50 protein-coding genes and 1 pseudogene (1 of these 51 cut by a window edge) are annotated in these 56,665 nt (G+C 70.5%); 24 read left to right on the plus strand and 27 right to left on the minus strand.

The genetic code is table 11. From position 1 onward, the window contains the following. Window positions 1-89 precede the first annotated feature (89 nt). Window positions 90-1,313 carry an acetyl-CoA C-acetyltransferase gene (locus GUY60_RS01460; protein ID WP_161692983.1) on the minus strand — a complete coding sequence of 408 codons (1,224 nt, stop codon included), beginning with the start codon at window positions 1,311-1,313 and terminating at the stop codon, window positions 90-92. Window positions 1,314-1,440: 127 nt separating this feature from the next. Continuing rightward, entirely contained in the window at window positions 1,441-2,343 is a 903-nt protein-coding gene (locus GUY60_RS01465; protein ID WP_161692984.1) for a LysR family transcriptional regulator, read from the minus strand. A 181-nt stretch (window positions 2,344-2,524) separates the two neighbouring features. Between GUY60_RS01465 and GUY60_RS01470 the strand changes: the two genes are divergently transcribed. From GUY60_RS01470 to GUY60_RS01480, 3 genes are read left to right on the plus strand one after another with little or no spacing between them, the layout of a single operon-like run. Further along, window positions 2,525-3,442: a CoA transferase subunit A gene (locus tag GUY60_RS01470; RefSeq protein ID WP_161692985.1), complete on the plus strand. Its 918-nt coding sequence runs from the start codon at window positions 2,525-2,527 to the stop codon at window positions 3,440-3,442. A 41-nt stretch (window positions 3,443-3,483) separates the two neighbouring features. Next, complete coding sequence (locus tag GUY60_RS01475) at window positions 3,484-4,263, plus strand: CoA-transferase subunit beta (protein ID WP_161693027.1); 780 nt, start codon at window positions 3,484-3,486, stop codon at window positions 4,261-4,263. A gap of 50 nt (window positions 4,264-4,313) precedes the next feature. Further along, window positions 4,314-5,840 (plus strand): 3-hydroxyacyl-CoA dehydrogenase, encoded by a 1,527-nt coding sequence (locus tag GUY60_RS01480; RefSeq protein WP_161692986.1) that lies wholly within the window; start codon window positions 4,314-4,316, stop codon window positions 5,838-5,840. Between the two features lie 14 nt (window positions 5,841-5,854). On the opposite strand, the gene GUY60_RS01485 is transcribed toward GUY60_RS01480, so the two are convergent. The 3 genes from GUY60_RS01485 to GUY60_RS01495 form a co-directional block, all read right to left on the minus strand. Next, a complete protein-coding gene (locus tag GUY60_RS01485; RefSeq protein ID WP_312866144.1) occupies window positions 5,855-6,439 on the minus strand; it encodes a hypothetical protein in 585 nt (194 codons plus the stop codon). Between the two features lie 133 nt (window positions 6,440-6,572). Beyond that, window positions 6,573-9,542: a TIR domain-containing protein gene (locus GUY60_RS39640; protein WP_161692987.1), complete on the minus strand. Its 2,970-nt coding sequence runs from the start codon at window positions 9,540-9,542 to the stop codon at window positions 6,573-6,575. Beyond that, window positions 9,539-10,339 carry a hypothetical protein gene (locus GUY60_RS01495; protein ID WP_246234136.1) on the minus strand — a complete coding sequence of 267 codons (801 nt, stop codon included), beginning with the start codon at window positions 10,337-10,339 and terminating at the stop codon, window positions 9,539-9,541. Before GUY60_RS01495 ends, GUY60_RS39640 begins: the two co-directional genes overlap by 4 nt. Window positions 10,340-10,540: 201 nt before the next feature. On the opposite strand from GUY60_RS01495, the gene GUY60_RS01500 reads away from it, so the two are divergent. Next, window positions 10,541-13,438, plus strand: coding sequence for a TIR domain-containing protein (locus tag GUY60_RS01500; protein WP_161692988.1), 2,898 nt, complete (start codon window positions 10,541-10,543; stop codon window positions 13,436-13,438). Window positions 13,439-13,711: 273 nt separating this feature from the next. Next, a complete protein-coding gene (locus GUY60_RS01505) occupies window positions 13,712-15,754 on the plus strand; it encodes a galactose-binding domain-containing protein (protein ID WP_161692989.1) in 2,043 nt (680 codons plus the stop codon). 1 nt (window position 15,755) lies between these two features. Here GUY60_RS01505 and GUY60_RS01510 read toward each other — a convergent pair whose 3' ends face one another. The 8 genes from GUY60_RS01510 to GUY60_RS01545 all read right to left on the minus strand — a co-directional run bounded on the left by GUY60_RS01510 (window position 15,756) and on the right by GUY60_RS01545 (window position 22,939). Further along, window positions 15,756-16,349, minus strand: coding sequence for a TetR/AcrR family transcriptional regulator (locus tag GUY60_RS01510; RefSeq protein WP_161692990.1), 594 nt, complete (start codon window positions 16,347-16,349; stop codon window positions 15,756-15,758). A gap of 99 nt (window positions 16,350-16,448) precedes the next feature. Continuing rightward, window positions 16,449-17,765 carry an MFS transporter gene (locus tag GUY60_RS01515; RefSeq protein ID WP_161692991.1) on the minus strand — a complete coding sequence of 439 codons (1,317 nt, stop codon included), beginning with the start codon at window positions 17,763-17,765 and terminating at the stop codon, window positions 16,449-16,451. After that, window positions 17,762-18,829: a PLP-dependent cysteine synthase family protein gene (locus GUY60_RS01520; RefSeq protein ID WP_161693030.1), complete on the minus strand. Its 1,068-nt coding sequence runs from the start codon at window positions 18,827-18,829 to the stop codon at window positions 17,762-17,764. Before GUY60_RS01520 ends, GUY60_RS01515 begins: the two co-directional genes overlap by 4 nt. A gap of 544 nt (window positions 18,830-19,373) precedes the next feature. Then, window positions 19,374-19,787, minus strand: a complete 414-nt coding sequence (locus GUY60_RS01525; protein WP_161692992.1) for a hypothetical protein — start codon at window positions 19,785-19,787, stop codon at window positions 19,374-19,376. A gap of 133 nt (window positions 19,788-19,920) precedes the next feature. Next, complete coding sequence (locus GUY60_RS01530; RefSeq protein ID WP_161692993.1) at window positions 19,921-20,814, minus strand: F510_1955 family glycosylhydrolase; 894 nt, start codon at window positions 20,812-20,814, stop codon at window positions 19,921-19,923. 169 nt (window positions 20,815-20,983) lie between these two features. Further along, a complete protein-coding gene (locus tag GUY60_RS01535) occupies window positions 20,984-21,655 on the minus strand; it encodes a DUF305 domain-containing protein (RefSeq protein WP_161692994.1) in 672 nt (223 codons plus the stop codon). A gap of 98 nt (window positions 21,656-21,753) precedes the next feature. Continuing rightward, entirely contained in the window at window positions 21,754-22,260 is a 507-nt protein-coding gene (locus GUY60_RS01540) for a hypothetical protein (protein ID WP_161692995.1), read from the minus strand. A 103-nt stretch (window positions 22,261-22,363) separates the two neighbouring features. Continuing rightward, window positions 22,364-22,939: a CGNR zinc finger domain-containing protein gene (locus GUY60_RS01545; protein WP_161692996.1), complete on the minus strand. Its 576-nt coding sequence runs from the start codon at window positions 22,937-22,939 to the stop codon at window positions 22,364-22,366. Between the two features lie 103 nt (window positions 22,940-23,042). On the opposite strand from GUY60_RS01545, the gene GUY60_RS01550 reads away from it, so the two are divergent. After that, entirely contained in the window at window positions 23,043-24,215 is a 1,173-nt protein-coding gene (locus GUY60_RS01550) for an epoxide hydrolase family protein (RefSeq protein WP_161692997.1), read from the plus strand. Between the two features lie 132 nt (window positions 24,216-24,347). Here the strand turns inward: GUY60_RS01550 and GUY60_RS01555 are convergent, their stop codons facing one another. From GUY60_RS01555 to GUY60_RS01565, 3 genes are all read right to left on the minus strand, one after another. Continuing rightward, window positions 24,348-25,628 carry an MFS transporter gene (locus GUY60_RS01555; protein ID WP_161692998.1) on the minus strand — a complete coding sequence of 427 codons (1,281 nt, stop codon included), beginning with the start codon at window positions 25,626-25,628 and terminating at the stop codon, window positions 24,348-24,350. Between the two features lie 81 nt (window positions 25,629-25,709). Beyond that, window positions 25,710-26,543, minus strand: a complete 834-nt coding sequence (locus tag GUY60_RS01560; protein WP_161692999.1) for a DUF8832 domain-containing protein — start codon at window positions 26,541-26,543, stop codon at window positions 25,710-25,712. Window positions 26,544-26,754: 211 nt separating this feature from the next. After that, window positions 26,755-27,588 carry a PIG-L family deacetylase gene (locus GUY60_RS01565; protein ID WP_161693000.1) on the minus strand — a complete coding sequence of 278 codons (834 nt, stop codon included), beginning with the start codon at window positions 27,586-27,588 and terminating at the stop codon, window positions 26,755-26,757. A 415-nt stretch (window positions 27,589-28,003) separates the two neighbouring features. Between GUY60_RS01565 and GUY60_RS01570 the strand changes: the two genes are divergently transcribed. From GUY60_RS01570 to GUY60_RS01600, 7 genes are all read left to right on the plus strand, one after another. Further along, window positions 28,004-28,690 (plus strand): GntR family transcriptional regulator, encoded by a 687-nt coding sequence (locus GUY60_RS01570; RefSeq protein WP_161693001.1) that lies wholly within the window; start codon window positions 28,004-28,006, stop codon window positions 28,688-28,690. Then, window positions 28,687-29,493 (plus strand): carbon-nitrogen family hydrolase, encoded by an 807-nt coding sequence (locus tag GUY60_RS01575; protein ID WP_161693002.1) that lies wholly within the window; start codon window positions 28,687-28,689, stop codon window positions 29,491-29,493. Before GUY60_RS01570 ends, GUY60_RS01575 begins: the two co-directional genes overlap by 4 nt. Window positions 29,494-29,506: 13 nt before the next feature. Then, window positions 29,507-30,208 carry a DUF2848 family protein gene (locus GUY60_RS01580; RefSeq protein ID WP_161693003.1) on the plus strand — a complete coding sequence of 234 codons (702 nt, stop codon included), beginning with the start codon at window positions 29,507-29,509 and terminating at the stop codon, window positions 30,206-30,208. Beyond that, window positions 30,208-31,731 carry a 4-hydroxyphenylacetate 3-hydroxylase family protein gene (locus tag GUY60_RS01585; RefSeq protein WP_161693004.1) on the plus strand — a complete coding sequence of 508 codons (1,524 nt, stop codon included), beginning with the start codon at window positions 30,208-30,210 and terminating at the stop codon, window positions 31,729-31,731. The genes GUY60_RS01580 and GUY60_RS01585 overlap by 1 nt, the downstream gene beginning before the upstream one ends. A 68-nt stretch (window positions 31,732-31,799) precedes the next feature. Further along, window positions 31,800-32,147, plus strand: a complete 348-nt coding sequence (locus tag GUY60_RS01590; RefSeq protein ID WP_161693005.1) for a cupin domain-containing protein — start codon at window positions 31,800-31,802, stop codon at window positions 32,145-32,147. A gap of 20 nt (window positions 32,148-32,167) precedes the next feature. After that, window positions 32,168-32,695: a flavin reductase family protein gene (locus tag GUY60_RS01595; RefSeq protein ID WP_161693006.1), complete on the plus strand. Its 528-nt coding sequence runs from the start codon at window positions 32,168-32,170 to the stop codon at window positions 32,693-32,695. A gap of 246 nt (window positions 32,696-32,941) precedes the next feature. After that, a complete protein-coding gene (locus tag GUY60_RS01600) occupies window positions 32,942-34,360 on the plus strand; it encodes an MFS transporter (protein ID WP_161693007.1) in 1,419 nt (472 codons plus the stop codon). 37 nt (window positions 34,361-34,397) lie between these two features. On the opposite strand, the gene GUY60_RS01605 is transcribed toward GUY60_RS01600, so the two are convergent. Next, the gene (locus GUY60_RS01605; RefSeq protein ID WP_161693008.1) at window positions 34,398-35,417 is read right to left on the minus strand and encodes a LacI family DNA-binding transcriptional regulator; all 1,020 of its coding nucleotides are present in this window, start codon (window positions 35,415-35,417) and stop codon (window positions 34,398-34,400) included. Window positions 35,418-35,545: 128 nt separating this feature from the next. Between GUY60_RS01605 and GUY60_RS01610 the strand changes: the two genes are divergently transcribed. From GUY60_RS01610 to GUY60_RS01640, 7 genes are read left to right on the plus strand one after another with little or no spacing between them, the layout of a single operon-like run. Beyond that, window positions 35,546-36,622 (plus strand): C45 family autoproteolytic acyltransferase/hydrolase, encoded by a 1,077-nt coding sequence (locus tag GUY60_RS01610; RefSeq protein ID WP_161693009.1) that lies wholly within the window; start codon window positions 35,546-35,548, stop codon window positions 36,620-36,622. A 29-nt stretch (window positions 36,623-36,651) separates the two neighbouring features. Beyond that, entirely contained in the window at window positions 36,652-38,325 is a 1,674-nt protein-coding gene (locus GUY60_RS01615; RefSeq protein WP_312866145.1) for an amidohydrolase, read from the plus strand. Next, the gene (locus GUY60_RS01620) at window positions 38,322-39,347 is read left to right on the plus strand and encodes an ABC transporter permease (protein WP_246234138.1); all 1,026 of its coding nucleotides are present in this window, start codon (window positions 38,322-38,324) and stop codon (window positions 39,345-39,347) included. Before GUY60_RS01615 ends, GUY60_RS01620 begins: the two co-directional genes overlap by 4 nt. After that, window positions 39,344-40,222, plus strand: coding sequence for an ABC transporter permease (locus GUY60_RS01625; protein WP_161693011.1), 879 nt, complete (start codon window positions 39,344-39,346; stop codon window positions 40,220-40,222). Before GUY60_RS01620 ends, GUY60_RS01625 begins: the two co-directional genes overlap by 4 nt. Continuing rightward, the gene (locus tag GUY60_RS01630; RefSeq protein ID WP_161693012.1) at window positions 40,219-41,301 is read left to right on the plus strand and encodes an ABC transporter ATP-binding protein; all 1,083 of its coding nucleotides are present in this window, start codon (window positions 40,219-40,221) and stop codon (window positions 41,299-41,301) included. Before GUY60_RS01625 ends, GUY60_RS01630 begins: the two co-directional genes overlap by 4 nt. Continuing rightward, a complete protein-coding gene (locus GUY60_RS01635; RefSeq protein WP_161693013.1) occupies window positions 41,298-42,119 on the plus strand; it encodes an ABC transporter ATP-binding protein in 822 nt (273 codons plus the stop codon). Before GUY60_RS01630 ends, GUY60_RS01635 begins: the two co-directional genes overlap by 4 nt. A 2-nt stretch (window positions 42,120-42,121) precedes the next feature. Further along, a complete protein-coding gene (locus tag GUY60_RS01640; RefSeq protein ID WP_161693014.1) occupies window positions 42,122-43,771 on the plus strand; it encodes an ABC transporter substrate-binding protein in 1,650 nt (549 codons plus the stop codon). A 62-nt stretch (window positions 43,772-43,833) separates the two neighbouring features. Here GUY60_RS01640 and GUY60_RS01645 read toward each other — a convergent pair whose 3' ends face one another. From GUY60_RS01645 to GUY60_RS01665, 5 genes are all read right to left on the minus strand, one after another. Beyond that, the gene (locus GUY60_RS01645; protein ID WP_161693015.1) at window positions 43,834-44,721 is read right to left on the minus strand and encodes a hydroxyquinol 1,2-dioxygenase; all 888 of its coding nucleotides are present in this window, start codon (window positions 44,719-44,721) and stop codon (window positions 43,834-43,836) included. Further along, a complete protein-coding gene (locus GUY60_RS01650; protein ID WP_161693016.1) occupies window positions 44,718-45,788 on the minus strand; it encodes a maleylacetate reductase in 1,071 nt (356 codons plus the stop codon). Before GUY60_RS01650 ends, GUY60_RS01645 begins: the two co-directional genes overlap by 4 nt. A gap of 122 nt (window positions 45,789-45,910) precedes the next feature. Further along, window positions 45,911-46,582 carry a 3-oxoacid CoA-transferase subunit B gene (locus GUY60_RS01655; protein WP_161693017.1) on the minus strand — a complete coding sequence of 224 codons (672 nt, stop codon included), beginning with the start codon at window positions 46,580-46,582 and terminating at the stop codon, window positions 45,911-45,913. Next, complete coding sequence (locus GUY60_RS01660) at window positions 46,579-47,250, minus strand: 3-oxoacid CoA-transferase subunit A (RefSeq protein WP_161693018.1); 672 nt, start codon at window positions 47,248-47,250, stop codon at window positions 46,579-46,581. Before GUY60_RS01660 ends, GUY60_RS01655 begins: the two co-directional genes overlap by 4 nt. Further along, window positions 47,247-48,476 carry a thiolase family protein gene (locus GUY60_RS01665; RefSeq protein ID WP_161693019.1) on the minus strand — a complete coding sequence of 410 codons (1,230 nt, stop codon included), beginning with the start codon at window positions 48,474-48,476 and terminating at the stop codon, window positions 47,247-47,249. Before GUY60_RS01665 ends, GUY60_RS01660 begins: the two co-directional genes overlap by 4 nt. A gap of 92 nt (window positions 48,477-48,568) precedes the next feature. On the opposite strand from GUY60_RS01665, the gene GUY60_RS01670 reads away from it, so the two are divergent. Next, window positions 48,569-49,453 carry a LysR substrate-binding domain-containing protein gene (locus GUY60_RS01670; protein ID WP_161693020.1) on the plus strand — a complete coding sequence of 295 codons (885 nt, stop codon included), beginning with the start codon at window positions 48,569-48,571 and terminating at the stop codon, window positions 49,451-49,453. Window positions 49,454-49,696: 243 nt separating this feature from the next. Next, the gene (locus GUY60_RS01675) at window positions 49,697-50,149 is read left to right on the plus strand and encodes a TY-Chap domain-containing protein (RefSeq protein WP_161693021.1); all 453 of its coding nucleotides are present in this window, start codon (window positions 49,697-49,699) and stop codon (window positions 50,147-50,149) included. 32 nt (window positions 50,150-50,181) lie between these two features. Here the strand turns inward: GUY60_RS01675 and GUY60_RS38695 are convergent. From GUY60_RS38695 to GUY60_RS01690, 4 genes and pseudogenes are all read right to left on the minus strand, one after another. Continuing rightward, a pseudogene (locus GUY60_RS38695) lies at window positions 50,182-50,379 on the minus strand (IS5/IS1182 family transposase); the annotation flags it as partial. 98 nt (window positions 50,380-50,477) lie between these two features. After that, window positions 50,478-50,555 carry a transposase gene (locus tag GUY60_RS38445; protein WP_223178642.1) on the minus strand — a complete coding sequence of 26 codons (78 nt, stop codon included), beginning with the start codon at window positions 50,553-50,555 and terminating at the stop codon, window positions 50,478-50,480. Between the two features lie 390 nt (window positions 50,556-50,945). After that, on the minus strand, window positions 50,946-51,122 hold the full coding sequence (locus tag GUY60_RS01685; RefSeq protein WP_161693022.1) for a hypothetical protein: 177 nt from the start codon (window positions 51,120-51,122) through the stop codon (window positions 50,946-50,948). An 11-nt stretch (window positions 51,123-51,133) separates the two neighbouring features. Then, window positions 51,134-52,699, minus strand: coding sequence for a long-chain-fatty-acid--CoA ligase (locus GUY60_RS01690; protein ID WP_161693023.1), 1,566 nt, complete (start codon window positions 52,697-52,699; stop codon window positions 51,134-51,136). 222 nt (window positions 52,700-52,921) lie between these two features. Between GUY60_RS01690 and GUY60_RS01695 the strand changes: the two genes are divergently transcribed. Then, window positions 52,922-54,127, plus strand: a complete 1,206-nt coding sequence (locus tag GUY60_RS01695; protein WP_187369906.1) for a TetR/AcrR family transcriptional regulator — start codon at window positions 52,922-52,924, stop codon at window positions 54,125-54,127. 63 nt (window positions 54,128-54,190) lie between these two features. Here the strand turns inward: GUY60_RS01695 and GUY60_RS01700 are convergent, their stop codons facing one another. After that, the gene (locus tag GUY60_RS01700) at window positions 54,191-55,399 is read right to left on the minus strand and encodes an oxygenase MpaB family protein (protein WP_161693025.1); all 1,209 of its coding nucleotides are present in this window, start codon (window positions 55,397-55,399) and stop codon (window positions 54,191-54,193) included. A gap of 229 nt (window positions 55,400-55,628) precedes the next feature. On the opposite strand from GUY60_RS01700, the gene GUY60_RS01705 reads away from it, so the two are divergent. Continuing rightward, window positions 55,629-56,665 carry the 5' portion of a succinic semialdehyde dehydrogenase gene (locus GUY60_RS01705; RefSeq protein ID WP_161693026.1) on the plus strand. 619 nt of this gene lie beyond the right edge of the window, so the window shows 1,037 of its 1,656 coding nt (coding positions 1-1,037); its start codon is at window positions 55,629-55,631; its stop codon lies off the right edge, out of view.

Here is a 56,665-nt window from a genome sequence, read left to right on the forward strand (position 1 = left end):
CCGTGAACGTCATTGATCAAGCGGATGGGGAGGGGTGAAAGGCGTGAACGGGTGGGCGCGGGAGGGGAGTTGCCGCACCACGAAAGCCGCTAGGCGACGCGCTCGAAGACCGCGGCGAGGCCCTGGCCGCCGCCGATGCACATGGTCTCCAGGCCGTAGCGGGCCTCACTGCGCCGCATCTCGCGGGCGAGCGTGGCGAGGATGCGGGCGCCGGTGGCGCCGACGGGGTGACCGAGGGAGACGCCGGAGCCGTTGACGTTGATGCGCTGCTCGTGGTCCTTCTCGCCGAGCCCCAACTCACGGGTGCAGGCGAGGACTTGGGCGGCGAACGCCTCGTTGAGCTCGATCAGGTCGAGGTCGGCGAGGGTGAGTCCGGCGCGCTCCAGGGCTGCGCGGGTGGCCGGGACGGGGCCGATGCCCATGGTCGCGGCGGGGACACCCGCACGGGCGAAGGAGACGAGGCGGACCAGCGGGGTGAGGCCGAGCCGTTCGGCGGTGGCGACGCTGGTGACGAGGCAGGCGGCGGCCGCGTCGTTCTGGCCGCTGGCGTTGCCCGCGGTGACGGTGGCCTCGGGGTCGGACTTGGCCATGATGGGCCGCAGCGCGGCGAGTTGCTCGGCGGTGGTGTCCGGGCGCGGGTGCTCATCGGCACTCACGGCGGTGTCGCCCTTGCGTCCGAGCACGGTCACCGGCACGGTCTCCGCGTCGAAGCGGCCCTCCGCCACCGCACGGGCGGCACGCTGCTGCGAGCGCAGGGCCAGGGCGTCCTGGTCGGCGCGGCTGATGGCGTACTCGCGGCGCAGGTTCTCGGCGGTCTCGATCATGCCGCCGGGTACGGGGTGGTGGATGCCGCCCGCGGTGACCCGGCCGCGCGCCAGGGAGTCGTGCAGCTGGAGGCCCGGTCCCTTGATGCCCCAGCGGCCCTCGTGCGTGTAGTACGGGGCGGCGCTCATCACGTCGACGCCACCTGCGATCACGACCTCGCTGAAGCCCGCCCGGATCTGCATGGCGGCGTCGAGGACGGCCTGAAGCCCGGAGCCGCAGCGCCGGTCGATCTGCGCGCCGGTGACCGTGTCGGGAAGACCGGCGTCCAGGGCGGCGACGCGGCCGATCGCCGGGGCGTCCGAGCTGGGGTAGGCCTGACCGAGGATCACCTCGTCCACCCGGTCCGGGTCGATGCCCGTACGGGCGACGATCTCGGCGACGACCCGCGCGGCGAGCGCCGCCGGCGTCTGCCCGGCGAAGGCCCCGCCGAAGCGTCCGATGGGAGTGCGCAGCGGTTCACAGATGACGACATCGACCTGTTCGGGCACGGCGGAACACCTCTCGGACGGCTCATCGGACGGCTATTGGACGGCTCAGGGGGGTGCGCCGACCATCGCACCCGACCGCTGAGTCGGTCCAATACCAAGTTCCCAGCCCATCAAGACCCGTGGCGTCTCAATCAGTGCCTGCGGGGGTAGGCAGCGCCTCCTCGCAGACCGCGAGCACGGCGCGCAGGGCGGCGGACGGGTTGTCGGCCCGCCAGGCAAGGGCCGCCTGGCGCCGGATGGGCGGCCCGGCGAGCTGCCGGTAGACCAGGCCGGTCTGCTGGATGTGTCGTACCGAGGACACCGTGAGCGTGACCCCGACACCGGCCGCGACCAGCGCCAGGATCGTGTACGAGTCGGGCGCCTCCTGCACCACGCGCGGGTTGAACCCGGCGGCCTCGCAGGTCTCGACCATCGCGTCGCGCACCGTGGACCCGGCGTTCGCGGGGAAGGACACGAAGGGTTCACCGGCGAGGATCTCGATGGGGATCTCGTCGAGCGCGGCGAGGTGGTGGTCGGAGGGCAGCGCGCACAGCAGCTCCTCCTCGTCGATGACCCGGTGGGCGACGCCCGGCTGGGTCACCGGGAGCCGGACGAAGCCGAGGTCGAGCGTGCCGTCCGCGACCCGGTCGAGGGCGACATTGGCGTACGTCTGGCCCTTCATGACCAGTTCGACCGCCGGGTGCGCGGCCCGTACGGCGCGGGTGAGCCGGGGCAGTGTCTCGTGGCTGGAGGCGCCGGCGAACCCGATGGTGACCCGGCCGAACTCCCCTCGCCCGGCGGCCTTGGCGGCCCGTACCGCCGTGTCGAGGTTGTCGAGCACGGTCCGTACGGGTTCGAGGAAGGACTCACCCGCGCTGGTGAGGCGCACCGAGCGGGTGTTGCGCTCGAAGAGTTGCACGCCGAGTTCCTTCTCCAGCTGCCGGATCTGCTGGCTGAGCGGCGGCTGCGCCATCCGCAGCCGCTTCGCGGCCCGCCCGAAGTGGAGTTCCTCGGCGACGGCGGTGAACGCGGTGAGATGACGCAGCTCCATGCGATCCCCTGTTCGCTACTTATTAATCAGCGGTCTTGATTCGACCTTAATTTGGTATTGGACGGCAATCAATGGGCGCTGACACGGTAGGGCAGCCAGCACGCACTCGCTGAGGAGCACCGTGAAAGCCGTGGAGCCCATCTCGCCCGTGTCACACGTGTCACCCGTGTCGCCAAAGGTCATGTCGATGCAGGAGGCCATCGCCACCTTCGTGCGGGACGGCGCCACCGTCAGCATCGAGGGCTTCACGCACCTCGTCCCCACCGCCGCCGGACACGAGATCATCCGGCAGGGCCTTAAGGACCTCACCGTGGTCCGGATGACGGCGGACATCGTCGTGGACCAGATGATCGCCGGGGGCTGCGTCTCCCGCCTCGTCTCCTCCTTCGTCGGCAACTCCTCCGCGGGTTCGCTCGGTGAGCTGCGCCGCCGGATCGAGCACGCGGACCCGGCGCCGCTCACGTTCGAGGAGTACAGCCACTACGGCCTGATCTGCCGCTACCTCGCGGGCGCCCAGCGCCTGCCGTTCTACCCGCTGCGCAGCTACGGCGGCAGCGACCTGCCCGGCATCAACGGCGCGCTGCGCAAGGTGACTTCGCCCTATCCGGGCCCGGACGGCGAACCCGAGCAGATCTACGTCGTGCCGCCCGTGAACCCGGACGTCACGATCATCCACGCGCAGCGCGCCGACCGCCGGGGCAACACCCAGATCTGGGGCCTGACGGGCATTCAGGCCGAGGCGGTGTACGCCGCGAAGAAGGCGATCGTCGTGGTCGAGGAGCTCGTCGAGGACGAGGTGGTCCGCTCGGACCCCAACCGCACGCTCGTCCCGGCCCACGCCGTGGACGCCGTCGTGGTGTGCCCGCGCGGCGCGCACCCGTCGTTCGCGCAGGGCTACTACGACCGTGACAACGCCTTCTACCGGGCCTGGTCGCACATCAGCAAGGACCCGGAGCGGCTGCGGGAGTGGCTGGCGGAGTGGGTGTACGGGACGGCGGACCACACCGAGTACACCGCCAAGCTGGGCGAGGAGTTCTGGGCGGGGCTCGCGGTCGGCGAGGCGCTGAGCGAACCCGTGAACTACGGACGGCGACTGTGACCGCGGAAACTGTGCGCACGGAACACGAGAAGGGCCTGACCATGACCACGTCCACCACCCCCGAGACGGTCACCTCCTCGGAACTGCTCTCCGTCGTAGCCTCCCGCGAACTGGCCGCCCGCCGCACGGTGTTCGCCGGCATCGGACTGCCCACGCTCGCCACCGAGTTGGCGCACCTGACGGTCGCCCCGCAGATCGAGGTCGTGTACGAGTCCGGGGTGTGCGGCGCGCACCCCTCGCACCTCCCGGAGACCATTGCGGACGCCGTCCTGATCACCGGCGCCGAGGCGGTGCTCTCGATGCCGACCCTGTTCGGGAGCGTGCTGCAGGGCGGCCACATCGACGTCGGCTTCCTCGGCGCCGCGCAGATCGACCGGTGGGGCAACCTCAACACCTCGGTCATCGGGGACTGGGAGAACCCTTCGGTGCGGCTGCCCGGCTCGGGTGGCGCCGTCGAGGTGATGGCCAACTCCCGTGAGGTCTTCGTCGTGATGCGCCGCCACAACCCGCGCTCCTTCACCGAGACCCTGGACTTCTGCACCACACCGGGCCCCGACCGCGCCCTCGATGAGGGCATCCGGCCCCTGGGCGTCGGTGTCACCCGTGTCATCACCGAACTGGGCATCCTGTCCCGCGAGGGCGTCGGCGAGGAGCTGCGGCTTACCGCCGTCCACCCCGGTGTCACGGTCGAGCAGGTCAAGGAGTCGACGGGCTGGGACCTCCAAGTGGCCGACCGCGTCGGCACGGTGGAGCCGCCGACGGCAGCGGAGCTGCGGCTCCTGCGCGAGGACGTCGACCCCGGCCGCGTCTATCTCCGCTGATACACAGCCCCGAGCCCAGCCCCAGCCACCTACGAAAGGTCCCAACTGCCATGCGTATCAGGATCGTCGGCGCCGGAGCCATGGGCCGAGGCATCGCCCAGTGGGCGGCGAGCGCCGGGCACACCGTCGAGCTGGGCGACGTACGGACGGAAGCGGTACGGGAGGCCGTCGACTTCGTACGGTCGATGCTTGACCGCGCGGTGGCCAAGGGCCGCATGTCCGCCCCCGACAGCGCCGCCGCGCTGTCCCGGCTGCTCCCGCTTGACGACCCGTGGGCGCCGGGTCCTGACGTGGAGCTGGTGATCGAAGCGGTACTCGAGGACCTCGCCACCAAGACAGAGGTCTTCGGGAAACTGGAGCAGGCACTCCCGGCCTCCACCGTCTTCGCGACGAACACGTCCTCCCTGTCGGTGACGCGGATCGCCGCATCGCTCACCGACCCGACCCGCCTCGCAGGCCTGCACTTCTTCAACCCCGTACCGCTCATGCGGATTGTCGAGGTGGTGCCGGGCGCTGCCACCAGGGCCGAACTCCCGCCGCTGCTCACGGAGTTGGTCGAGAGCTGCGGCCACCGCGCGGTCACGGTGGCCGACACACCCGGATTCCTCGTCAACCATGCCGGGCGCGGCCTGGTGACCGAGGCGCTCGCGCTCCTTGAGGAGTCGGTGGCGGCGCCGGAGGACATCGACCGCATCGCCCGTGACGTACTCGGTCTGCGTATGGGCCCGTTCGAGCTGATGGACCTCACGGGACTCGATGTCACCGCGGCGGTCATCGACTCGATCTGGCAGGGCTTCCGCCACGAACCACGACTGCGCCCCTCCTACCTCACCCCGAACCGGGTGGCGGCGGGCCTGCACGGCCGCAAGACCGGGCAGGGCTGGTACGCGTACGGTGCCGGGGCCCCGGCCGCAGCTGCGGAGGCGCCGGTGACGGGGAACGCGGAACGGCCGGTGTTCGTGGCGGGAGCGGGCGACGACACCGACGCCGCCGCCCTGCGGGACGCGCTGGCCGCCGCCGCGGCGAACGTCGAGAACGGCACGCACCCGTCCGCCGAGGCCCTCGTCCTGGTCCCGGCCTGGGGCACCACCGTGGCCGAGACGATCGCCGCCCGGCAACTCCCCGCCACCCGCACCCTCGGCGTGGACCCGCTGTCCTTGCCGGGCGGCCGCCGCGTCCTCGCGGTGACCCCGGCGACCGACCCCGCCACCGCGCGCGACGCCCGCGCGGTCCTTGCCCGTGCGGACCACACCGTGACCGTCGTACGGGACACCGCGGGCTCGGTGGCCCAGCGCCTCCTCGCCTCCGTGGTGTCCATCGCCACGTCGATCGCCGAACGCTCCCTCGCCACCCCGGAGGACATCGACCTGGCCGTGACACTCGGCCTCGGCTACCCGACCGGCCCCCTCGCCTGGGGCGACCGCATCGGCACCACCCGCCTCCTCCGCCTGCAACGCGCCCTGCACACCACCACGGGCGACCCGCGCCACCGCCCCACCCGCTGGCTCACGGAACGCGCCCAGTTGGGGCTGCCGTTGACACACAGCGGCACACCACCGGAGGCCTGCATCGGGTGAACCCGACACCGCACTCATGAGGTGACGCGAGGGTCCCCCGGTGTCAGCCGGTTGCCCTCGCGGGTCCAGACAGTGGTGGCGTCGCCGCCGGGGCAGCAGTGGGCGTCGTTGGCGCGGTACCACTTCTCGTACACGGTGATGCGGCCCGTCGCGAACTCGGCTCGTACGAGAGCGGTGAGGTACGAGGCGGACTTCTGCTGCGGAGTGATCGAGCCGATGGCGGCCAGGTCGTCCCCGAGCCGGTCGAAGACCACGTAACCGGCCTGGATCTGAGTGTTCTGCGTGGCTCCGTTGTCGTCGCAGCCGACGTAGACGACGGCCTCGTCGCGCCCGTCGCCGTCGGTGTCGCCGTACTGGACGTTGAGGCCGCCGCTCAGACGCACCTTGCCCCAAGTCCGGGAGGTGGCCACGGCTTCGCCGTCGGCGTTCCAGCGGACCAGGCCCGGAACTCCGCAGAACTCGCCCGGGACGGGAACCTCGGCCCAGTCCACGTCGTGCAGGTCCCGCGGCGCCGGTCCGACGACATCGGGAGCGTCGGTGGGGGACGGGGCCGAGGAGCCACGGCCTGGGTCCTCGGACCCGTCGGCCGACGGTTTCACCCGGGGGCCAGGGGACGGTGCGTCGCATGCGGCGGTCAGCAGCAGAAGAGTCAGGAGAGCCAGGAGAGCCAGGAGAGCGGGGAACGAGACGGTGCGTCGTAAGCCGGTTGTCACGGTGTCCTCCGTATCGCGATCAGGCGCAAGGCGGGTCGTACGGTCGGTCGGGAAGGTACTGCGCCCACTCGTCGCGGGTGATGGGCCGCGACTCCGCGCACAGCCGCCGCACGATGGGGGTGGCGTCCACGGTCCACAGCCGCGTGCCCGTTTCGCCGCTGACCGCGAGGAGGCGTCCGTCCGGGCTGAAGCCCACCGTCGCACCGGGGTACGGGCTGCCGTTGCTCAGCGCGGTCACCTCGACGGGGCGGGCGGAGTCCCTGACGTCCCAGAGGCGGATGCGGCCGTCAAGACCGGCGGTGGCAGCGAGTTCGCCGTCGGGGTGAACGGCGAGCCCGGTGATGGCGCCGGTGTGCCGGGCCGAGGCGCCCTGCCGCTCGGGTTGTCCGGGGCGCGACACGTCCCAGGTGCTGATCGTCCCGGTCTCGTCCCCGACGAACAGGGTGTGGCCCTTCGGCCCGAACGCGAGGGCGCTGACCGGCCCCTTCGCCCTGGGCAGGTCTCCCGCAGGCCTGGGTGGGGAGTTCCGGCCGACCCACCAGAGGCGTACGGCATTCCCGGCCGGTGCCGCGACCAGCGCACCGTCCGGACTGAAAGCCAGATCCTGGTGCCCCGTACCGGCACCGGCATCCCCGAGTGTGCCGAGCAGGGTCGGCTGCTCCCGGTCGCCGATGTTCCATACCTCCGCCGGATCACGGGATTTACCGCGTGCTGCCACCAACGGAAGGACGGGGTTGGCGGCGAGCCTGCTCGCACCGTCCTTGCGGGCCTCGCCGCGTGTCAGGTCCCGTGGACGCGCCGGGTCGGTCAAGTCCCAGGCCTTCAGGGGCATTCCCGAGAACAGGGTGCGCCCGTCGGTGCTGAAGGCCGTGGCCTGGCCACTGGGGTTGACGGTTTCCATCGTTGTCAGCCGACGCGGTGCTCCGGTGTTGTCTCTGGTGTCATCTCGGGTGGTGTCGCTGGTGGTGCCGCCGGCGCTGTCGCCGGTGGTGTCTCCGGTGCTGTCCAGTCGCCATACGGTGGTGGGTTCACCGCCTGCGGCCAGTAGGCGGCTGTCCGGATCGAACGCCGGCGGAAAGGTCCCGTCGGTCGGCAGGGTCGTGGCCGCCGAGGTCCGCTCGCTCCCCGACACCGCCCACAGCCGCAGGGTGGGGTCGCTGCCGAGACCGAAGGGCTCGTCGTTGACGCCGACCGAGGCCAGGGTGTGCCCGTCCGGGCTGAAGGAGAGATCGCCCAGCATCGTCGAGCGGCTGCTCAGTTGGGCACCGGAACGGGGGCGCATCGGGTCGGACACGTCCCAGAGGGTGACCGTGCCGTCGCTGTCACCGGTCGCCAGGGTGCTCTGGTCGGGGGAGAAGGCCACCGAGTGGAGTCCGAACCGGCTCTGCGTGGTCAGCGTCGGCCGTACGGCCGGACGGGCGGGATCCGCCACGTCCCACAGCCGCACCTGACTGTCGTCACCGGCGGCGGCGAGCAGCTGACCGTTCGGGCTGAACATCGCACGCTGTCGCGCCCCGGAGATGTCGACCTGCTCCGGCGAGGCGACCGTGGCGACCTGTCGCGGCGGAGCGGAGCCCGACACGGTCGAGAGCCGCAGGCGTCCCAGGTACCCGTCTTCGTCGTCTCTCTCCTCGGAGACCACCAGATCGCCTCTCGGGCTCGCTGCCACCGGATAGTCCGGCAGGCGGGCGAGGGACTTCGAACGCGCGGGTTCCGAGACGTCGAGGACCGCACCGTCCTTCCCGGTCATGGCGAACAGCCGCCCTCCGGAGGTGAGCGCGAGGACACGAACCTCCTTGCGGCCGGCCACCGCTGACGCCGAGCCCAGCGGCTCGGGGTCACCGGGGTCCGTCACGTCAAGGAGCCGTACGTCGCCCGCCGTGTCGCCGAGAGCCAGGAGCCGGCCGTCAGGGCTGAACGCGACGGCGGTCGTGGGGCGTTCGGTGGCCTCAGTGGACTCGGTGGACTCGGCTGACTCCGTGAAGACCGGCCGGGTTCCGCGTGCGGGGTCGAGGAGCCGTATGCCGGTGTCGTCGGCCATGGCAAGGAGACCTCGACTGCTGTACGCGGCCGCCCGCACCGGACCGCGCCCGCGCACGACCCGCGGCAGCGCATGGCTCTCCACGAGCGCCCCGACCGCCTCGGCCGTCGGCGCGAGCCGGTACGCCTGGACCATCAACTGGCGTGCCAGATCAGGCTGGGTGTCGCTGATCGACGCGGCCTCGGCGGCGAGTTGCCGGGACTGCGCGACCAGAGTCTGGGCGCGTGCGCTGTTGCGCTGGACGTACGCGGTGACACCGCCCGCTACGGCGAGGAGCAGCAGCACGATGAGCGTGGCGACCGTGGCCCGCACCAGCCGGCGGGTCTGGCGGCGGCGGCGCACATGGTCGCCGATCAGCTCGTCCTTGGACCTGCCGGTCAGCGGCGCGACGAACTCCGCGGCGCATTCGACCAGGCGTGGGTCGACCGCGCGTGCCTGCTCAGGGCCGCGCAGCCAGCGCAGGTCCACCCAGCGGGGCTCCGCGTCGAACGCCCGGTCCATTTCCTCCCGGGGCAGGGCGTCCGTCCGTGACCAGTCGAACTCCGCCCTGTCGGAGTCCCAGACCAGGCCGCCGTCGGTCCAGCCGATGAGCAGCGTCTCTGCCGAGCGGTGGGTGAGCCACCAGCGGATCTCCCGCCGCACCCACGGGGACGCGGCGGCCGGCGGGCTGGCCATCACCACGAGCCACCGCGAACGGGCCAGACCTTCCTCGATCTCCTGCCAGAGGTGGGGACTTGCCGCGAGGTTGGTCTCGTCCCGGAACAGCTTCAGGCCCCTCGGCCGGTACCAGGGGCGATCGAAGCTCTGCAACGCACTCTGGAAGGCCGTCGCGAGGTCCTTGTCCCAGACGTGGCTGTACGAGATGAAGGCGTCGTAGCCGCTGCCCCCACCCTCGTCGCGGCTGCCCCCACCCTCGTAGCGGCTTGGTTCCGGCTCCGGGGCAGTCACCGTGCGGCCGGACCGTTGCCGGCCGTGCCTGTCGTGCCGGCCGTGCCTGTCGTGCTCCCCTCGGGTCTGCCGGGGGAGGAGCGGGGCGGGGGGACGTACCGGACGAGGGTTTCCGGTTCGCGGACCCCGGCCAGGCGGGCGAAGCCGATCGCGTAGTCGTGGATGGCGTGCTGCACCCGCTGGAGTTCGGCCCGGCAGGCGGCGTTGTCCGGCCAGTCGGTCTCCGGGCTTTCGGGGTGTGCCCGTTCGAACTCCCGCAGCCGTGGGTGCCATTGGGACAGGAACGGCCTCAACTCCCGGTTCAGCATGGTGATCGCGAGGTACTCGACCGTCTGCCCTCCCGGGACCGGGGCGGAGGGGCGGGCGGCCTTCAACGTCTCCCGCGCTGTGGCGAACAGCCCGTACATCGACGTGAGCGCCTCCCGGACCACGCCCTCATCGCCGACCAGCGGCTGCGTCGACACCCGTGTCACGGTCTCGACGAACATGCGCCAGGCGACCTGGCGGGAGTCGTTGTTGACGGCGAAGGTGAGCTCGCTCAGCTGCGGGATCGCCACCTTCACCTCGGTGAGCTGGGCGAGCCGCCGGTACCACCGCACCGCGAGGACAAGCACAGCGCCGACCGCACCGCCCGTGACGACGAACAGGATGCGGCTGGTCACCTGCGTGAGGCTGAAGACGCCAAGACCCGCGAGCGAGCCGACGGCCGTCGCCGCGAGAAGCCGGACGATCAGGCTGCCGCTGCTCCGCCAAGGACGTTCCCGCCCGGCACCGGGACGGTCCAACTCTCCACTCATCAGACCGTTCGCCCCCCGTTGTCCGCACGCGCCACGAGTCCAGGTGAGAAGAAAATAGTGCCACAACGACGAGGGGAGCAGGCGGTGGTCCCGGTGCCGCGGAGTCACAATCGAGCCGTTCAACTGCCTTGGTCCGTACGGAAGTTAGTCCAGTGCCTCGCGGGGACAGCATGAGCACAGGGACGGGACACGGGGGGCTTCATGAGTGATGCGCTGGAAGAGGCTGAGCCGCGAGCCGCGGCGCCGGACAGCGGGAAACTGCGCGACGCCTTCATCTCGTACAGCCGTACGGACACGCCGCTCGCGAAGCAGCTTCAGCGTGGGCTGGAGCGGCTGGCCGTGTCGCGCTTCCAGCCCATGCGGATGAGCGTGTTCCGCGACGTGACCAGCCTGTCCGCGAGCAGCGATCTGTGGCAGTCGATCCACCACGAACTGGCGCGCTCCCGCCATCTGGTTCTGCTGGCCTCCCCTGCGGCCGCCGCCTCGCCCTGGGTGGTCAGGGAAGTCGACCACTGGCTGCGCGAGCGCGGCACGGAGAACCTGCTCATCGCTGTCGCGAGCGGTGAGATCGTGTGGGACGACGAGGCCGGCGACTTCGACTGGGATGAGACCACGTGTCTGCCGCCGAACCTGGCGGGCCACTTCACTTCCGCGCCGCTCTGGGTGGACCTCCGCGAGATCGAGAAACGCGGCCGTCGCTCCCTGAGTTACCCACCGTTCCGCGCCGCGGTCGCCGCCCTGGCCGCGCCGTTGCACGGCCGCCCGAAGGAGGAGTTGGAGCACGACGACTTCAGGCAGCTCCGGTTCGTCAAGCGGCTCAGCCTGTCGAGCGTCGCCCTGCTCGTGGTGCTGCTCATCCTCGCGGTGTACGGCTTCTTCGACGCCGCCAGGCAGCGTGACGAGGCGGTGGCGCAGGCCCGCACCTCCGCCTCGCAGGCACTGGCCGCCCGCTCCGGTCAACTGCTCGCGACGAGCCCCAACCAGGCCGCGCAGTACGCCCTTTACGCCGATGAGACCCGGTCGACCCCCGAGTCCCGGCGCGCCCTGGCCCAAGCTGTGGCCGCCGCTCCGTACGCCAAGCGGCGGCTGCGCGGGGACGCTGATTCCGTGGCGGGATGGGAGGGTGCGGGCAATCCGGTCGACACGGATGTCGTGGTCAGCGCGGACGGTACGACCGCCGCGTACTACTCCGAGTTCGATCAGGTCCGGGGCACCCGCCTCTACGACGTGCGCTCCGCCCGGCAGTCGCGTGTGCTGCGCGGCGAGGGCAGGCCCAGGGCGCTGAGCCGCGACGGTCGTGTCCTCGCCACGGACGAGGTCTTCCTCAACCGGGTGAAGCTGTGGGACACCCGGACCGGCAAGCTTCTGCGAACGATGTTGACGGGGCAATCGGAGGACCTGCCCCGTGCCTCGCAAGGGCTCAGCGCTCTCGCCCTCTCGCCCGACGGGCGGTGGGTGGCGGCCTCGCACTTCACCCCGGAGCGCGAGGCGTACGTGGTCGTGTGGCGGGCGTCCGACGGGCGCGAGATCACCCGGCTCCGGGTGGGCGGCAGCCGGCTCGGGCTCGGCTTCTCCGGGGACGGATCCCGGATGACCCTGGTCGACAGCGGGCGCAAGGAGGTCCGGGACTTCCTGACGGGCCCGGCGCGCTGGGAGGCGCCCCGGCCCCTGCCCGGAATGACCGGCGACACCTCGGACGACTGGAAGTACGACGAGGTCCTGCTGTTCGACGGGGCGCGCAAGGCCCTGGCCCGGACGTCGGACCGTGCCGAGGTGTGGGACCTCGCACAGCGCCGCCGTATCGCCGAACGGTCCTTGGGCGGGTACGAGGACATGGCGGTCGCCGACGGCGAGGGGAACTTCGTGGTGGGCGGGCAGGACGGCTCGGTCCGGCTCTACGACGACGGGCTGCGGCCCGGCAAGACACTGGGCCGGCTGGCACGGACGGCCAGCACCGTCGCCATGTCGGCCGATGGCGCCCAGGTGGCCGCCGCCTCGTACGGCGGCGAGTTCAACCTCTTCACCACCGGAGCCAGGCGTGGACAGCAAGTCCCCCTGGACGACCGGGAGTTCACGTACGGGGATCTGACCCCCGACGGGCGCATGGCGGTGCGTCGGACCGAGGGGCACACCGAGTTCTGGGATCCACGCACCGGCCGCCGGCTCGGCGGGATTCCGTACGCCAACCTGTCCGTGAACCTGGAGGAAACGGCATACGGGCTCAGCGGGGACAAGCGGTACGTCGGCATGCAGAGCATGGGATCTCGCGCAGGTGAGAACACGGACCGGTTCAGCATCTGGGACCTGCGGACCGGGAAGCGGACGGACTGCGGTGTGGCCCTCAACGGTGCCTACGAGGGCACGGACCGCCCTGCCGTCTTCTTCCTCCCCGGTGACCGGTACGTGGTCGGCTTGTGGAACAGCGCCCTAGAGGTACTTGACACCCGGTCCTGCACCCGCAGCACGGTGATATCGGAGTCGGAGTACGGCACCACCCTCGCCCTGAGCGGGGACCGCAGGACCCTGGTCGTCCTCGACCGGTTTGGGAGGGGCGTCGACACCTGGCGCTGGGACGGCGACCACACCTTCGAGCACGCCGCCCACACCACGCTGCCGGACGGGGCCAGGCTCGATGGCATCAGCGTCGACCACGAGGGGAAGCGGGCGGCCTTCTCCGACCTGGACAGTCATGTGTACGTCGTACGCCTCGACTCGGGACAACAGGTGCGTAGCACGGGCCAGTTGCCGCGCAGTACAAGTGACGTGGCGTTGAGCCGGGACGGCAGGCTGCTGTTGCAAGGCTTCGAAACCGCGACCACCCAGGGCGTGCGCATCCTGGACGCGGCCTCGGGCGACCTGCTCGATGTCTGGAACACGGACCCCCCGGCCGCCTCCGCGGAACCCGGCGTCGACATGCAGGTGGTTCCCGGCCCCGCGAACGACATCCTCACCCTCGGCCCCGACCGTAAGGTCGTCCGCCGCACGGTCGGCGTGCAGGCATGGCGCGACCTCCTGTGCGGCCTGGTCAGCCAGCCCCTACCCGCCCGGGAACGGGAGCGTTACCTGAAGGGTCTTGAGGTGGCGGCGCCTTGCCGGTGAGGGGTGAGTCGGCTGCGCGTTGCAAGACATGAAGCCCAGAGCCCTCCCGCCAAGGGCTGAACCGCACTTCACCGCGCGTTCAAGGGCGGCCGCCCAGGCCCCCGACAGCAGGGCGCCCGAACCCCCTTACCGTGAGTAACATAGCTGACGGCACGTCAAATAGGTCACCCGTCCCGGACCCTTGACTCGCTGTCAGGGTCACGCCATTCTCGTCGGGACCTACGCGCGAGTAAGTTAGCGTGCGCCCATCCCGGACAGCGAAGGTAGCCCCGGATGACCCTCCTCCGCAGACGCGGACTCTTTGCCGCTGTTGTCGCCCTTCTGATGGCTTTCACCGTCGGCTCCCCACCGGCCGCGGGCGCCGACGACCCCTGGTGGGAGCCGACCGCGCGGCCCGCCGCCGATTCGCAGATCAACGTCACCGGTGAACCCCTCAGCGGCACGGACAGCAAGGGCCGGGTCCGGGGCTTCGTCGACGGGCACAACCACGTGATGTCCAACGAGGGCTTCGGCGGCCGCATCATCTGCGGCAAGGCGTTCTCCGAAGAGGGTGTCACCGATGCCCTCAAGGACTGCCCCGAGCACTATCCCGACGGTGCGTTCGCCCTCTTCGAGAATGTCACCGGCGGCGCCGACGGCCACCACGACCCGGTGGGCTGGCCGACGTTCAAGGACTGGCCCGCCCACAACTCCCTGAGCCACCAGCAGAACTACTACGCGTGGCTGGAGCGCGCCTGGCGCGGCGGGCAGCGGGTGCTGGTCAACGACCTGGTCACCAACGGCCTGTTGTGCTCGATCTACGCCAGGGACCGCGGCTGCGACGAGATGGACGCCATCCGTCTCGAAGCGAAGAAGACGTACGAGATGCAGGACTACATCGACAAGATCTACGGCGGAAAGGGCAAGGGCTTCTTCCGGATCGTCACCGACTCGACCCAGGCCCGCAAGGTCGCCGCCGAGGGCAAGCTCGCCGTGGTGCTCGGCGTCGAGACCTCGGAGCCCTTCGGCTGCAAGCAGATCCTCGGCGTACCGCAGTGCGACAAGGCCGACATCGACAGCGGTCTGGACGAGCTGCACAAGCTGGGTGTGCGCAGCATGTTCCTCTGCCACAAGTTCGACAACGCCCTGTGCGGGGTGCGGATGGACGAGGGCACCATCGGAACGGCCGTGAACATCGGCCAGTTCCTCTCCACCGGCACCTTCTGGCGCACCGAGGAGTGCACCGGCCCGCAGCAGGACAACCCCCCGGGCGGCGCCGACGCCCCGGCCGAGGTTTCCAAGCTGCTGCCCGCGGGCGTCAAGGTGCCTTCGGACAACGGCGGGAAGTGCAACAAGCGAGGGCTCAGCGGCCTCGGTGAGTACGCGGTCAAGGGCCTGATGAAACGCAACATGATGCTCGAACTCGACCACATGAGCGTCAAGGCGGCCGGCCGCACCATGGACATGCTGGAGTCGGCGAACTACCCGGGCGTGCTCTCCAGCCACAGCTGGATGGACAACGGCTGGCTGGAGCGGCTCTACCGTCTCGGCGGCTTCAAGGCCTCGTACATGTCCCCGGCCGAGAGCTTCGCCAAGGAGTCCGCGGGCACCAAGGAGCTGCGCAAGAAGTACGGCGTCGGCCTCGGCTACGGCACCGACATGAACGGCGTCGGCGGCTGGCCGGGACCGGTCGGACCCGATGCCCCCAACGCGGTCAAGTACCCCTTCCGCACCGCTGACGGCGGCTCCGTCGTCGAGAAGCAGCGCACCGGCGACCGCACTTGGGACTTCAACACCGACGGTGCGGCCCATGTCGGCATGGTGCCCGACTGGATCGAGCAGATCCGGCTCAGCGGCGGCAAGGAAACGGTCGAGGACCTGCTCGGCGGCGCGGAGTCCTACCTCCGCACCTGGAAGGCGACCGAGGGCCACAAGCCCGAACCCAACCTCGCCACCGACGCCGGGGCGAGCGCGAGTGACACGGAGTGGAACCCGTTCAAGAGCTACGCCCCCGGCAAGGCCGTGGACGGCGACACCGACACGAGGTGGGCGAGCGGCTGGTCGGACGACCAGTGGCTGCGGCTCGACCTGGGCAGCCCCCGCACGGTCGGCAAGGTCTCCCTCGACTGGGAGAAGGCCTCCGCGCGCGCCTACCGGATCGAGGTCTCGGACGACGACAAGAAGTGGCGGACCGTGTGGTCCACGGACAGTGGTGACGGAGGCCTGGACAACGCGGTGTTCAGCCCGGTGCAGGCGCAGTACGTCCGGATCCACGGCGTGACACGGGCCACCAAGTACGGCTACTCCGTCAACGAGGCGGCGGTGTACAGCCGCTGAGCTACTCCCGTACGAGGGTCAGGATCTGGTCGGCGACGATGTCCAGTACGTCGCCCGCCTTCTCCTCGTCGCCCAGTACGAGAAAGTTGAGGGTGAGCCCGTCGGTCAGCGCCGCCAGATACCTGGCGGCCGCCGGCTCGGGAACCGTCAGCTCCACGCCGAGTACGGCGGGGAGCTGACGGATCACCTTTGTGTGGGCGGCGACATAGCGTTCGTACTGCCGCTTGGCGAGATGCTCGTAGCCGGGCTCCCGCAGGGCGTACTGGGTGAGTTCGTACGTCAGCATGTGCTCGCCCGGATTGGCCAGCACATGGTCCCAGTACGCCTGGAGCCCGGCGCGGATCGTCTCGCGCAGGGTGGGCCTGCGGGTGAGCGTGGTCAGGACGTCCGACTCGGAGTGCTCGGAGATGGTGTCCATCACCGCTTCGAGCAACTCCTGCTTGGAGTCGAAGCAGTAGTGGAAAACGCTCAGCGAGACGCCCGCCTCCGCCACGACGGACCGTGTCGTGGTCTTCGCGACGCCGTCGCGGGCCATCACCCGGATCGCGGCCTCGACCAGTTGCCTGCGCCGCTGCGCCGACGGCATTCGCCCCATGGCCCCTCCTCCCCTGACCGGCGCAAGCATACGTCGCGGGGTAACTCGGGGACCTTTGCGGGAGTTTCGCGAACTCGCCGGGCGAGGGCGGGCCGACCGTCAGGTGTGGTTGAGCTTCACGGGCGGGCGTTCCGTGGCGACCGGTGCGGCGAGGCGGCCGGTGCGGTGCAGGCCGTAGAGGGCCGCCGCGCAGAGTAGGCCGACGGTGGTGAGTACGCACCATGGCAGTGCGGCGAGGCCTGCGGCTCGTGCGGTGTCGAGTGCGGCGCCGGTGAGGAGGTTGCCGAGGGTGATGCCGATGCCGCAGATGGTGTTGTAGAGGCCGTAGTGGGTGGCGACGAGGCGGTCTCCGGAGAGGCGGACGATGGTGTCCATCTCGAAGGGGTAGGCGATCATCGTGCCGAGTGCGAGCAGTAGTGCGGCGAGGGCGGGTGGTGTGGCCGCGAGCAGCCAGAGTCCAACTCCGTTGTCCGGTACGGGAATTGCCGACGCGGCGAGCAATGGCAGGAACGCCGCGCCCATCGTGACGAGTCCCCACGCAAGGGCTTGTCCGGATTCCATCCGGGCCTTGCACCAGGCGGTCACCCGGGTCTGGAACACGATGGTGCTCAGTCCGGACACGGCGAAAAGCAGCGCGGTGGCCGCAGTCCCGCCCGTCCCGTCACCCCCGAGCCGCCGCACTTCGAGGGGTAGCGCGAGATAGACCTGGAACGACATCACGTACGAGCCGATCATGGCGCCGGAGAACAGCAGGAACGGCCGGTTGGCGAGGATCGAGCGCCACTGCGCGAGGACGCTCTCGGTGCTCGCCCGCCCTGCGGAGTCGGAGCCGGAGTCGGCGGCCCGGCGGGCCGGGAGCGCACGGATCTGGACGATGCTGAGCACCGCGAAGATCGCCGCCGAGACGAGGCAGGTGACCCGGAAGTCCACTCCGGTGAGTGCCATGCCGACGAGCGGGCCGAGCAGGATGCCCGCCTGGTAGAAGACGTTGAACAGCGCGAACGCCTCCAGGCGTCGCTCGCCCGCGTCCGCCGCGAGATAGGCCCGTACCGCGGGGTTGAACAGCGCCCCGGCGAGCCCCGTCGCGGCCGACGCGGCGATCAGCGCGGGCAGCGAGTCCACCAGACCGAGCGTGGCGAAGCCGACCGTGCGCAGTACGCAGCCGGCGACGATCAGCGGCTTGTAGCCGAACCGGTCGGCGAGGGCCCCACCGACCAGGAACATGCCCTGCTGGCTGAAGTTCCGCACACCGAGGACGAGTCCGACCGTCAAGCCCGCGAGGCCGAGGGTGCCGGAGAGGTGCGCGGCGAGGTACGGCATCAGCATGTAGAAGCCGAGGTTGATGGTGAACTGATTCACCATCAGCAGTTGGACGCTGCGCTCGTACGTGCTGACCTGCCGGAGTGTGCTCCTCACCGGACCTCCTCGGCCGAGTGGACCTCGGAGCCGGCCAGGGCGGCCAGCGGGTCGAGTACGTCGGTGCACCGCGTCCAGCGGGTGACTTCCTTGTCGTCCGGGCGGGAGATCTCGTCGGGTTCCGCGGCCGGCGGCCGGTCGAGGAGTCCGTGCGTCGCGCAGTACTCGTCGTCGTACACCGTGCCGAGATACCGCTGCGGCCCGTCGGGGAACACGGCCGCGATGCGGGTGTCCGCCGGGAGGGTGCGGGCCAGCCAGCCCGCGACGAGGGCGACCGCGCCGACGCTCCAGCCGCCGGTGGCGTAGTGCGAGGTGGCCAACTCGCGGCAGGTCCACACCGCTTCACCGGGTGCGACCCAGTGGGTCTCGCTGAAGTTCCGGTACGCCACGTTGCGCGGGTAGATGCTGGAACCGAGGCCGCGCATCAGCCGCTTGCGTGCGGGCTGGCCGAAGATCGTCGAGCCGATGGTGTCGACGCCGACGAGGCGCAGTTCCGGGTAGAGCTGCTGGAGGACGCGGGACACGCCCGCGGAGTGGCCGCCGGTGCCGACACTGCACACCAGGACGTCGATGTGGCCGAGCTGGGAGGCGAGTTCGAGGGCGAGCGGGGTGTACGCGGAGGTGTTGTCCGGGTTGTTGTACTGGTCCGGGCACCAGGAACCGGGGTGCTCCGCGAGCAGTTCGACCACCCGGTCGCGGCGGGCCTGCTGCCAGCCGCCGGTGGGGTGGGGCTCGGCGACCGTGTCGACCTGGGCACCGTAGGCGGTGAGCAGCCGGGTCATGGACGGTTCGAGCCCCGGGTCGGTGACCAGCGTGACCGGGTGGCCGTGCACCATTCCGGCCAGGGCGAGACCGAGCCCGAGGGTGCCGCTGGTCGACTCGATGATGCGGCCGCCGGGGGCCAACTCGCCGCGGGCGCGGGCCCGTTCGACCATGTGCAGTCCGGGCCGGTCCTTGATGCCGCCGGGGTTGAACCCCTCCAGCTTCGCCCAGAACCCGCGCCCGGCCGGCGCGAGCGGTTCGGAGATGTGCAGGACCGGGGTGTTGCCGACAAGCCCGGACATCCCGCGTCCGCGCTGGGCTGACGCGGGGGGTACGGGCCCGGTGTGAGGGGTGGTCGTGGTCGGGGTCGTGGTCGGGGTTGCGTCGGTGGAGACCGTGAAGGTCTTGGATCGCATGGCTTCGCTTTCGGTCTACGTGTGGGGTTTCGGGGGCTGTGGGGCGCTTGATCAGCGCGGCAGTACGCGTGACGGCACGTGTGACGGCACGTGTGGAGCGGTCTGGATGAGCCCCTGGGAACACTGGGAAAACCAGGAACGCCATCGGTACGCAAATTCCGCGCACCCGCAGGAATTCGGCCAAGGGGATTGGCGTCACGGCGCTCCGGGCGGCAGCCGCGTATTCGGAAAACCGAAGCGTGCGGGCGTGTGAGGTCCGCAGGGCGACAGGTGAACTCCGAAAGGGAATCGCGCTGCTTACTACGGCCTTATATGCGCAGGAAATGCGACCGTTCGGCCATTGGGAACAGGTCGTCGCACGGCCGGACAGCGGAGAACATCCGCGTCAGGGCCAGGTGAAAGGCGGGCGACCTGCTCGGAGTGTGTCGGCCTAGACCTGGAGGATCGCTGGATCTCTCCCCATCGCGGACGACGTATCGGCGTCGGCGGGGCGGGAGTTCACGAGGAAACGGACCGGTGTGAGGCGGGGGGTGACGAGCGCCGTCGAACACGGTTCCGGCAGGTCAACGCCTTGCTGCGGCTGGCCTGAGAGGCAGTCCTCGGCCGCGTGCTCAGCCGATCCGTCCTCATGTCCGGCGGGCGCGAGGGTGTGGTCGTCCGGAGCCGTCGATGCCATGGCTGTGGTGGAAAGGCCGGGTGCGGCATGGTGGGCGGCGGACTCTGCGCTCACTCCGTGCGTGTACAGCAGGCCGAGAATGAGCGTGGCCAACCAGAACACCCGTACCGGGCCCGCCTGTTGCATGCGGGCCCGGAGCGGAGAGAATGTCCGGGAGGCTGTGACCATGCCGTGATCGTAGCGCTATTTCATACGTGCTGCGCAACCAACTCGGCTGAACAGTATGTGAATTGGCCATCGTCGAAAGCGGCATGGTTCGGGCGATCGCCCACGTACTCAAAGCCCACGTACACGCACGTACTCAATGCCCGTCGGCAGCCGCCACCGTGAGCCGCTTCGTGAACGACGTGCCGCCGTCCTTCGACTCGTAGACGCCGCTCTCAGTGGCGGCCAGGAGGCGGTCGGAACTCACCGCGGTCAGGGCCTGGGGCCGGCCGCCGGGTACGGTGCCGGCCTTCTTCCAGGTCTCGCCGCCGTCGCTGCTGCGGTGCAGGGCGCCGGACGGGTCGATGCCGTACAGGGCGTCCTCCGCCGTCCAGGAGAGGAACGCCATCGCGGGCCGCTTGCCCTTGGCGAAGGTCTTGCCGCCGTCGGTGCTGCGGGCGACTCCGTCGGCGGTGGCGGCGAGGACGAGGCCGGGGTCGTCGGGGGCGACGGCGATGTCGAGCGCGTCGAGTTCGGCGCCGTCCTTCCAGGTGACGCCGTCCTTGCTGGTGCGCAGCAGGCCGTTGGTGGCGTCGTAGCCGTAGACCGTGCCGTGGGCGTGGTCCAGGGCGTGGAAGTCGGACTCTCCGGACAGGGACAGCGACTTCCAGGTCCTGCCGCCGTCGGTGCTCTTGATGAGCCCCTTGTTGGCGGGACCCCCGGCGCCCGGTGCGGGGTGGCCGCTGGCGTAGAAGGTGTTCTTCCGGGCCACGGTGAAGCCCATGAAGTCGTCCTTGCTGTCGCCCACGAGTCGGGGCTTGCCGTCGGCGTCAGGGGTGTAGACGCCTTCGTGGGTGGCGACGTACAGGCGCTGGCCGGCGGGGTCGAGGCCGAGGCCGTGGATATGGCTGATGGTCACGTCGGAGGCCACGTCGGAGGAGTGGCTCCCGCCGGACGGCCCGGACTCTGACCGGCCGCCGCCGGAGCAGGCGGTCAGGAGGGCGGCGAGGGGGAGTGCTGCGGCCGCGACGGCGGCATGGCGCTTGTTCATGGGTCCTTCGGAGGCATGGCGGCGCGCGCATCCGCGCGGCGCGTGGAAGCTCGGGTTGCCCGGGACCCGCCGGGCCCGCGCTGCCGGACGGGGCGAGCGCGGAGCCCGGAGGGTCTGCCGGTGCGGGACCGGACGGTCTGCCGGTGAGGGCGAGGGTGAGGGGCGAGGGTCAGATCCGGTCGAGGATCTTCTCGAACTGGGCGACCTCGGCGGATTGGCCCTTGATGATGGCGTCGGCCATCTTCTTCGCGTCGGCGCTCTTGCCGTTCTTGCGCTCGTCCTCGGCCATCTTGATCGCGCCGTTGTGGTGCTCGATCATCATCTTGGCGAAGGCGCGGTCGAACTTCGTGCCCTTGGCGGCGGCGAGGTCCTTCATGTCCTGCTCGGACATCATGCCGCCCATGCCACCGTGCTCCGAGTGGTCCATGCCGGAGTCCATCTCGGTGGGCTTGCCCCAGGACTTCAGCCAGCCCTGAAGGGTCTTGATCTCCGGGTCCTGGGCCTTCTCGATCTGCTCGGCGAGCTTCTTGATCTCCGCGTCCGAGGCGCGGGTCCCGGCCAGCTCGGACATCTCGATGGCCTGCTGGTGGTGCGGGATCATGCCCTGCGCGAAGGTGACGTCCGCGTCGTTGAAGTCGGCCGACGCATCCGCGTCCTTGCCCGGCTCCTTGCCCGGCTTCTCGGACGCCGCGGCGGTGGAGCCGTGGTCCATTCCGTCCATGCCCTCCGCGTCGTCGCCGTTGCCGCACGCGGCAAGCAGCAGGGATCCGGCGGCGACCACGCCGACGAGTGCGATCCGGCGGCGCGGGGAACGGCGGGCAGTGCGGTGGTTGGAGCTCATGTCGATACACCTCTGGTGTCAGTACTGCGGGTCTGTTTTTCGGCGTACGTGGGCGCACGCGGGAGCAGCACGAAGCGCGCCCGCGCGGACGGTTCGGCCTAGATCCGCAGGACTGACAGCTGGGTGAGATCGGGTCTCGGTGGTGGCGGGTTGGGCCGCAGCGCGACGACGGTCCGCGCAAGGAGGTCCGCGAGCCAGCCCGGACGGCGCGTGAACGCCGCGTAGAGGAGAGCCGCGAGCGCCCACACACCGAGCACCGCGACGCACAGCGACGCCATGTCCATCGCCATGCCGGAGGCGGGTTCGTCCGCCGACCGGTCCTGTGCGGCGCTGTTCTCGTGCGCGGTGGACGCCGTCATGGCGGCCACCGTCATGGCGGCATCGGCCGTGAACGCGTCGCTCGTGAACGCGTCGGTCATGGATGCCGCGGGGGCCGTCCCGCCGTGCGGGCCGTTCGCGTGTGCGCCGGAGTTCATCCCGGACCCGGAGTGCTCGCCATCCGGATGCCCGACGGTGTGCATCACGAACACACCGAACGAGAGCACGACGACCAGCAGAAGGCGCGCCAGGGCACCGCCTGCTCGTACGTACCTGCTCACGTTCATCGCCTGACCTCCGCAGCCGAGGTTACCCAAGCGACTGCGGGCGCGCGCAACGGGACCGGGACTTGACCTCTGGTACGAGTCCCCGTTGGTACGGACCTCGGTGTCACTCCGCCGATCCGGCATTTTTGCGCTGGTTGGCGTTGAAGCGCGCCTTCTTCTCACGATTCCCGCACGTGTTCATGTCGCACCACCTGCGGGTGCGGCTTCGGCTGGTGTCGAAGAAGGCGGCTCGGCAGGTCGGTGAGGCGCACAAGGCGAGTTTTCCGTCTCGTTCGCCCGCGATGATGCTGATCGCGTCGGCGGCGATCACGCCGAGGGCGTCCTCCACGCGGGAGGCCGAGCTGAGCCGCCACTGCCGCTCGCCCTCGGGCGTCAGGACCGCCGTTGCCCGGCCTTGAGTGCTGCGGTCATTGATGACGTGGACTGCGGATGCGGGCAGAGCGTCCTGGGTCGCGGCCGCTGTCGCGGTGGCGTGGATCGACTCCCTCAGTTCCCGCGCGAGGTCGAGCTGGGCAGTCGTGCAGGAGTCCACGGCGAGGCCGTTCACCGCGAGCCAGTCGACGAGTCGCTGCGGCGTGGGAATGCGCTCCACAGCGTTGCCGTGACGCTCCGAGAGAGTCCCCGTGAAGCTGGTCGCCAGCACGCTACCGAGGCGGAAGTCAGGGAACTCAGCAGGCATGGAACCACCATAGCCGGTTGCGCGTGGGTATGGAGAGGCGCTAGAACCGTCATTGCCGGTTCGCGATGAGGTGTAGCCGGTTCCGCGATGGCCAGGAGGTCTCATGCCCCGTCCGACCAGCGACGTACGAGCATTTGAAGCCCGCGCGACCGACGCCGACCTCGACGATCTGCGCGCGCGACTGGCCGCGGCGCGGCTGCCGGAGGCCGAGACGGTCCATGGCGCCGCGCCCGGCCCGCGCCGATGGGAACAGGGCGTTCCGCTCGCCGACCTCGTCGATGTCGTGGACTACTGGCGCACCGGGTACGACTGGCGGCCGTTCGAGGAGCGCCTCAACCAGATCGGCCAGTTCCGAACGACCATTGACGGTCTGGGAATTCACTTCCTGCACCGCCGATCCGCGCGTGCGGATGCCACTCCGCTGATCTTGACTCACGGCTGGCCGGACAGCATTGCCCGGTTCATCGATGTGGTGGAAGAGTTGGCAGATCCAGAAGACGCGGCCGCGCCCGCGTTCCATGTCGTGGTCCCGTCGCTGCCCGGTTTTGGTTACAGCGACAAGCCGGCCGCCACCGGGTGGGGAACCGAAAAGATCGCGGCCGCCTGGGTGGAATTGATGGGAAGGCTCGGCTACAGCAAGTTCGTGGCTCACGGCGGGGATTGGGGCGGCAATATCACCACGGTTCTCGCCGGCAGGTTCCCGGCGCACGTTCTCGGAATCCATACGACGTTCGCTGAGGGACCGCCCGGGTTGAGCACGGACGGGCTGACGGCGGTCGAGCGCGAGTGGGCCGAGGAAACCCGCGATTTCTGGCGCAGCCGTGCGGCGTACGCGAAGCAGCAGGCGACCCGGCCGCAGACCATCGGCTACTCGCTCGTCGACTCACCGGTCGGGCTTCTCGCCTGGATTCTCGACAAGTTCGCCGAGTGGTCGGACACCGAGGACAGCCCGTTCGAGACGATTTCCCGAGACCGCGTTCTCGACGACGTCACGCTGTATTGGCTGACGCGGACCGGCGCATCGGCGGCCCGCATCTACTACGAGAGCCACAACTCCCTCGACCCCGAACTCCGGGTCGAAGTCCCGTCAGCTCTCACGATGTATCCCCGCGATGTCGAAAAGTGTCCGCGCCCCTGGGCGCAGGAGCGGTACCGGCAGATCGTCCGCTGGAGCGAGCCCGAAACCGGGGGACATTTCCCGGCGCTTGAGGTTCCCGAGTATTTCGTCAAGGACCTGCGAGAAGGCCTCGCGGCAGTGCTGGCCACTCATCGGTGAACGCGGCCGGATTGCCTGAACTCGATCACCGTCCGATCCGGTCGCTTCTTCTGCCGCGCCTCCGCTCGTGACCGTGGCCGCCGCCCGCGCGGGAGCGGGACGGCGGCCAAGTCTCCTGCTGTGAGCGGGAGTTCACGCGGCCTTGGACAGCGTGGACCGGTCCCCGCGCGGTGCGGGCAGGGTGGGTGCCACGGGGCTGGTCGTGGTTCCGGTGCCGCGTCCGTCGTGGCGTGGCCAGAGGGCGAGGGCGACGGACGCCCCTGCCGCGGCGAGGACCGCGAGCACCGACCAGGCGACGGTGAAGCCGGCGCTCGTGCCCAGCCATCCCGCGATGGGATAGGTGATCAGCCAGGCCAGGTGGGAGAGGGAGAACTGCGCCGCGAAGGCCTCGGGGATCGCGTTCCGGGAGACGGAGGCGCGCAGGACCTTGCCGGTCGGCGTGATGATCAGCGCCATGCCGATGCCGATCACGGTCCAGATGATCGCTGTACCGGCCCATGAGGTGAGGCCGGTCGCGATGAGCGTCACCGCGGCGGCCGTGCCGCCGACGAGGACTCCGGCGCCGGTCGTCATGACGGTGCGGGCCGCGATCCGGTCGAGGACACGGGGCAGTACGAGGGCGGCCAGGAGGGTGCCGGTGCCCGAGGCGGCGAGCATCCACGCGACGCCCGACTGGGAGCCGCCGAGCTCGTCGCGTACGTAGTTGACGGTGTTGACGACGACGATCGAACCGGCCGCCGCGACCACGAGGTTGAGCGCCATCAGGCCGCGCAGCCGGGGCGTCCTGAAGAAGGTTCTGATTCCCGCTGCCGCCTTGTCCCAGGCCTTGGTGTGGGCGCTGGGGTGGGCGTCGGGAATACGCGTCCACAGGACGAGCAGGCCGGAGAGGAGGAACCCGGCGGACGTGCCCAGGAACAGCCGGTCGAAGCTCATGAACGTCAGGGCGACGGCGGCGAGTACGGGGCTGAGCAGGCTCTCCATGGTGGACGCGACCTGCGATGCGGACAGGGCGCGGGTGTAGTCGGACTCGTCGGTGACGATGTCGGGGATGACGGCCTGGAACGTCGGGGTGAACGCGGCGGAGGCGGCCTGGAGCAGGCCGATCAGGACGTAGATGTGCCAGACCTCGGTGACCAACGGCAGTGCGAGGACCACCGAACCGCGGACCACGTCGAGCAGGACCAGGAGGGTTCTTCGGGGGAGCCGGTCGACGTACGCGGCGGCCAGCGGGGCTATGACCACGTACATGACCATCTTGATGGTGAGGGCGGTGCCGAGTACCAGGCCGGCGTTCGGTCCCGCGAGATCGTAGGCGAGCAGTCCGAGGGCGACCGTGGTCAGGCCGGTGCCGAACAGGGCGATGACCTGGGCACTGAACAGGCGGCGGTAGTCGCGGATGGCGAACAGACGCATGGCGGTGTCCTTCTGTGTGCGTGGGGCGGGGCGCGGCCCCGGGGTGGCGGCCGTGGCCCGCGCGTACAGGCGGGGTTGTCCCTACGCACCGGCGACGCTCTCCGGTGTGAGGCCGGCGAACAGGCCAGCCGCGGTGGTTCGTACGGTGAACTCGGCCGTCCGTACGACGTCCTCGTGCTTGAAGTCCAGGAACAAGCGGTACGTCCCGGCCGTGGGCGCGACCGCCATGAAGGAGATCTCGGGCCCCGGCGCGGTGTGCCCGTCACCGGGTGCGCCCTCCGGGTGGACATGGAGGTAGCCCAGGTCGCCGACCCGCAGCGCCACGAGGTGTCCGTACGCGGCCAGGTAGGGCTGGAGGTCGGTGACGGGTATGCCGTTCCGGCTGACGGTGAGGGTCAGTTCGCTCGCCTCGGCGGGCCGGAGCTCGCCGTCGAGCGCGACGCTGTACTCGCCTATCAGTGCGGTCCCGGTGGCCTCGGGAAGCGGCTGCGGGTCGTACGGTCCGGACACCGCGACGTCGATCCCCAGCGTCATGGTCCCGTCGTGGCCGGCCGGGTGGACGTCGGTGAAGAACCTCCAGTCCCCGGGTTCCAGGGCCAGTTCGACGCTCCAGGTGCCCTTCTCGTCCCGCACCGGATGCACGTGCTGGAACCCGGCGGTGTCGCGCCGTACGGCGATGAAGTGCAGCTCCTTCTCGTGCTCGGGCACGAACTCGGTCACGGCCCGCCCGTCGGGCCCGACCACCCGGAAGCTGACCGGCTGCACGCCGGCGGTGCGGATCGTCGAGTCGAGTTCGAGGGTGTACCCGTCCTCGGAGACGGAGAGGCCGCCGGGGCGGGTGCCGCCGTGGGGCGTGTGGGCCGCGTGGCCGGCGTGGCTGGTGTGGTCGTGACCGGAGTGCTTCGTGTTCGTCATGGCGTCTCCCGTGGGTGCGTGATGCGGCGGCTTCTGGCGTTGTCCGCCCAGGCCGTTGATCGGAACCATATACCCCTGGGGGGTATATGGCCACCGTGTTGGACATGCGAACGCCCCGCCGCGAGGGAGAGGGAGCGGCGGGGCGTTCGGGGTGAGGCGGTGAGGGGGTGGGGGTGAGGCGGTGAGGTTGGGGGGTGCGCGGGCCGTCGGGTCAGCGCAGTCCGGCGAAGAGGTCGTTCTCGGGTACCGGTGCGCCGGTGGTGTCCCGCACGCGTACGAAGGTCTCCATGCCCATGAGCTCGCCGAACCTCTCCTTGCCCATCTTGAGGAAGAAGATGTTCTCGCCCTGACTGGCGTGCGCGGCCAGCGAGTCGAACTTCTGGCCGCTGAACGGGGTCGTGTCCACCCACGTGGTGATCTCGTCGTCCGGGAGCCCTATCTTCGCCATCGCGGCGGCCTCAGCGGGGTCCGGCTCCGGCATGTTCGGGTCGAGCTCGCGCATGAGCTCCCCGAACCGCCGCATCCCCGAGCGGGGCATCGTCGTCCAGTACACCTTCGGCGTCAGCTCGGTCATCTCCAGCGCCGCCACCGTGATGCGGTTGGCCTGGATGTGGTCGGGGTGACCGTAGAAGCCGTTCTCGTCATAGGTGACGACCACATCGGGGCGGTAGTGCCGCATGAGTTCCGCGAGCCGGGCGGCGCCCTCCTCGACAGGGGTCCGCCAGAAGGAGCCCGGGGCGTCGTTGCTGGACCAGCCCATCATCCCGGAGTCGGCGTAGTCCAACGTCTCCAGATCGCTGATCTTCAGGACCTCGCAGCTGGCCTCCAGTTCTTGCCTGCGCATCGCGGCGACGGCCGCCGGATCGTGTTCCGGATCGTCGGGCTTGACGCCCTCAGGTCCGTCACCGCAACGGCCGTCGGTACAGGTCACGAGCACCGTGCGGATGCCTTCCGCCGCGTACCGCGCGAGCACTCCGCCGGTTCCGGTGGCCTCGTCGTCGGGGTGGGCGTGTACTGCCATGAGGGTCAAGGGGCGGTCGGTCATCGAGAGCAGTCCTCCTGCGGAATACGTCTTGGTTCGTATGTGCGGCGGGCGTACCGCGATTCTGGGTGCCGGATCCTGGTGTAGCGGACGACGTTGTCATCGGCGTGTTCCCCGTACGAGGCGCCGGCCCCCGACTGATGCAACCGCGCAGGCCGGACCGGTTGTTCCCCTACCGGTTTCCCGGCGCCTCCGTCGGCGCGGCGAGGGGGTCGCGCGCACCGCCGGCCGCGCCTGGCCGACGGGCTGCGGGAGTGCCGCGACGAGCGCCGACCGCGGTTTCCCGCGCCGCGAACAGCCTGGTCAAGCCCCTTCTCGTAGGCGAATCCCGCGCCCTTGACGACGGATTTCGCGCTTCAACAACCGTCTGTGCGGCGGGACTTGTGCCGCTCGTAGGCGGCTTGTATACATGCTGCCCATGAGCAGCGCACAAGGCGTGAGTCCGAGGTCGGGCTCAGCGCAGGACGTGACCTATGACTGGCTGAAGCGGCACATAGCCCAGCTCCCGCGACGCGACGGCACCTTCCTCACCGAGTCCGGAATCGCCACGGAGGCCGGAACCTCCCGCACCCCGGTGCGAGAGGCCCTGCTCCGCCTCGAGGCGGAGGGGTTCGTGCAGATCGTGCCGAAGAAGGGCGCATTCGTACCGCCGATCTCGGACACCGAAGTGCAGGCGGTGATGCAGGCGCGGGCTCTCGTCGAGGACTTCTGTATTCGTCAAGTGGTCGCCCTTGAACCGGAGTTCGCAGCCGAGCTCGAGCGTCTGGTCGACGAGCAGGAGGCTCTGCTCGACGATCCGGTCGCGTTCATCGACTGCGACCGGGTCTTCCACCGGACGATCGTCCAGCACGCGGGCAACCCCGTACTGGCCGACTTCTACGAGTCGCTCAGGGACCGGCAGATCCGGATGGGACTGCGGGCGGTGGCGCGCACCGAGCACCGGGCGCGTACGGTGCTCGCCGAGCATCGCGCGATCATCGAGGCGGTCCGCGCGGGCGAGGCGGAAGGTGCGGGGGAGGCCGTCGCGGCGCACCTGTCGAGCACCCTGGCCGCCCTCAACCTCCCCGAACTGCCCGCCTACCGGGTGCGGGAGGCGAAGGCATGAGGATCGCCCTGCTGCAGGTGGCCAGCCCGCCCGAGGAGTCGCCGCGGCAGCGGCGCGAGCGGGTCGGCCGCATGGTCGCCGAGGCCCGGGGAGCCGACCTGGTCGTCCTCCCCGAGCTGTGGGCGGCCGGATACTTCGCCTTCGACGCGTACACCGACCGGGCCGAAACCCTCGACGGGCCGACCGTGGAGGCCGGCCGGGCCTGGGCGAAGGAGCTCGGCGCGCACGTCCACCTCGGCAGCATTGTGGAACGGGACGCGGAAGGGCGGCTGTTCAACACGGCCGTCCTGATCGCCCCGGACGGGCAGGTCGCCCACACCTACCGCAAGGTGCACGTCTTCGGATACGCCTCGCGGGAAGCCGAACTCCTCACCCCCGGCGACGCGTTGGAGGTGGCCGACACCGAGCTCGGTCCGATCGGCGCCACCACCTGCTACGACCTGCGCTTCCCCGAACTCTGGCGCGGCCTCGTGGACCGTGGCGCCAAGACGGTGGTCGTACCGGCCGCCTGGCCCGCCGCCCGGCGCGAGCACTGGCGCCTCTTCACCACCTGCCGTGCGGTCGAGGAACAGGTCCTGCTGATCGCCTGCAACGCGGTCGGCGTCCAGGACGGCGGCGTCGAACTCGGCGGTCACAGCCGGGTGGTGGACCCCTGGGGCACCGTCCTCGCCGAGGCCGGAACCTCGGAGGGCGTCACGTTCTGCGACGTCGACCCGGCCGTGGTCGACGCCGTGCGCGCCGAGTTCCCCGTACTCGCCGACCGCAACTGGCCCATGCCCGGCGCGATACCCCGCCCCGACTGATGAGGAAGCGACCGTGACACAAGCAAGCCCGAGCCCGGCGACCGTGAACGTCGCCGGCACCGGAGAGGTACTCGAACTCTCCCCGCGGCGACTGATCGTCGCCGGCTACACCGCACGTGACGAGGCCTCCGTGGCCCACCACATCGCCGAGCTGGCCGCCATCGGCGTACCGCCGCCCGCGTCCGTGCCCGCCTTCTACGACCTCGACCCCCGCCTGGTCACCACCGACGCGGTGGTCGAGGTCGCGGGCCCCGCCACCTCCGGCGAAGTGGAACCGGTCCTGATCCGGCACAGCGGCCGCCACTTCCTGGCCGTCGGCTCCGACCACACCGACCGTGACCTGGAACGCGCCGACATCGCGGCGTCCAAGGCCGCCTGCCCCAAACCCGTCGGCGGCACCGTCGTCGAGATCGGCCCTGATCTGCCGGGCCTCGACCTTCCGGCCCTCCTTTGGGACCGCATCGCCGCCGAGTCCACCGTCGACGACCAGCCCTACCAGGAGGGCAGCGTCGCCACCCTGCGGCACCCCGCCGAACTCCTGGAGCGGATGACCGCCGTACTCGGCGACGTCACCGGCGACCTGGTGCTGTTCTGCGGCACCTTCCCCCTGCTCACCGGAGCGTTCGCGCACGGCAGCCACTGGCGCGTGTGCCTGAACCTCCCCAACGGCACTGCCCTGACCCACAGTTACGCGACCAAGCTGAGGAGCATGTGATGCGCAGCGGATCCGACTACCTCGCCTCCCTGAAGGACGCGCGCCGCGTCTTCGTGGACGGCGAACCCGTACAGGACGTGGCCCACCACCCGGCGTTCGCGCCGATAGCCAGGACCGTCGCGGGCCTCTTCGACACCGCGGCCGACCCCGCCTCCGGCATCGCACGGACCGACCCCGGCACGGGCGCCACCGTCAACCGCCTGTTCACCGCCCCGCGCAGCCGCGAGGACCTCACCGCCTACCGCGAGGCCGCCACCACCTGGGCACGGGAGACGCACGGCTGGGTCGGACGCAGCCCCGACCACGTGGGCGCGTTCTTCGCCGCGTTCGCCGCGCACCCGGAGGCCTTCGGCACGTACTCCTCCTCGGCAGCCGGTTCCGCAGCGGGTTCCGCAGCAGGCTCCGCATCCGGTTCGGCAGCCGGTGAGCACGACTTCGCCGCCAACGTCGCCGCGTACCAGAAGCGCATCGTCGACGAGGACCTCTACCTCTCGTACGCGATCATCCCGCCGCAGGTCTCGCGGGCCACGACCGCGCACGCCTGGGACGGCGACCTCGTGCAGGTCGGCGTCGCCGAGGAGCGGGCCGACGGCATCGTGGTCCGTGGCGCGCAGATGCTCGCCACCGGCGGCGCGGTCGCCGACGAGATCTTCGTGTCCTGCATCAAGCCGCTCGGCCCCGAGGACACCGACTTCGCGCTCAGCTTCGCCGTGCCGGTGGGCGCCGAGGGCCTCAAGCTGTACTGCCGCAGGCCGTACGCGCCCGCCGCGTCCAGCGCGTACGACTATCCGCTGACCACGCGCTTCGACGAGACCGACGCCCTGCTCGTCTTCGACGACGTGTTCATCCCGTGGGAGCGGCTGTTCGTCTACCGCGATGTCGCCGGTCTGCGGCGGCAGTTCTTCGACACGGGCGCGCATGTGCTCGGCAACTGGCAGGCGCAGAACCGGTTCGCGGTCAAGCTGCAGTTCCTCGCCGGGCTCGCCCGCAAGGTCGCCGCGGTGAACGGCGTCGACAAGTTCCCCGGCGTGGTGGAGAAGCTCGGCGAACTGGCCAGCCTGGCTTCGCTGGTGGAGTCGGGTGTGCTCGCTGCCGAGTACACCGCCGAGCCGGACGAGCAGGGCCTGTGGCGTCCCGGCGCGCGTGCGGTGTACGGCGCGATGGGTCTGCAGTCAGAGCTCTACCCGCGCGTGCTCGCCATCCTGCGCGACCTGGTCGGCGGCGGCGTCCTCCAAGTCCCGTCCAGCGTCGCCGACATGACCAACCCCGAGTCACGCGCCGACATCGACCGCTATGTGCACAGCCCCAACGCCGACGCGGAGCAGCGCGTGAAGCTGTTCAAGCTCGCCTGGGACGCGGTCGGCAGCGAGTTCGCCGGCCGCCACCACCAGTACGAACTCTTCTACGCGGGCGCCCCGTTCGTGGTGAAGGGCTACGCCTTCCGCAACTACGGCTTCGACGGCCCGCTCGCCGACGTCGACGCCTTCCTGGCCGGATACGGCCTGGAGACCACGCCCGCCTGACCATGCCCGCCTGACCACGCCCGCCTGAGCACCGCGCCCGTTTCCCGCACCACCAGGAGCAACCCACCATGAGCAAACCCGAGTACGAGTTCTTCCCGGTCGCCGGGGTCCCCTTCACGGTCTGCCCCGGAGACGACCCGAAGATCACCGAGCGGATCCTCGCCAAGGACCCCGAGAGCGGCGTCGCCACCCGCATCCTGCGCTACGAGCCGGGCGCCGACTCCACCCCGATGGGCGTCCAGAAGCACGACTTCTGGGAGGAGGTCTACATCCTGGAGGGCTCCTTCCACGACCTCACCCTCGATCAGACCTTCAGCGCGGGCCAGTACGCCTGCCGCCCGCCGGGCATGCCGCACGGACCGTGGCGCACCGACGAGGGCGTCGTGACCTTCGAGGTCCGCTACCGCACCGCCTGAACCGAACCTGGAGAGTCCCCATGGCCACTCCCACCTCCCCGGTCTCAGCCGTGGACCCCATGGCGATGCGCCGCACGATGGGCCGCTTCGCCACCGGAGTCGCGGTGGTCACCACGAGCGTCGACGGCACACCGCACGGCATGACCGTCAACTCGCTGACCTCCGTCTCCCTTCAACCGCCCCTCCTCCTGGTGTGCCTCACCACCGGTGCCCGCACCACCGAGGCCGTCACCTCCTCGGGGCGGTTCGCGGTCAACATCCTCTCCGCCCGCCAGGAACACCTCGCGATGCGCTTCGCCAAACGCGGCGCCGACCACTTCCAGGGCCTCGACGTCATCCACGGCCGGCATCAAGTCCCCGTCATCCCGGACGCGTTCGCGCATCTGGAGTGCGCGGTCGAGCGGCACTTCACGGCCGGTGACCACATCGTCGTCATCGGCGAGGTGCTCGACGTGTGCGAACGCGACGGTGCGCCGCTCGGCTTCCTCGGCGGCAAGTTCAGTGACATCGCCGAGCGCGGGCACGAGCCCGTCCAGTGGTTCTTCTGACCGGTCCCGCTCACCGAGTCACCTGACCGGTTCTTCTGACCGGTTCGCCTCACCGGTACGTCTCACCGGTTCGTCTCATCGGATGGGCTCAACTCGCCCTCCGGAAACCCCAGTTCGCGGATGCCCCGGGCATCGGTGTGCCTCGGTGGCTGCCGCAACAGCCACCGAGGCGCCGCCGGGCATCCGCCCGCGCCCCTGGTCAGGACAGCAGTCCTGACGCTTCGGACTTCGGCCCCAGGAGTCGACATGGCACATGCCCCCGCTCGAACCAACAAGCGCGAAGCCCACACCAGCCTGCCCATGATCGCCGGCTCCAGCCTCATCGGCACCGCGATCGAGTGGTACGACTTCTTCCTCTACGGCACCGCCTCCGCGCTGGTGTTCAACAAGCTGTTCTTCCCCGCGTCCGACCCGGTCGTCGGCACGATGCTGGCGTTCGCCACATACGCGGTCGGCTTCATCGCCCGCCCGGTCGGTGCCGCCGTCCTCGGCCACTACGGCGACCGCAAGGGCCGCCGCACCACACTGATCGCCAGCCTCGTCCTGATGGGCGCCTCCACCTTCCTCATCGCGCTCCTTCCGGGGTACGCGACCATCGGCGCAGCCGCACCGATCCTGCTCGTCGTGTGCCGCCTGGTGCAGGGGTTCGCCCTCGGCGGTGAGTGGGGCGGTGCCGTCCTGCTCGTCTCGGAGCACGGCGACAGCGGACGGCGGGCGTTCTGGTCCTCCTGGCCCAACGTCGGCCCGCCACTCGGCAACCTGCTCGCGGCCGGGGCCCTGGCCCTGCTCGGGGTGCTGATGCCGGAGGAGGCGTTCCTGGACTGGGGTTGGCGCATCGCCTTCGCCCTGTCCGCGTTGCTCGTCCTGGTCGGCCTGTGGCTGCGGCTCTACATCGCCGAGACCCCTCTCTTCGAGCAGTCGGCAGCTGCGAAGGAGGACAGGCCGAAGGCGCTGCCCGCCGGGGTGGTGATCCGCCACCACTGGCGTGCGGTGCTCCTCGCGGCGGCGACCCGCTTCGGCGAGAACGCCGGCTTCTACATCTACTCCCTGCTTGTCATCACGTACGTCACCAAGATGCTGAAGCTGCCCAACTCCACAGCCCTGACGGCCGTGATGATCGGTCAGGGCGTCGCCGTGGTGACCATCCCCCTCTTCGCGATGCTCGCGGACCGCATAGGACGCCGCCCGATCTACCTCACCGCCTCGGCGGCCACGATCGTGTGGGCCTTCGCGTTCTTCGCGCTCCTCGACACCCGCGACACGGCCGCGATCATCACCGCGGTGGTGGGCGGTCTGCTGATCTTCGCCGCGTACAGCTCGGTGATCGGCGCGTTCTTCTCCGAGCTGTTCCCCACAGAGATCCGCTACTCCGGCGTCTCCCTCGCCTACAACCTGGCCTCGGTGCTCGCGGGTTCCCTGGCACCGATCATCGCGCTCGCGCTGTACGCGGAGTTCGGCACGGGCTACGCGATCGGCGCCTACCTCGCCGTGATGGGCGCGATCTCCCTGACCGCCTCCCTCATCGCCAAGGAGACCCGCTCGGTCACACTCGACGACATCGGCTCGGCGGAGCGGTGCGCCAGCGATCCGGATGTCGACTCAACACCCGTACAGGGCAAGGTGGTTGACGAGCGGCCGCAAGGCGGGCGGGAGGTCACGCGCTGACGGGAGCCTCGACGGCAGGCTCGACACGTCAAGCAGTTCAGTGGGTGCGGCGCGACGACGCGCGGACCCGGAAGCGGGCCGTCGTCAGGACCGGTCCCGCGCTCGGCTCGCCCGCGATGCGTGCCTGGAGGAGGTCGAGCAGCGCCAACGTCGTCTCCGCGGCGTGGAGTTCGACCGCCGAGATGGCGGGCCGGCTGTGCCGGGTGTGCTCGGAGTCGGAGGCCGCGGCGAGCATCGTCCGGTCGGGTACGGCGACGCCGCGAGCCGTGAGGCCGACGAGCACTCCGGCCGCCTGGCGGCCCGTATGGCACAGGATCGCGTCCGGGATCCCGTCGTCCACGATCGTGTGCGCGACGGTCTCGCCGCCGCTCTCGCCCGCGCGCTCGGCCGACTTGTAGACGCGCGGTGTCATCCCGGTGCTCTCGCACCATGCGCGGTACGTCGCTTCGCTGTCGATGTTCCACGCGTTGGGGTCGGTGCCGCGCAGCAGCACGATCGACCGGGCGCCGTTCGCGATGAAGTGCTCGTAGACGCGCCCGAAGTATGTGGCCTCGTCCTCCGTGGCCCAGTCGGTGAAGTCCGGGCGGCCGGGGTCGCGTGCCAGGGTCGCGTACGGGATCCCGCGCCGTTCGAGGAGCGCGACCACCGGGTCGTCCAGGTGCGGCATCATCACGATGTAGCCGTCAAGGGACAGCGCCAGTGGGGGAGTTGGCCGCTTCGTCGGGTCGGGGACGAGCATCACGCTGAGGCCGCGGTCCATCGCCTGGGCCGAGATGGCGCCGATGTAGCGGGTGAACACGTCGACGCCGCGCGGCGCGTACTCGCCCAGCGAGTCAAGTGACCGCATGACGAGCCCGATCGCCCCGACCGACGAACGGCGCAGGCCGCGCGCGAGGGCGTCGGCCTGGTAGTCCATCTCCTCGGCGACGGCCCGGACACGCAGGCGCGTGGCCGCGCTCAGCGTCCCGGTGCCGTTGAGCGCCATCGAGACCGCCGCGACGGAGACACCCGCGCGCTTGGCCACATCGCGGATGGTGATGCCCTTCGACCGCGCCACGGCGACCTCCCGAGTCCGGGTGAAATTCAGCTGCGAACAGGCCGTTGTATTAAACGTTTTACCTCCCTAGCGTATCGACCGCCCCCAGCTGTGATGGGCATCACAAGCAAAGGTCGGACAACGCCACCATGAAGCTGCACTCACTGCGCACCACCACCACCGACTCCCACGAGCGTGGACGCGAGATCGGTATCCGATACGCGGACCAGGTGCGGGACGTCAGCGCCCGCTACCTGGCGCATTTCAACGTTCTGGGCATCCCGGAGCCGACTGCCCGCGACATCGTCGCCCGTAGCCACGAGGCCTTGCGCGCCTGGGCCCCGGCTCTGGCCGAGGAGTCCGACGCGATCGCCGAGGCCGTGGGGATCGAGCCGTGGCAGGTGGCCGCGGTCGGCGCACGCACCGAAGTGCTCGCCGCCGCGCCCGTGCCCGGAAAGGGCGAGTGCACGACCGCCGTGCACGTACCGCCCTCCGGCGGGCCGCCCGAGACGATCCAGACGTGGGACTGGCACGACGCGCTCACCCCGGACGGGCTCCTGCTGTCCCTCGTGACCGCGGACCGGCGCCGGGTGAAGCTGTTCACCGAGTTCGGCGCGGGCGCGAAGATCGGGGTGAACGACGCGGGCCTCGGCCTGCACTTCAACATCCTGCGGCACCGCTCCGACCACGCCGGCGGCGGCGTACCCGTCCATGCCGTCGCGCGTCGCGTCCTCGAAGAGGCGACGACCGTGGCGGAGGCCCGCGACCTCGTCGCCTCCGCGCGCCTGAGCGCCTCCACCGTGCTGACCGTCGCGACCTTCCGGGACGGTCACGCCGAAGCGGCGTCCATCGAGATGTCGCCCGCCGGGATCGCCGTGGTGCGACCGGACACCGACGGCTGGGTCGTCCACACGAACCACTTTCTCGACGCCGCGCTCGCCGAAGGGGACGCCGGTACCCCGGCGTCGGCGTCGGCCGAGCGCTACCTCCACGCGCGCGCTGTGCGCGGCGACATGACCGGCCGCGCCGCGCCCGAGCGCGCGGCCGCCTTCTGCGGCGGTGACGGCGCCGACGCGGTGGTGTGCGTACACGCCGACGCGTCCATGCCGGGCCATGAGCAGTGGGGCACGTTGCTCACGGCCGCTCTCGACCTGCCCGGCTTCGCCCTCCAGTACTGGGCGGGCAACCCCGACACCGCGGCCCGCGAGGGTCTCGACCAGTTCTGACAGTTCTGAGGATCCCGATGCACAACGACGTGAACCGACCCGTTCACCTTTATCGAAACGCCCGCGTCTTCACCTCCGACCGGCGCCCCTGGGCCGAGTCACTCGTGGTGGTGGGCGACCGGATCGCCTACGTCGGCGACGACGCCACCGCGCTACGGGTGGCCGGTCCTGACGCCCTGATCCACGACCTCGACGGCGCGACCGTCCTGCCCGGATTCGTCGACGGCCACGCGCACGTGGTCGGCACCGGCGAGGCGGCCGGGCAGGTCGACCTCTGGGGCGCCAACTCGGTGGCGGAGATCCAGCGGCGCATCCGCACGTGGGCCGAGGACAACCCCGACGCCCCTCGCGTACTCGCCACCGGGTGGAAGCACGGGGACATACCCGGCGGCCGGCTGCCCGATCGCGGCATGCTCGACGCGGTCGTCGCCGACCGGCCCGTGTACGCGCAGGCCTACGACTTCCACTCGATCTGGCTGAACTCGGCGGCCCTCGCCGAGGTCGGCATCGACGACAGCACGCCGTCGCCGCCCGGCGGAACCGTCCACCGCGGCGCGGGCGGCGCGGCCACCGGCCTGGTCGACGAGACCGCGATGCACCACCTCGTATGGCCGGTGCTCGACGGCTTCAGCACGGACGCCGACCGCGACGAGGCCCTGGCCGTCGCCCTCGCCGCGTACGCCGAGTCCGGGGTCGTCGGCTCGACCGAGATGGCGCTAGGCGAGGACGACTACGCGGCGATGCGCCGGGCCGACGCGGCAGGCACCCTGACCACGCGCATCGGCGCGTTCTGGCGCGTCCAGCCCACCGGCGACAAGGCCAGGAACCTCGCCCAGGTCGAGCGTGCCGTCGCACTCGCCGCCCACCACGCCACCCCGTTCCTGCGCGTGACCGGCATCAAGGTCATGGTCGACGGCACGGTGGACGGCTGCACCGCGTCGCTCGGCAAGCCCTACGTGGACGGCACCAACGCCGACCCGATCTGGAGCCTCGCCGAACTCGCCCCGGTGGTGGCCGCCGCCGACGCCGCCGGGCTCCAGGTCGCCATGCACGCCATCGGGGACGAGGCGACCCGCGTCGCGATCGGCGCCGTCGAGCAGGCCGTGGCGCTCAACGGCCCCAAGGAGCGCCGCCACCGCATCGAACATCTCGAAGTCGTCGACCGCGCGGACATCGACCGGCTCGCGGCGCTCGGCATCACGGCGAGCATGCAGCCCGTGCACGCCGACCCGGCCGTCCAGGAGAACTGGCGGCGCGTACTCGGTGACGAACGGGTCGAACGCGGCTTCCCCTGGCCCGAGTTGACCGACGCCGGGGCCACGCTCGCGCTCGGCACCGACTCCCCGACCTCGCCGCACGCGCCGCTGCCCAACATGTTCATCGCGGCGACCCGGCGCTCGGCCCTCGACCCGTCGCTGCCCGCCAACCTCGCGCACTACGCCCTGCCGTTGGCCGCCGCGATCGTGCACGCCACCCGCGACGCCGCCTGGGCGAGCCGCTCCGAGCACCTGCACGGCCGTATCTCCGAAGGGCTGTACGCCGACTTCATCGTGCTTGACCGGGACATCTTCGCCCGGCCGCTCGACGAACTGCTCCACGCGCGCGTGCTGCGCACGGTCGTGGGCGGCCGCGCGGTCCATCACGTGGACGCGGCCCATCACGTAGAGCCGGTCCATCACGTAGAGCCGGAGGTGAACCGATGAGTGACGCGATCATGTCGGCGCCCGTGCCCTCGGGGCAGGCGCAGGCCAAGGTGAAGCGGCGGCCCGGCGGGGCGATGGCGCGGTTCGTCGCCGTGCGCGTCGCGGGCCTTGTGGCGACCCTGTTCATCGCGAGCCTGGTCGTCTTCGGGGCGCTCTACGCCGCGCCGGGCAGCCCGCTCACATATCTCACGCACGGGCGCACCATGAGCCCCGAGGCCGTCGCCGAGATCAAGGCCGAGTACCACCTCGACGACTCCATCTGGCAGCAGTACCTGCGCTGGCTCGGTGATGTGGTGCACGGCGACTTCGGTACCTCGATCATCTACAACCAGCCCGTGTCGACGCTTGTCGGCGGCCGCGCCTCGGTGACCACGCTGCTCGTCCTCATGGCCGCGGCGATCGTCCTGGTGCTCGGCCTGGCCATCGGCACGATGGCCGGACTCAGGCCCGGCTGGTTCTCCCGGTCCGCGATGGCGGCCGCGACGGGCGTGATGGCGGTGCCGACCTTCGTCGGAGCGGTCGTCCTGATCGTCGTGTTCGCCGTCCAGTTGGAGTGGTTCCCGGTGTTCGGCGCCGGCGGATCGGGCCTCGACGCCGTCTACCACATGGTGCTTCCGTCGCTCGCCCTCGCGCTCGCGTCCGTCGCGTTCGTCGCGCGGCTCGCCCAGACCGCGGTCCGCGCGGAGCTGTCCGCCGACCACGTGCAGACGGCGATCAGCCGCGGACTGCCCCGCAGGACCGTCGTCCGCAGACACGTGATGCGCAACGCCGCGATGCCGGTGCTCACCGTCGCCGGTCTCACCGTCGCGGGCCTCATCGCGGGCAGCGTCGTCGTGGAGCAGGTCTTCCAGCTGGGCGGGCTCGGCCAGTTCCTCGTCAGCTCGGTCCAGCAGAAGGACTTCCCCGTCGTCCAGGCGATCTGCCTGGTGTACGTCGCCGCCTTCATCGTGCTGAACACCCTCATCGACATCGCCTACACACTGCTCGACCCGCGGGTGTCGATCGGGAAGAAGGACTCATGAGTACGACAGCGACCGCGGTACGCCGGACCGGAGCCCGCAAGGCCGGCCGGCGGGCGACGCGGGGGACCAGCGGCATCGGCACGACCGGCTGGGTGGCGATCGTCCTCCTCGGGCTCGTCGTCTGCGGCGCACTCCTCGCGCCGCTCCTCTCCCCGCAGGGACCGAACGCCGTCGACCTGTCCGGCGCGTACCAGGGTTCGAGCGGCGCGCATCTCCTCGGCACCGACGCGAGCGGCCGTGACCTGCTGTCCCGCCTCTTCCACGGGTCCCGCACCGCGCTGATCGGACCGTTCCTCGTCGTGGCGGTCTCGACGCTCCTCGGTACGGTCCTCGCGCTCGCGGCCGTGTGGTTCGGCGGCTGGTTCGACCAGCTGGTGGTCCGGGTCGTCGACGCGGTGTTCGCCTTCCCCGGTCTGCTCCTCGCGATCCTGGCGACCGCCCTGTTCGGCTCCGGTCTGCCGGCCGCCGTCGTGGCGCTCTCCGTCGCGTACGTCCCGTACATCGCACGGATCGTACGGAGCGCGGCGCTGCGCGAACGCAACCTGCCCTACATCGCGGCGCTCCAGGTGCAGGGCGTGCACGGGCTGCGGATCGCGCTCGGGCACATCCTGCCCAACGTGGGCGGCCTGATCGTCGCCAACGCCACCCTCGCCTTCGGGTTCGCGCTCATGGACCTCGCGGGCCTCTCCTTCATCGGCCTCGGGGTGCAGCCGCCGACCTCGGACTGGGGCGCGATGGTCGGCACCGGCATGGCCGGTGTGCTCCAACAGCACCCGCAGGAAGCGCTGTTCGCCAGCGCGCTCATCGTCATCACCGTCGGCGCCGTGAACATGCTCGGCGACCGGCTCACGGAGCGCTGGGAGGCCCGCTCGTGAACGCACTTCTCCAAGTCGAGGATCTGACAGTCAAGTTGCCGGTCGCGGGCGAGCTGCGCACCGTACTGCGCGACGTCTCGTTCTCGCTCGACCGCGGCAGCACACTCGGCCTTGTCGGTGAGTCGGGCTCGGGCAAGTCGATGACGGTACGCACCGTCGCGCGCCTGCTCCCCGACGGCGCCGACGTCCGAGGTGGCGTCCGCTTCGACGGCGCCGACGTGTTCGACCTGCGCGCCGACGCCCTGCGGTCCTACCGGGCCAAGGACGTCGCGATGATCTTCCAGGACGCGCGGGCGTACACGAACCCCGTACGCACCATCGGTGACTTCCTCACCGAGGCGATGCGGGTCAACGACCGGATGCCGAAGGCCGCCGCCCGCAAGCGCGCCCAGGAGCTGCTCGCCGAGGTCGGGATCGGGGACCCGGAGCGGCGGCTGCGCCAGTACCCGCATGAACTCTCCGGCGGTCTGCTGCAACGCGTGATGATCGCCGCGGCCGTCGCAGCGCGGCCCCGGCTCATCCTCGCGGACGAGCCGACGACCGCGCTCGACGTCACCACCCAGGCCGAGGTGATGGCGATCCTGCGGCGCATGCAGCGCGAGTACGGCATGGCCATGCTTTTCATCACGCACGACCTGGAGCTCGCCGGAGCCGTGTGCGACGAGACGATCGTGCTGTACGCGGGCCAGGTCATGGAGCGACAGGCGTCGGTGCGGCTGCACGAGGACCCGCTCCACCCGTACACCGCCGCACTGGTGCGGGCGCGGCCCGAGATCGACCGCCGCGTCGACCGGCTGCCCGCGATCAGCGGTCATCCGACGACCGCGTACGAGGCACCGGACGGCTGCGCGTTCGCGCCGCGCTGTTCCTTCGCGCAGGACGACTGCCTGGCCGGAGTGCCGCCCCTGCTGCGGATCGGTCCGGGGCAGACCCGGTGCGTCCAAATGCCGGACCTGCGCGGCCAGTTGATGCCGCAGTCGCAACCGCAACCGCAACCGCAACCGCAGTCGCAACCGCAGTCGCAACCGCAGTCGCAACCGTACGTCGGCTCCGCTACGAACGAGGAGGCCCAGCGATGACCGAACCGCTGCTCGTGGTCGAGCACCTGACCAAGACGTTCGGCCATGGCCGTGCCCAGGCGACCGCGGTCGCCGACGTGAGCTTCGCCCTGGCGCCCGGTGGTTCCCTCGGCATCGTCGGTGAGTCCGGCTCCGGCAAGACGACCACGGCACGCATGATCATCGGCCTGGAGCGTCCCTCCGGCGGCCGCATCACGTTCCGGGGCGAGGACCGTACCGCTCCGGCGCGTTCCGCCCGCAGCCGGCGTCAACGGGGCCGGGACATCCAGATCGTCTTCCAGGACCCGTACACCTCGCTCGACCGCCGCCAGCGCGTCGGCGACTGCCTCGCGGAAGTCGTCGGCGTGCACGCCCGGCCCGGCCGCGAGGAGACCCGGACGCGCGTGCGCGAACTCGCCGAACTCGTCGGCCTCGACGACCGGCAGCTCGCCGCCCTGCCGAGATCACTGTCCGGCGGGCAGCGCCAACGCGTCGCCATCGCCCGCGCGTTGGCCGCCGACCCGGACATCCTCATCCTCGACGAGGCCGTGTCCGCCCTGGACGTGTCGATCCAGGCGCAGATCCTCAACCTGCTCTCGGACATCCGACGCAAGCGTGGCGTGAGCTACCTGTTCATCAGCCACGACCTCGCCGTCATCCGCCAGGTCACCGACGACACGATCGTCATGCGGCACGGCGCGGTCGTCGAGCAAGGGCCCACCGCCGACGTGCTCGACCACCCGCAGGACCCCTACACCCGCCTGCTGCGCGACAGCGTCCCGCGCGGCGGGTGGGACCCGGAAACCCTCACCGCCGCCCACTCACCAGGAGCTGAGTAGCCATGCCCACACCCCGTAGACGCACATCCGCCCTCGCCGCTGTCGCCGCCACCACCCTCGTACTGGCGGGCTGCTCCGGCTCCGGCGGCGGCTCCGCCGGAGACGCGGCCAAGTCGTCCGAGGCGCTGACGACCCTCACGCCGGCCGGCAAGGGCTCGGTCGACAAGATCACCTGGAATGTCTTCCAGGGCGAGCCGCAGACCGTCGACCCCTTCCAGTCGGCCGACTACACGCCCAACATGATCAACTCGAACATGTGCGAGACCCTGTTCGCCCAGACACCCGACTTCAAGATCAAGCCCAACCTGGCGACCTCGTACGAGAACCCCGACCCGAAGACCTGGGTCTACAAGCTGCGCAGCGGTGTCACCTTCTGGGACGGCTCCCCGATGACCGCCGACGACGTGGTCTGGAGCATGAACCACAACATGACGAAGGCCTCGGGCTTCTACGGCTACCTGTACAAGAACGTCGCCTCCATAGCGAAGACGGGCACCGACGAGGTGACCGTCAGACTCAAGAAGCCCGACTACATGTTCAACGACGAACTGGCCAGCTACGCAGGTGTCGTCGTGCAGAAGAAGTTCTACGAGAAGCACGGCAAGAAGGTCGGCACGCCCGGCGTCGGCGTCATGTGCACCGGCCCGTACAAGTTCGCCAAGTGGAAGCGCGGCCAGTCCATCACCGCGAGCCGCTACGACGGTTACTGGAACAAGTCGCTGCCGCGGAAGGTGAAGAACATCGACTTCACGTTCCTCACCGACGACTCCGCGATCACCTCCGGCCTGCTCTCGGGCCAGATCGACGGCACGTACCAGCCGCCGACCGCCGGCCTTACCCAGCTGCGGGCGTCGTCGGCGGGCAAGCTCTACTCGGGCCCCGCACCCCTGGCCGTCACGCTCGTCGTCGCGAACGACAAGGGCGCGATGGGCAACGCCGACGTACGCAAGGCGCTCCAGATGGCCATCGACTGGAAGGGCATCGGCAAGCAGGTGTACGCGGGTGAGGGAACTCCCGCCTCGCTGCAGACCGTTCCGGCCGTGTACGGCTTCGCGAAGGACGAGCTGAGCGAGTACGCGGACTCGGTGAAGACCGACGGCACCCCGAAGATCGACGCGGCGAAGAAGCTGCTCGCCGGCGTCCCGGCCGACGTGAAGAAGAAGCAGATCAGCCTCGTCGTCCCGCAGCAGGCGGAGACGCAGCAACTGGGCGTCGGCATCAAGGACGCGGCCGACAAGATCGGCCTGAAGTTCAAGCTCGACGTCGTCCCCGCGACCGGCTACTCGAACTACCTGTACGACCCGGCCACCCGCGGCGACACCGACCTGCTCTACACCCAGTTCTGGCCGAACATCCCCAACCCGCTCGACTGGCTCGGCCTCACCGCGGTGACCGGCGGCACGTTCAACCAGTCCGGCTACAAGGGCATCGACGGCCTGTACGCGAAGGCGATCGGCGAGAAGGACGACCACGCCCGCGCCCAACTGGTCGTGGAGATGGAGAAGAAGCTGCACGAGGAGATGAACCCGATGTTCTCCGGCCTCCAGCTGACGAACGACGTATGGCTCGGCAGCAGAATCACCGGCGCACCGGCGGCGTTCGACTTCGTCTACTACCCGTGGGCGGCGCACCTGGGCGGAACGGGCAAGTAGTTCTTGGGGTTGCCCCCGGCGAGGGTCTTGTCGGACTCTTCGCCGGGGCGTTTCCGTGACGCTCAGTCGTCCTCCCCAGGAGCAAGCACCAAGTCGAACCGCATACTCGCCCAAGCCCCTTCGGGGAGTGAACCGTCGGGCGCCCGCCCGGAGTTGTGGTGGTCGGCCTCGACGACGAGGCTGTTCTTCACGCCGAAGACGGCGTCGCGGTCGAGGTAGGGGTCGCCCGCCACGAAGATGTGGGTGATCAGCGTGCGGTGGTCTGGTGCGGTGGCCTTGAAGTGCAGGTGTGCGGGCCGCATCGGCCCGCGTCCCGACGCGGTGAGCAGCTCGCCGACCGGTCCGTCGTGCGGGATCGGGTACGGGGTCGGCAGGACCGTCCAGAAGCGGTACGTGCCGTCGGGTCCGGTGCGCAGCCAACCCCTTCCGGCCGTGCGGTTGCCGTCGTACTGGACGTCGTAGAAGCCGTCCCCGTCCGCGCCCCAGACGTCAAGTCGCGTGCCCCCGAGGGGAGTTCCGTCCGCGGAGCGCACCTGCCCCGATACGTAGCACGGTGTTCCTGGCGCCCCGCCCGCGAGGTCTCCGCCGAGCGCGACCTCAGGGGCGTCGTCGACGAAGAACGGCCCGAACACCGTCGCCTCGGTAGCTCCGGGTGTCTTCGGCTCGTTGATCGCGACGGCCAGCATGGAGAGGCCGAGCACGTCGGACAGCAGCACGAACTCCTGGCGCCGGTCGTCGGTGATGTGCCCGGCGCGGGTGAGGAACTCGATCGCCGCCTCCCACTCCCGCTCGCTGAGCCGGACGTCCCGCGCGAAGGAGTGCAGGTGCCGGACCAGGCTCTGCATGACCTCACGGAGCCGAGGGTCTGCGGTCCCGTCGAAGCTGGCGACGACCTCGTCGGTCACCGCCTGCTCCCGTTCGTCGGCGGGTACGGGGCGCTCGCTGGTCATGTGTCCTCCCTCGCGGGGGCGGTGCCGGACCAGGCGCCGTGCAGCAGCGACCGGAGCCCGGCGGGTGTGACGGGGTGCGGGTTGTCGGCGGGGGCGAGCGCGAGGATCTCGTCGAGGACGGTGTCCAAGTCGCCCTCCCTCAGGCCGAGTTCGCGCAGGCCGGCCGGTACACCGAGCCGTTCGCCGAGCTCGCGGAGCCCGCCGACCGCGTCCCGTCGGCCGAGCGCGTCGGCGATCCGGGCGGCGGCCTCGGGCGCGTACGGGGCGTTGAAGGCCAGCACGTGCGGGAGCACGATCGCGTGCGTCCGGGCGTGCGGCAGGTCGTACGCGCCACCGAGCACGTGGCAGATCTTGTGGTGGAGGCCCGACCCGGCGACAGCGAACGCTGACCCCGCGAGATACGCGCCGAGGAGCAGGTCGGCCCGTGCGCCGCCGTCGGCCGGGGCGGCGGCGACTGCGGGGAGGCCGGCCGCGAGGTGGCGGATGCCGTCCTCGGCGACGGCGCTGGAGACCGGGTTGCGGCGCGGGGCCCAGAACGCCTCGACGCAGTGGGCCATGGCGTTGAGGCCGCTGGCCACCGACAGGTCGGCGGGGAGCGTGAGCGTCAGCTCGGGGTCGTAGACGACGGTCCGGGGGAGCACTCGTGGGTCCGTGCCGGTGGTCTTGCGGGAACCCTCGGTCAGGCCCCATACGGGGGTGACCTCGGAGCCCGCGTACGTGGTGGGCACGGCCACGATCGGCAGTCCCGTCGTCAGCGCGACCGCTTTGGCGGTGCCGGTGGTCGATCCGCCGCCCACCGAGAGCACCAGGTCGGCCCCGACCGCCGCCTCGCGGGCGCGCTCGGCGACCTCGACCGGGACGTGCGGGCGTACCCCGGCGAACGTGGCCGCGACCCGGCCGGCGAACGGGGCACACAGCTCGCGCGCCAGCTCCGTCTCCGTACCGCCCGCGATGAGCAGGATCCGCTTCGCCCCGAAGGCGTCGACCTCGGCCAGCAGTCCAGTGCGTGCGACGCCCGGCCCGAACACGACCCGGCCGGGCAGTGCGTCGTAGGTGAAGGTGCTCATCGGGTCGCCTCCACGGCGGCGGTGGGGGTGCTGCTCGCGGTCATGGAACTCATTGTTTCCACCGCCGGGCCGGGACGCCCGCGGTGGAGAGCGGTCGTCCCGGCCCGGCCCGAAGCGCAGGGTCAGCCCGGGGTGGGCAGCAGTGGCAGGTCCAGGCGGGTCGCGAGTTCGTCGACGGTGGGCCCGAAGGTCTCCCGGACCGTGACGCCCTGCGCCGTGATGTCGAAGACGGCGAGGTCCGTGTAGACGCGGTCGACGCAGCCGAGGCCGGTGAGCGGGTAGCCGCACTCGGGCACCAGCTTGGGCTTTCCGTCCTTGGTGAACAGGGTCATCATCACGAAGACCTTCTTCGCCCCGATCGCCAGATCCATCGCCCCGCCGACGGCGGGTATGGCGTCGGGTGCGCCGGTGTGCCAGTTGGCGAGGTCGCCCGCCGTGGAGACCTGGAAGGCGCCCAGCACGCAGATGTCCAGGTGGCCGCCGCGCATCATGGCGAAGGAGTCGGCGTGGTGGAAGTACGCCGCTCCTGGCAGCTCGGTGACCGGCACCTTGCCCGCGTTGGTCAGGTCCGGGTCGACCTGACCCTCCTTGGCGGCGGGGCCCATGTTGAGCATGCCGTTCTCGGTGTGCAGGACCACGCCGGAGTCGGCGGGCAGGTGGTCGGCGACGAGGGTCGGCTGTCCGATGCCCAGGTTCACGTACGCGCCCTGCGGGATGTCACGGGCGATGAGAGCGGCGATGTCGTGCTTGCTCAACGGGCCCTGAGCGGCCGCCACTTGACTGGTCGGGTTCATGCGCGGTCCGCCTCCTGCACCACTCGGTCGACATAGATGCCCGGTGTCACCACGGCCTCGGGATCGAGGGCGCCGGTCTCCACGATCTCGCCCACCTGCGCGATAACGGTGGTCGCCGCGGTGGCCATGACGGGGCCGAAGTTACGGGCCGTCTTCCGGTAGACGAGGTTGCCCATACGGTCGGCCCGGTGGGCGCCGATCAGCGCGACATCGCCCTTGATCGGGTACTCCAACACGTACGTACGGCCGTCGATGACACGGGTCTCCTTGCCCTCGGCGAGCAGCGTCCCGGCCCCGGTGGGGCAGAAGAACGCGCCGATCCCGGCCCCGGCCGCCCGCATCCGCTCGGCGAGGTTGCCCTGCGGTACGACTTCGAGCTCGATCTTTCCGGCCCGGTACAGCTCGTCGAAGACGTACGAGTCGGCCTGCCGGGGGAAGGAGCAGAGGACCTTGCGGACGCGGCCCTTGGCGAGGAGCGCGGCGAGGCCGGTGTCGCCGTTGCCGGCGTTGTTGGAGACGACGGTCAGGTCCGTGGCGCCCTGCCGGATCAGGGCGTCGATCAGCTCGACCGGCATCCCGGCCATGCCGAAGCCGCCCACGAGTACGGTCGAGCCGTCCTGGATGCCGGCGACCGCCTCTTCGGCGTGGGCACACAGCTGCACGCTCATCGGCTCGTCTCCGTTCCGGTCCCCGAGACGTTCTCCGAGACGTTCTCCAGGACCACGGCGAGCGCCTGGCCCACGCCGATGCAGATCGCCGCGACGCCCCAGCGCTCGCCGGACTCCTTCAGCCGGTGGGCCAGGGTGCTCAGGAGCCTGCCGCCGGAGGCGCCGAGCGGGTGGCCGAGGGCGATGGCGCCGCCCTTGGTGTTGACGATCGACGGGTCGACCTTCCAGGCGTCCACACAGGCCAGTGACTGCACCGCGAAGGCTTCGTTGAGCTCGACCGCCGACACGTCGGACCAGGTGATGCCCGCACTCTTCAGGGCCCGGTTCGCCGCCTCCACCGGCGCGAAGCCGAACAGTTGCGGATCGACGGCGAACACGCCGCGCCCCGCGACACGGGCCAGCGGGTCCGTGCCGATACGCGTGGCGGCGGCCTCCGAGCCGAGCAGCACGGCCGAGGCGCCGTCGCTCAGCGGCGAGGCGTTGCCCGCGGTGATCGTCCCGTCGGGGCGGAACGAGGGCTTGAGCGCGGCGAGCTTGTCGGCCGTGGAGCCGGGCCTGATGCCCTCGTCGCGGGCGAGCGTGCCGCCCTTGCGGTCGACCGTGACGGGCACGACCTGGTCGTCGTAGAACCCGGCCGTCCAGGCGGCGTCTGCGAGCTGGTGGGAGCGGGCGGCGAACTCGTCCTGCCGTTCCCGAGGGACGGTGAAGCGCTCGGCGAGCTGCTCGTTGGCCTCGCCCAGGGAGACGGTCCACTCCTTCGGCATCCGCTCGTTCACGAGCCGCCAGCCCAGCGTGGTGGAGACGGCGTTCAAGTCCCCTGCGGGATAGGCGCGTTCGGGCTTGGGCAGCACCCACGGGGCGCGGCTCATCGACTCCACGCCACCGGTCAGCACGATGTCCGCGTCGCCGGTCTCGATGGTGCGGGAAGCGATCATCGCCGCGTCCAGGGACGACCCGCACAGGCGGTTCACGGTCGTGGCGGGCACCGAGGTGGGCAGCCCGGCCAGGAGTACGGCCATCCGGCCGACGTTGCGGTTGTCCTCGCCCGCGCCGTTCGCGTTGCCCCACACGACGTCGCCGATCTCGCCCGGATCAAGCGCGGGCGCCTTGGCCAGGACACCGGTCACGGCGAGCGCCGCCAGGTCGTCGGGCCGGATACCGGCGAGAGCACCGGAGAACCGGCCGAAGGGCGTCCTCGCCGCTGCGTACACGTAGCTGTCGGTCATGCTCCTCACGCTAGAGCCAGCCCCTTCATCACGTCCAAGACCTAGTTCCGCATGATTGATAAGAGTGCGTTATAGAACCGTAGAATGCGCTCATGGAACTCCGTCAGGTCCGCTACTTCCTCGCGCTCGCGGAAGAGTGCCATTTCGGGCGTGCCGCGGCCCGCCTCCACGTGGCCCAGCCCGCCCTGTCCCAGCAGATCAAGCAACTGGAACGCGAGCTGGGGACACCCCTCTTCCACCGGTCCACGCGGCACGTGGAGCTCACCGAAGCGGGCCGTGAGCTGACCGGGTACGCGCGCACCCTGCTCGCCGAGGCCGAGCGGGCCCGCGTGCACATGACGGAACTCGCCACCGGCCGCGCGGGCCGCGTCTCCGTCGGCTTCATCGGCACGGCCACGTACGACGTACTGCCCCGCGTCGCCCGCACGGTACGGGCCCAACTTCCCGAGATCACCCTGGAGTTGCGCGGCGAGCTGCTCACGCCGCAGCTCGTGGACGGCCTGCTCGACGGTACGTACGACCTGACCGTCCTCCGCTCCGGCAGCGCACCCGACACGGTGAGCATCACGCCACTGCGCACCGAGACGCTGGTCGCCGTGCTGCCGACCAGCCACCCGCTGGCGTCCCGCCGGCAGATCTCCCTGGCCGCCCTGTCGGACGAACCCTTCGTCGTCCACCCCGCCGGGACCCGCTCCGCCATGCACGACCGCGTCCTGTCCGCCTGCCGCCGGGCGGGCTTCGAGCCGCCGTCCCTCGTCGAGGTGGGGGAGACCGCCACCCTCGTCGTCCTCGTGGCCGCAGGGCACGGCGTGGCACTCGTACCCGAGTCGGTGCAGAGCCTGCGCCTCGACGGTGTCACGTACGTACCGCTGGCCGAGAAGGAGACGGTCGGCCTCGTCCTGGGCCGCCGCGCCACCCACCAGGCACCCGCCGCGCAGCAGGTCGCCGCTGTCATCGAGGAGTGTGTGCGGGCCTGAGCGGCGGGTCGGGGGAGAGGAACAGGGGATCAGCGTGGAGTAGGCCGCGTCGTCTGGTGCGTGGTCTCGGCGTGCACCCGGATCGCCCTCGTACTGGACGTGCTTGGGTGATGCGGGCGTGATGCGAGTGGGGGTCCCCCCGGCCGGAGGCTGGGGGAGCGTGCCAGGCGGCGTGGCCCAGCGCTGATCCAGCGAAAGGCCCTAGTCGGGTGTCTCCCCGATCGGTGCCGGTACGTTGGCCCGATGGACGAGGCGTGGAGCGAGTTCCGTGACCGGCTGCGGGCGGAAGTGGCCGGTATGGGCGAGAGGGACACCCTGGTGGTCTCCGAGCCCGACCCGGAGCCGGCGCTGGTGCCCGACGCCCCGGGCCGGCGCTGGTGGCAGCGGCGCCCCAAACCCCGACAGGAGACCGGGCGTTACGTGCAGTTCATGAGGTGGGACGACGGGTTCGGCGCCGAATGCGTCTCGTTGGCCTACCGGAAGATGACCGAAGCACAGAAGCAGCGGTTGCTGTCGCTCGGCTGGTCCGACCCGGACGCCCACCCGCCGCGCAGCGGGCGCTCGGAGAATCACGAGATGTGGTTCGGCCTCGACGAGGTCGACCGACTTGCCCAGATCTCCACCGACTCGCTCCGCGTACTGGGTGAGGAGCCGCCCGACGCGCAGTGGACCTGGCGGAAGGACCCGCCGGCGTGAGCGGCCGGAGCGGCTGGGGCGTTTCTTCTGGATCACCTCGCTGACCAGATGAGGATGTCTGCGATGTGGAGTGCGGCGAGGTAGACGGTTGCGGTCTTGTCGTAACGGGTGGCCAGGCCGCGCCACTGTTTGAGGCGGTTGATGCAGCGCTCGACGGTGTTGCGTTGCTTGTAGGCGTCGCGGTCGAAGGCCGGCGGTCTTCCCCCTGGGCGACCGCGGCGCTTGCGGCGTGCTGGTGGGCGCGGACGATGGTGGAGTCCACTGCGACGACCCAGTCGAGGTCGCCCTCGGAGTCCGCCTGGGCCAGCAGAGCGGTGAAGACCTTCTCTCACGTGCCGTCGGCAGCCCACTTGCGTAGCCGGTTGTGGACGCCTTTCCAGGAGCCGAACTCCTCGGGCAGGTCCATCCACGGACAGCCGGTGCGGTACCCCGTACGTGGCCTGGCGCCCCGACTCTGTGCGAGGTGCCTCAGCTTCTCCGCGTCGCCGCCTGCGCCCGCATGGCATTAAACGCGGCGTTGTCCCGCGCGGTGGCCGGTGGATACGCGAAGACTCGGACACGAGTATCTACCGCGAGGTCGGCGCAGCGCCCAGCCCACAGCTCGAGGCCCTGCGCGGCCCGAGCGAGGAACACTGCCAAGGCGGCAAAGAGAATGACAGCAACCAACAGCCCTTCCGCGCCCCGTTCCAGCCAGCCAACAGGCTTCCCCTCGCCGAGGGGCTCGCCTTGGATCGCCACACGGAAGAACCCGGCACACTGTTGACGACCTTCTTCTCGTCCTCGGGAGGTCGCTCGGTCATGCAGCAGGTCCGCCCTGGTTGATCGTCAGGCCGCCGTGGTTGTCCCCGCCGATGAAGACGCCGTCACCCGTGTTGTGCTGGTTATAGACCGTGGGTCCGGCGACGGTGAGCGCCTTGAACTCGGTGATTGCATCCGGGTAGGCGGTGAGGTGCGCGTGGAGCAGAGGGGTCACGCGTCGGCCCCCTAGCGCGAGAAGCGTTCCGCGTCCCCCTCCCGAAGCGCGGGCTTGCGCACCTTGCCGCCCGCGTTGCGGGGGAGTTCAGAGAGCGGGATCAGGTCCTTGGGGTACTTGAAGGAAGCGAGCCGCCCCTCGAGGAAGGCCGAGAGGTCGCGCAGCGACAGTTCCGCTCCGGGTGCGAGCGTGACGTACGCGACCGGTACCTGGCCCCAGCGTTCGTCGGGCCTGCCGATGACCGCGACCTCGCGTACGTCGGGGTGTGCGGCGACGGCGTTCTCCAGCTCGGCGCAGTAGATGTTCTCGCCGCCGCTGATGATCATGTCCTTCTTGCGGTCGACCACCCACACGAAGCCCTCCTCGTCCCGCCTGACCAGGTCGCCGGAGTGGAACCAGCCGCCCTCGAAGGCCTCCGCCGTTTCCTGCGGCTTCTGCCAGTAGCCCTGCGTCAGCGTGGGCCCGCGGTACACGATCTCGCCGACCTCGCCCACGGCGACATCGTTCATGTCCGGGTCGACGATGCGGTGTTGGATGCTCGGGATCGGCCGCCCGACCGAGCCGAGCTTGCGCAGCGAGTCCTCGCCGCGGAGCACGCACGTGATCGGTGACGTCTCCGTCTGGCCGAACACCGCCACGTTGAGTGCACCCGGGAACGCCTCGCCCATGGCGCGCAGCGTCGCGTCGCTCGCCGGGGCGGCCCCCCAGCTGATGATCCGCAACTTCAGGTCACGCTTGTCGATGCCGGGCTGCGCGCAGAGCAGATCCCACTGCTGCGGAACGTTGAACACGACGGTGGCGCCCTCGCGTTCATACGCGTCGAGCACGGCCTTCGGGTCGAACGCGCCGAGCGGATGGATCACGACCGTGCCGCCGACCACGAAGTTCGCCACGATCGAACCCAGGCCCGCGATGTGGAAGAAGGGCGCGGTCAGGAAGCCGATGTCGGAGTCGTCGAACATCTCCATCGCGCGGATACAGGTGATCGCCTGCACCTGCATGTTGCGGTGCGACAGCATCACCCCCTTCGGTTGCCCGGTGGTGCCCGAGGTGTACATGATCAGCGCGGTCGACTCCTCGCTGATGTCGGGCAGTTCCATAGGGGCGTACGCCGACAGAAGATCCTCGTACGCGAGCTCCGCCGGGCCCGGATCGCCGCCGATGACGACGAGCGTGCCGATCGAGGCGACGCTCGGCACGGACCGCAGCAGCGGCAGGAGTTGAGCGTCCACGACGATCGCCGAAGGGGTGCAGTCGGTGAGGATGTGGTCGAGCTCAAGGGGCGCGAGCCGGAAGCTGAGCGGCACGGCCATCGCGCCGACGCTGTTCGCCGCGAACACGCTCTCCACGAACCACGGATGGTTCAGCGTCAGCAGGGCCACGCGGTCACCGGCGCCGACACCCCGGTCCGCGAGCGCGGCGGCAAGGCACAGCGACCGCCGCGACAACTGCGCCCAGGTCGTGGTCTCCCCGAGGTGGCGAAGCGCGGGCTTGTCGGGGCGCGTCATCGCGTGGGTGGCCGCCTGGGACATCCAGTGGTGCCGGAAGGTCCAGGCGGGAGCAGTGTCCGTCGACATGGGGCGCTCCTCGGGTCCGTGGAAGAGTTCGTCAGCAAGTTCGTCAGAGAGTTCGTCAGGGAGTTCGCGGTCTGCGGCATTGTGCCGGTCAACACCGTTGGTGGAGAAGCGTGCTGACGTGATTTGTTAACGGCGAATCACATGGGGCACGGCTCGGGCGCCCGGTCCGGCGTGTGATTGACTTGGCCGTATGGCCCCGTCCCCGCCCGTGTGTGCGCGTTCATGACCGCCGAGTCGATCTCCGCCACCCGCCCCCGCAACCGCAGGCAGCTCATCGTCGAGGCGGCCGGCCGCCTCTTCAGCGAGCGCGGTTACCACGCGGCGTCCATGGAGGAGATCGCCGCCGGTGTGGGCATCTCCGCCGCGGCCCTGTACCGGCACTTCCCCAACAAGTACGCGCTGTTCGCGGAGTGCGCGCACGCCATGGTGGACCGGCTCGTCGCGGCGCTCGACGAGCTGCCGCCCGATGCCGCCCCGGCCGAGGTGTTCACCGCCCTCATCCGGGTCACCGTCGCGCACCGTGTGTCGGGTGGCGTGTACCGGTGGGAGGCCAGGTACCTCGACCGCGAGGACCGCCGGCTGCTCCGGGCCAAGTTCGGCCGCGTCGTCGGACGGGTCACCGAGGCGATGCGGAGTGAAGTGTCTTTCTGTGGCGATGAGTTGGGGCTCCCAGGTGAGCAACCCTTCGCTCCCGGCGGCCAGTTGCAGATCGTGGCCGCTCTCGGAGCGGTCGGGTCCATCACGATGCATCGCACCTCCATCGCTCAACACCGCCTGGAAGAACAGCTGTTGGCGTGCGCCCTGCGGGTCTCCGCCGCCGACCCCGTACCGGCCGGGGGGAGCGGGCCTGCCGTCGAGCTGCCGGTGCTGCCGGTGGCGCGCTCGCGGCGGGCCGAGATCCTCGCCGCCGCCGTCCCGCTGTTCGCCCGGGACGGCTTCGCCCAGGTCACCAACGGCCAGATCGCGCAGGCCGTGGGGCTCGCCCCGTCCGCGCTCTACCGGCACTACCCCGGCAAGGTCGACATCCTGGCGGCGGCCTGCCTCCAGGCCGCCGGGCTGCTCGCGCAGGCGGTGGACCAGAGCCTGCGGGACGTGGCCGATCCACGGGACGCGGTGGTGGCGCTCGCGGCGACGTACGTGGCGTACAGCTTCGAGCACACCGCCCTCACGAGCGTGGCCGAGGCCGAGTTCGTCGGACTCCCGGCCGAGCTGCAGCGCCCCCTGGTGCGGGCGCAGCGTGAGCACATCGCCGTCTGGGAACAGCAGTTGAGGCTCGCCCGTCCCGAGCTCGACCCACGCCAGGCCCGCGTCCTGGTGCACGCCGGGTTCGGTGTGGTGGTCGAGGCCGGGCGACGCCTGCGCTGGCGCGACAGCCCCGAACACCGGGCCGCCGTACGCGAGTTGGTCGTGGCCGCGCTCGGGCTCTGAGCTGCTCCGGAACGCCAGGCAGCCCCGGAGCGCTGGTCCGCCCCGGAGCGCCGGCCCGGTGGCTCAGGAGCTCGGCCTGTTCCCCGTCGGGATCACGATGGGCGTACTCGTCCCCGAACCGCCGTTGCTCAGGAACGCCATGGCCAGGGCGCGCACGAACTGGTCGAACACGTAGAACGCGCCGGGCGCGACCGGTATGAGCCCCTCGCGGAACAGGATGAACGCGGGCCACCCGGTGCGGATCAGGGCCGCCGACGCGGGATCCCGCTTCAGGCCCAGCCAGTCGCCGATCTCGTCGCTGAGCACGTACCGTACGAACTCGTTGAGGAACCCGCGCGTCACCCCCAGGTCGACCTGTGATGGCAACCCGAGGAGATCCTCGGCCAGTTGGACGCCCTCGGTCGTCGGCGCGATGATCGGCGTGAGCACCTGATCCGACTGCGCTTCCGCGGCGGCCCACGACTTGGGAATGTACTCGTCCCGCACGCCGAGCAGATGCAGGGCGACCTGCCAACTGTGCAGGAAGGCCTCCTGGTCCTCGGCCGGGAACGGGACCTTCCAGTCGAGCAGCTTCCTGCGTACGTACGTGCCCAGGCTGTGGAACGTGACCAGGATGTCGGCGTTGCTGATCGGGATGTCCTGGTCCGAGACCCCCGACCAGTGCGGCGACTGCGGCAGCAGGTGACGCACCGCGGCGTGCACCAGACGCGTCTTGTTGGCGGTGACCACGAACTGGCCCGTCGGCTCGAAGCCGTCCAGCTGGGCCAGGTCATAGCCGAACGTGAACGTCTTCGCCGCTCGGTCCTTCATGTCGGCGCCGCCCGCGGACCAGTAGACGCTTCTGGCCTCCCTCGGGATCACGGTGCTCATGATGCCGCTGCCGAGGCCGTAGAGCATGAAGAGGTAGGTGTCCTTGCGCCGGTTGAAGTCGGCGGCGCGTGCCAGCTTCGCCGGATCCGCCCAGGAGGGCAGCGAGTTGACCTTCCGCAGCCATGCGGTGAGGTCGCCCGGGAGGCCGGCGGGCAGCGGGTCGTTGTTGTTCACCCAGGACTCCATCGCGGTGTTGACCGCCGGGACCTGGCCGTTCTCGATGAAGGAGACCATGAGCCGGTCCACCTCGTCGTCCCACACATACTCCGGGTCGGTGCCCGCGCCCGCTCCGGCGACCGAACCCGTCGGCGACCACGCCCATGCGGTGGTCGGGCCTGCCGCGCCCACGAGGCCGAGCGCGGCCCCGAGCGACAGGACTTTCCTGCGACTGGGATTGCTCATTGACTCAACTGCCTTCCTGGTGGGACGTGCGGCTCAACAGGCCTTGTACGGCTCGGTGTTGGAGGTGCCCGGCACATCTGACTGCTTGTTCCAGGATGTGATTTTCGATTAACATAGCGAGGCGCGCTGCCGTCGACAAGGCCATCGGCAAGGGGATGGGTGAAGCATCGGTGAGGGCATCGCCACGGCGTTCCGGATCGACTCAATCCCGTACGACCGAGGAGCCCGAATGACCACGGAGCAGGACCGGACACCCGCGCCGGCCGACGATGGGACAGCCGTACAGGCCGATGCCGCGACGCCGGACGGCGCCCGACCCGCCTGGGTGACGGACGAGTTGATAGCGCGGTGGTGCGGGTGGGTGGCCCGCGACGCGACGGGCGGCGGTCCCGACGAGGTTGCGCCGCTGACCGCTGCCGCGCCGTTCGACCTGGCGCCGATCGCGGCCGTACCGGGGTGCGCCACGCAGGACGTGACGCGCGCGGTCGACGGAGCCCGAGCGGCCCGTCCCGCGTGGGCGCGCATGCCGCTGCGGCGCCGCGCCGAGGTCGTACTCGCCTTCCACGACCTGCTGTTGGAGCGGCAGGACCAGGTGCTCGACCTGATCCAGTGGGAGACCGGCAAGGCGCGCTATCACGCCTGGCAGGAGGTGGCCCAGGTCGCCACCATCGCCCGGCACTACGCGCGCCGCGCCCGCCACTACCTGGCGCCCCGGCAGGTGCGCGGCATGCTGCCCGGCCTGACGAAGGTCAAGGAGGTGCGGGTGCCGAAGGGCGTGGTCGGCGTCATCTCCCCGTGGAACTACCCGCTCTACCTCGGCGCCGGTGATGTCCTCCCGGCCCTGCTCGCGGGGAACGCCGTCGTCTCCAAGGCGGATCCGCAGACCCCGCTGACCCTGCTGTGGACACGGACGCTGATGGCGGAGGCCGGGCTGCCGGACGAGGTATGGCGGATCGTGACCGGCCCCGGGGACGTGGTGGGCACCGCACTCGTCGACTCCGTCGACTTCGTCTGCTTCACCGGGTCGACCGCCACCGGACGCACCGTCGCGGAGCGCGCCGCCCGCCGCCTGGTCGGGGCCTCGCTCGAACTCGGCGGCAAGAACCCGCTGATCGTACGGGAGGACGCCGACCTCGCCGCCGCGGCCGCCGGCACGGTCGCCGCGGCCTTCGCCAACACCGGGCAGATGTGCATCCACATCGAACGCGTCCACGTGCACGAGAAGGTCTATGACGCGTTCCGCGACGAACTGGTCCGGGCCACAAG

Origin of the sequence: Streptomyces boluensis (assembly GCF_009908195.1) — a bacterium.
In the GTDB taxonomy this organism is placed as follows: domain Bacteria; phylum Actinomycetota; class Actinomycetes; order Streptomycetales; family Streptomycetaceae; genus Streptomyces; species Streptomyces boluensis.

Excerpts from the sequence above, each read along its gene's own strand:
- GUY60_RS01645 (WP_161693015.1), bottom strand. The coding sequence starts at position 44,721 with ATGACCAGCGAGCGCCCCGTACCCGCCGACGAACGGGAGCAGGCGGTG.
- GUY60_RS01620 (WP_246234138.1), top strand. The coding sequence starts at position 38,322 with ATGAGTGACGCGATCATGTCGGCGCCCGTGCCCTCGGGGCAGGCGCAG.
- GUY60_RS01590 (WP_161693005.1), top strand. The coding sequence starts at position 31,800 with ATGAGCAAACCCGAGTACGAGTTCTTCCCGGTCGCCGGGGTCCCCTTC.
- GUY60_RS01475 (WP_161693027.1), top strand. The coding sequence starts at position 3,484 with ATGACCACGTCCACCACCCCCGAGACGGTCACCTCCTCGGAACTGCTC.
- GUY60_RS01500 (WP_161692988.1), top strand. The coding sequence starts at position 10,541 with ATGAGTGATGCGCTGGAAGAGGCTGAGCCGCGAGCCGCGGCGCCGGAC.
- GUY60_RS01575 (WP_161693002.1), top strand. The coding sequence starts at position 28,687 with ATGAGGATCGCCCTGCTGCAGGTGGCCAGCCCGCCCGAGGAGTCGCCG.
- GUY60_RS38445 (WP_223178642.1), bottom strand. The coding sequence starts at position 50,555 with ATGGACCTGCCCGAGGAGTTCGGCTCCTGGAAAGGCGTCCACAACCGG.
- GUY60_RS01505 (WP_161692989.1), top strand. The coding sequence starts at position 13,712 with ATGACCCTCCTCCGCAGACGCGGACTCTTTGCCGCTGTTGTCGCCCTT.
- GUY60_RS01495 (WP_246234136.1), bottom strand. The coding sequence starts at position 10,339 with ATGAGTGGAGAGTTGGACCGTCCCGGTGCCGGGCGGGAACGTCCTTGG.
- GUY60_RS01650 (WP_161693016.1), bottom strand. The coding sequence starts at position 45,788 with ATGAGCACCTTCACCTACGACGCACTGCCCGGCCGGGTCGTGTTCGGG.
- GUY60_RS01530 (WP_161692993.1), bottom strand. The coding sequence starts at position 20,814 with ATGAACAAGCGCCATGCCGCCGTCGCGGCCGCAGCACTCCCCCTCGCC.
- GUY60_RS01510 (WP_161692990.1), bottom strand. The coding sequence starts at position 16,349 with ATGGGGCGAATGCCGTCGGCGCAGCGGCGCAGGCAACTGGTCGAGGCC.
- GUY60_RS01570 (WP_161693001.1), top strand. The coding sequence starts at position 28,004 with ATGAGCAGCGCACAAGGCGTGAGTCCGAGGTCGGGCTCAGCGCAGGAC.
- GUY60_RS01700 (WP_161693025.1), bottom strand. The coding sequence starts at position 55,399 with ATGAGCAATCCCAGTCGCAGGAAAGTCCTGTCGCTCGGGGCCGCGCTC.
- GUY60_RS01555 (WP_161692998.1), bottom strand. The coding sequence starts at position 25,628 with ATGCGTCTGTTCGCCATCCGCGACTACCGCCGCCTGTTCAGTGCCCAG.
- GUY60_RS01665 (WP_161693019.1), bottom strand. The coding sequence starts at position 48,476 with ATGACCGACAGCTACGTGTACGCAGCGGCGAGGACGCCCTTCGGCCGG.
- GUY60_RS01655 (WP_161693017.1), bottom strand. The coding sequence starts at position 46,582 with ATGAACCCGACCAGTCAAGTGGCGGCCGCTCAGGGCCCGTTGAGCAAG.
- GUY60_RS01465 (WP_161692984.1), bottom strand. The coding sequence starts at position 2,343 with ATGGAGCTGCGTCATCTCACCGCGTTCACCGCCGTCGCCGAGGAACTC.
- GUY60_RS01635 (WP_161693013.1), top strand. The coding sequence starts at position 41,298 with ATGACCGAACCGCTGCTCGTGGTCGAGCACCTGACCAAGACGTTCGGC.
- GUY60_RS01550 (WP_161692997.1), top strand. The coding sequence starts at position 23,043 with ATGCCCCGTCCGACCAGCGACGTACGAGCATTTGAAGCCCGCGCGACC.
- GUY60_RS01535 (WP_161692994.1), bottom strand. The coding sequence starts at position 21,655 with ATGAGCTCCAACCACCGCACTGCCCGCCGTTCCCCGCGCCGCCGGATC.
- GUY60_RS01585 (WP_161693004.1), top strand. The coding sequence starts at position 30,208 with ATGCGCAGCGGATCCGACTACCTCGCCTCCCTGAAGGACGCGCGCCGC.
- GUY60_RS01540 (WP_161692995.1), bottom strand. The coding sequence starts at position 22,260 with ATGAACGTGAGCAGGTACGTACGAGCAGGCGGTGCCCTGGCGCGCCTT.
- GUY60_RS01670 (WP_161693020.1), top strand. The coding sequence starts at position 48,569 with ATGGAACTCCGTCAGGTCCGCTACTTCCTCGCGCTCGCGGAAGAGTGC.
- GUY60_RS01560 (WP_161692999.1), bottom strand. The coding sequence starts at position 26,543 with ATGACGAACACGAAGCACTCCGGTCACGACCACACCAGCCACGCCGGC.
- GUY60_RS01625 (WP_161693011.1), top strand. The coding sequence starts at position 39,344 with ATGAGTACGACAGCGACCGCGGTACGCCGGACCGGAGCCCGCAAGGCC.
- GUY60_RS01470 (WP_161692985.1), top strand. The coding sequence starts at position 2,525 with ATGTCGATGCAGGAGGCCATCGCCACCTTCGTGCGGGACGGCGCCACC.
- GUY60_RS01595 (WP_161693006.1), top strand. The coding sequence starts at position 32,168 with ATGGCCACTCCCACCTCCCCGGTCTCAGCCGTGGACCCCATGGCGATG.
- GUY60_RS01610 (WP_161693009.1), top strand. The coding sequence starts at position 35,546 with ATGAAGCTGCACTCACTGCGCACCACCACCACCGACTCCCACGAGCGT.
- GUY60_RS01640 (WP_161693014.1), top strand. The coding sequence starts at position 42,122 with ATGCCCACACCCCGTAGACGCACATCCGCCCTCGCCGCTGTCGCCGCC.
- GUY60_RS01690 (WP_161693023.1), bottom strand. The coding sequence starts at position 52,699 with ATGTCGACGGACACTGCTCCCGCCTGGACCTTCCGGCACCACTGGATG.
- GUY60_RS01565 (WP_161693000.1), bottom strand. The coding sequence starts at position 27,588 with ATGACCGACCGCCCCTTGACCCTCATGGCAGTACACGCCCACCCCGAC.
- GUY60_RS01525 (WP_161692992.1), bottom strand. The coding sequence starts at position 19,787 with ATGGTCACAGCCTCCCGGACATTCTCTCCGCTCCGGGCCCGCATGCAA.
- GUY60_RS01545 (WP_161692996.1), bottom strand. The coding sequence starts at position 22,939 with ATGCCTGCTGAGTTCCCTGACTTCCGCCTCGGTAGCGTGCTGGCGACC.
- GUY60_RS01695 (WP_187369906.1), top strand. The coding sequence starts at position 52,922 with ATGACCGCCGAGTCGATCTCCGCCACCCGCCCCCGCAACCGCAGGCAG.
- GUY60_RS01660 (WP_161693018.1), bottom strand. The coding sequence starts at position 47,250 with ATGAGCGTGCAGCTGTGTGCCCACGCCGAAGAGGCGGTCGCCGGCATC.
- GUY60_RS01600 (WP_161693007.1), top strand. The coding sequence starts at position 32,942 with ATGGCACATGCCCCCGCTCGAACCAACAAGCGCGAAGCCCACACCAGC.
- GUY60_RS01520 (WP_161693030.1), bottom strand. The coding sequence starts at position 18,829 with ATGTCCGGGCTTGTCGGCAACACCCCGGTCCTGCACATCTCCGAACCG.
- GUY60_RS01675 (WP_161693021.1), top strand. The coding sequence starts at position 49,697 with ATGGACGAGGCGTGGAGCGAGTTCCGTGACCGGCTGCGGGCGGAAGTG.
- GUY60_RS01480 (WP_161692986.1), top strand. The coding sequence starts at position 4,314 with ATGCGTATCAGGATCGTCGGCGCCGGAGCCATGGGCCGAGGCATCGCC.